Source organism: Pseudomonas sp. SWRI99, assembly GCF_014270125.1.
GTDB classification, from domain to species: Bacteria; Pseudomonadota; Gammaproteobacteria; order Pseudomonadales; family Pseudomonadaceae; genus Aquipseudomonas; species Aquipseudomonas hamedanensis.
Map to the genome: position 1 here is coordinate 1 of NZ_JABWQR010000005.1, position 56,614 is coordinate 56,614.

The 56,614-nt window shown below is 60.1% G+C and carries 55 protein-coding genes (1 of these 55 cut by a window edge); 30 read left to right on the forward strand and 25 right to left on the reverse strand.

The window, feature by feature from the left end:
• Positions 1–147 precede the first annotated feature (147 nt).
• Both HU743_RS05385 and HU743_RS05390 read right to left on the reverse strand, forming a co-directional pair.
• Positions 148–1,596, reverse strand: a complete 1,449-nt coding sequence (locus tag HU743_RS05385; protein ID WP_186647663.1) for an aldehyde dehydrogenase family protein — start codon at positions 1,594–1,596, stop codon at positions 148–150.
• Entirely contained in the window at positions 1,596–3,233 is a 1,638-nt protein-coding gene (locus tag HU743_RS05390; RefSeq protein WP_186647434.1) for a 5-guanidino-2-oxopentanoate decarboxylase, read from the reverse strand. The genes HU743_RS05385 and HU743_RS05390 overlap by 1 nt, the downstream gene beginning before the upstream one ends.
• A 219-nt stretch (positions 3,234–3,452) precedes the next feature.
• Between HU743_RS05390 and HU743_RS05395 the strand changes: the two genes are divergently transcribed.
• Positions 3,453–4,334: a LysR substrate-binding domain-containing protein gene (locus HU743_RS05395; RefSeq protein ID WP_186647436.1), complete on the forward strand. Its 882-nt coding sequence runs from the start codon at positions 3,453–3,455 to the stop codon at positions 4,332–4,334.
• A gap of 120 nt (positions 4,335–4,454) precedes the next feature.
• On the opposite strand, the gene HU743_RS05400 is transcribed toward HU743_RS05395, so the two are convergent.
• Entirely contained in the window at positions 4,455–5,069 is a 615-nt protein-coding gene (locus tag HU743_RS05400; RefSeq protein WP_186647438.1) for an NAD(P)-dependent oxidoreductase, read from the reverse strand.
• Positions 5,070–5,115: 46 nt separating this feature from the next.
• Positions 5,116–5,994, reverse strand: coding sequence for an MBL fold metallo-hydrolase (locus HU743_RS05405; RefSeq protein ID WP_186647440.1), 879 nt, complete (start codon positions 5,992–5,994; stop codon positions 5,116–5,118).
• A 114-nt stretch (positions 5,995–6,108) separates the two neighbouring features.
• Between HU743_RS05405 and HU743_RS05410 the strand changes: the two genes are divergently transcribed.
• The gene (locus tag HU743_RS05410; protein ID WP_202883917.1) at positions 6,109–7,038 is read left to right on the forward strand and encodes a LysR family transcriptional regulator; all 930 of its coding nucleotides are present in this window, start codon (positions 6,109–6,111) and stop codon (positions 7,036–7,038) included.
• A 105-nt stretch (positions 7,039–7,143) separates the two neighbouring features.
• Positions 7,144–7,320: a hypothetical protein gene (locus tag HU743_RS05415; RefSeq protein WP_178113631.1), complete on the forward strand. Its 177-nt coding sequence runs from the start codon at positions 7,144–7,146 to the stop codon at positions 7,318–7,320.
• A gap of 120 nt (positions 7,321–7,440) precedes the next feature.
• Here HU743_RS05415 and HU743_RS05420 read toward each other — a convergent pair whose 3' ends face one another.
• Complete coding sequence (locus HU743_RS05420; protein ID WP_186647442.1) at positions 7,441–8,325, reverse strand: helix-turn-helix domain-containing protein; 885 nt, start codon at positions 8,323–8,325, stop codon at positions 7,441–7,443.
• Positions 8,326–8,511: 186 nt separating this feature from the next.
• Between HU743_RS05420 and pobA the strand changes: the two genes are divergently transcribed.
• Together pobA and HU743_RS05430 are read left to right on the forward strand one after the other, a co-directional pair.
• On the forward strand, positions 8,512–9,696 hold the full coding sequence (pobA, locus tag HU743_RS05425) for a 4-hydroxybenzoate 3-monooxygenase (RefSeq protein WP_186647667.1): 1,185 nt from the start codon (positions 8,512–8,514) through the stop codon (positions 9,694–9,696).
• A 78-nt stretch (positions 9,697–9,774) separates the two neighbouring features.
• Entirely contained in the window at positions 9,775–11,292 is a 1,518-nt protein-coding gene (locus tag HU743_RS05430) for a DHA2 family efflux MFS transporter permease subunit (protein WP_186647444.1), read from the forward strand.
• Between the two features lie 143 nt (positions 11,293–11,435).
• Here HU743_RS05430 and HU743_RS05435 read toward each other — a convergent pair whose 3' ends face one another.
• The 4 genes from HU743_RS05435 to HU743_RS05450 all read right to left on the reverse strand — a co-directional run bounded on the left by HU743_RS05435 (position 11,436) and on the right by HU743_RS05450 (position 15,499).
• On the reverse strand, positions 11,436–12,284 hold the full coding sequence (locus HU743_RS05435; RefSeq protein WP_186647446.1) for a cache domain-containing protein: 849 nt from the start codon (positions 12,282–12,284) through the stop codon (positions 11,436–11,438).
• A 251-nt stretch (positions 12,285–12,535) separates the two neighbouring features.
• Positions 12,536–13,393 carry an ATPase gene (locus HU743_RS05440; protein ID WP_186647448.1) on the reverse strand — a complete coding sequence of 286 codons (858 nt, stop codon included), beginning with the start codon at positions 13,391–13,393 and terminating at the stop codon, positions 12,536–12,538.
• Positions 13,394–13,519: 126 nt separating this feature from the next.
• On the reverse strand, positions 13,520–14,512 hold the full coding sequence (locus HU743_RS05445; RefSeq protein ID WP_186622289.1) for an NAD(P)-dependent oxidoreductase: 993 nt from the start codon (positions 14,510–14,512) through the stop codon (positions 13,520–13,522).
• Between the two features lie 99 nt (positions 14,513–14,611).
• Positions 14,612–15,499 (reverse strand): LysR family transcriptional regulator ArgP, encoded by an 888-nt coding sequence (locus HU743_RS05450; protein WP_186647450.1) that lies wholly within the window; start codon positions 15,497–15,499, stop codon positions 14,612–14,614.
• A 94-nt stretch (positions 15,500–15,593) separates the two neighbouring features.
• Here HU743_RS05450 and HU743_RS05455 point away from each other — a divergent pair, with 94 nt between their 5' ends.
• The 10 genes from HU743_RS05455 (at position 15,594) to HU743_RS05500 (ending at position 29,738) form a co-directional block, all read left to right on the forward strand.
• A complete protein-coding gene (locus tag HU743_RS05455; RefSeq protein WP_186550094.1) occupies positions 15,594–15,995 on the forward strand; it encodes an ACT domain-containing protein in 402 nt (133 codons plus the stop codon).
• Positions 15,996–16,000: 5 nt separating this feature from the next.
• Complete coding sequence (locus HU743_RS05460; protein WP_186647452.1) at positions 16,001–16,603, forward strand: LysE/ArgO family amino acid transporter; 603 nt, start codon at positions 16,001–16,003, stop codon at positions 16,601–16,603.
• A 176-nt stretch (positions 16,604–16,779) separates the two neighbouring features.
• Positions 16,780–17,376 carry a Fe-Mn family superoxide dismutase gene (locus HU743_RS05465; RefSeq protein WP_016773431.1) on the forward strand — a complete coding sequence of 199 codons (597 nt, stop codon included), beginning with the start codon at positions 16,780–16,782 and terminating at the stop codon, positions 17,374–17,376.
• A gap of 322 nt (positions 17,377–17,698) precedes the next feature.
• The gene (locus tag HU743_RS05470) at positions 17,699–19,750 is read left to right on the forward strand and encodes a bifunctional diguanylate cyclase/phosphodiesterase (RefSeq protein ID WP_186550090.1); all 2,052 of its coding nucleotides are present in this window, start codon (positions 17,699–17,701) and stop codon (positions 19,748–19,750) included.
• 261 nt (positions 19,751–20,011) lie between these two features.
• Positions 20,012–21,364, forward strand: coding sequence for an imelysin family protein (locus HU743_RS05475; protein WP_186647454.1), 1,353 nt, complete (start codon positions 20,012–20,014; stop codon positions 21,362–21,364).
• Positions 21,365–21,681: 317 nt separating this feature from the next.
• Complete coding sequence (locus tag HU743_RS05480; RefSeq protein ID WP_186647456.1) at positions 21,682–23,109, forward strand: di-heme oxidoredictase family protein; 1,428 nt, start codon at positions 21,682–21,684, stop codon at positions 23,107–23,109.
• Positions 23,110–23,136: 27 nt separating this feature from the next.
• The gene (locus HU743_RS05485) at positions 23,137–24,201 is read left to right on the forward strand and encodes an imelysin family protein (protein WP_186647458.1); all 1,065 of its coding nucleotides are present in this window, start codon (positions 23,137–23,139) and stop codon (positions 24,199–24,201) included.
• Positions 24,202–24,215: 14 nt separating this feature from the next.
• Positions 24,216–25,316 carry a DUF1513 domain-containing protein gene (locus HU743_RS05490; RefSeq protein WP_186647460.1) on the forward strand — a complete coding sequence of 367 codons (1,101 nt, stop codon included), beginning with the start codon at positions 24,216–24,218 and terminating at the stop codon, positions 25,314–25,316.
• Between the two features lie 233 nt (positions 25,317–25,549).
• Positions 25,550–26,698: an efflux RND transporter periplasmic adaptor subunit gene (locus HU743_RS05495; RefSeq protein WP_186647462.1), complete on the forward strand. Its 1,149-nt coding sequence runs from the start codon at positions 25,550–25,552 to the stop codon at positions 26,696–26,698.
• Positions 26,699–26,711: 13 nt separating this feature from the next.
• Positions 26,712–29,738: a multidrug efflux RND transporter permease subunit gene (locus tag HU743_RS05500; protein WP_186647464.1), complete on the forward strand. Its 3,027-nt coding sequence runs from the start codon at positions 26,712–26,714 to the stop codon at positions 29,736–29,738.
• A 237-nt stretch (positions 29,739–29,975) separates the two neighbouring features.
• Here the strand turns inward: HU743_RS05500 and HU743_RS05505 are convergent, their stop codons facing one another.
• The 5 genes from HU743_RS05505 to colR form a co-directional block, all read right to left on the reverse strand.
• The gene (locus HU743_RS05505; RefSeq protein WP_186633814.1) at positions 29,976–30,203 is read right to left on the reverse strand and encodes a hypothetical protein; all 228 of its coding nucleotides are present in this window, start codon (positions 30,201–30,203) and stop codon (positions 29,976–29,978) included.
• Between the two features lie 2 nt (positions 30,204–30,205).
• Complete coding sequence (locus HU743_RS05510) at positions 30,206–30,922, reverse strand: lipopolysaccharide kinase InaA family protein (protein ID WP_186647466.1); 717 nt, start codon at positions 30,920–30,922, stop codon at positions 30,206–30,208.
• A 3-nt stretch (positions 30,923–30,925) separates the two neighbouring features.
• A complete protein-coding gene (locus HU743_RS05515; RefSeq protein ID WP_186550071.1) occupies positions 30,926–31,594 on the reverse strand; it encodes a class I SAM-dependent methyltransferase in 669 nt (222 codons plus the stop codon).
• A gap of 152 nt (positions 31,595–31,746) precedes the next feature.
• Entirely contained in the window at positions 31,747–33,030 is a 1,284-nt protein-coding gene (locus HU743_RS05520; RefSeq protein ID WP_186550069.1) for a HAMP domain-containing sensor histidine kinase, read from the reverse strand.
• Positions 33,030–33,701: a two-component system response regulator ColR gene (colR, locus tag HU743_RS05525; RefSeq protein WP_186622274.1), complete on the reverse strand. Its 672-nt coding sequence runs from the start codon at positions 33,699–33,701 to the stop codon at positions 33,030–33,032. The genes HU743_RS05520 and colR overlap by 1 nt, the downstream gene beginning before the upstream one ends.
• A 221-nt stretch (positions 33,702–33,922) precedes the next feature.
• Between colR and HU743_RS05530 the strand changes: the two genes are divergently transcribed.
• The gene (locus tag HU743_RS05530; protein WP_186647468.1) at positions 33,923–34,666 is read left to right on the forward strand and encodes a phosphatase PAP2 family protein; all 744 of its coding nucleotides are present in this window, start codon (positions 33,923–33,925) and stop codon (positions 34,664–34,666) included.
• Between the two features lie 189 nt (positions 34,667–34,855).
• On the opposite strand, the gene groL is transcribed toward HU743_RS05530, so the two are convergent.
• The 4 genes from groL to HU743_RS05550 all read right to left on the reverse strand — a co-directional run bounded on the left by groL (position 34,856) and on the right by HU743_RS05550 (position 38,374).
• Positions 34,856–36,499, reverse strand: coding sequence for a chaperonin GroEL (groL, locus tag HU743_RS05535; protein ID WP_186647470.1), 1,644 nt, complete (start codon positions 36,497–36,499; stop codon positions 34,856–34,858).
• A 49-nt stretch (positions 36,500–36,548) separates the two neighbouring features.
• Entirely contained in the window at positions 36,549–36,842 is a 294-nt protein-coding gene (locus tag HU743_RS05540) for a co-chaperone GroES (RefSeq protein ID WP_057723898.1), read from the reverse strand.
• A gap of 258 nt (positions 36,843–37,100) precedes the next feature.
• A complete protein-coding gene (locus tag HU743_RS05545; RefSeq protein WP_090285827.1) occupies positions 37,101–37,577 on the reverse strand; it encodes an FxsA family protein in 477 nt (158 codons plus the stop codon).
• 71 nt (positions 37,578–37,648) lie between these two features.
• Positions 37,649–38,374: a HugZ family protein gene (locus tag HU743_RS05550; protein WP_186647472.1), complete on the reverse strand. Its 726-nt coding sequence runs from the start codon at positions 38,372–38,374 to the stop codon at positions 37,649–37,651.
• Between the two features lie 163 nt (positions 38,375–38,537).
• On the opposite strand from HU743_RS05550, the gene HU743_RS05555 reads away from it, so the two are divergent.
• The gene (locus HU743_RS05555) at positions 38,538–39,296 is read left to right on the forward strand and encodes an SDR family oxidoreductase (RefSeq protein WP_186647474.1); all 759 of its coding nucleotides are present in this window, start codon (positions 38,538–38,540) and stop codon (positions 39,294–39,296) included.
• Positions 39,297–39,426: 130 nt separating this feature from the next.
• On the opposite strand, the gene apbC is transcribed toward HU743_RS05555, so the two are convergent.
• Positions 39,427–40,521, reverse strand: a complete 1,095-nt coding sequence (gene apbC / locus HU743_RS05560) for an iron-sulfur cluster carrier protein ApbC (protein WP_186550059.1) — start codon at positions 40,519–40,521, stop codon at positions 39,427–39,429.
• Positions 40,522–40,847: 326 nt separating this feature from the next.
• On the opposite strand from apbC, the gene metG reads away from it, so the two are divergent.
• The 8 genes from metG (at position 40,848) to HU743_RS05600 (ending at position 47,676) form a co-directional block, all read left to right on the forward strand.
• Positions 40,848–42,899, forward strand: a complete 2,052-nt coding sequence (metG, locus tag HU743_RS05565) for a methionine--tRNA ligase (protein ID WP_186647476.1) — start codon at positions 40,848–40,850, stop codon at positions 42,897–42,899.
• A gap of 130 nt (positions 42,900–43,029) precedes the next feature.
• Entirely contained in the window at positions 43,030–43,599 is a 570-nt protein-coding gene (locus HU743_RS05570; protein ID WP_186647478.1) for an Rnf-Nqr domain containing protein, read from the forward strand.
• Positions 43,596–44,603 carry an electron transport complex subunit RsxB gene (gene rsxB, locus HU743_RS05575; RefSeq protein WP_186647480.1) on the forward strand — a complete coding sequence of 336 codons (1,008 nt, stop codon included), beginning with the start codon at positions 43,596–43,598 and terminating at the stop codon, positions 44,601–44,603. The genes HU743_RS05570 and rsxB overlap by 4 nt, the downstream gene beginning before the upstream one ends.
• Entirely contained in the window at positions 44,590–45,573 is a 984-nt protein-coding gene (locus HU743_RS05580; RefSeq protein WP_186647482.1) for an RnfABCDGE type electron transport complex subunit D, read from the forward strand. The genes rsxB and HU743_RS05580 overlap by 14 nt, the downstream gene beginning before the upstream one ends.
• Complete coding sequence (locus HU743_RS05585) at positions 45,570–46,175, forward strand: RnfABCDGE type electron transport complex subunit G (RefSeq protein WP_186647484.1); 606 nt, start codon at positions 45,570–45,572, stop codon at positions 46,173–46,175. Before HU743_RS05580 ends, HU743_RS05585 begins: the two co-directional genes overlap by 4 nt.
• Entirely contained in the window at positions 46,172–46,753 is a 582-nt protein-coding gene (locus tag HU743_RS05590; protein ID WP_186647486.1) for an Rnf-Nqr domain containing protein, read from the forward strand. The genes HU743_RS05585 and HU743_RS05590 overlap by 4 nt, the downstream gene beginning before the upstream one ends.
• A complete protein-coding gene (gene nth, locus HU743_RS05595; protein WP_186622248.1) occupies positions 46,750–47,388 on the forward strand; it encodes an endonuclease III in 639 nt (212 codons plus the stop codon). Before HU743_RS05590 ends, nth begins: the two co-directional genes overlap by 4 nt.
• A 105-nt stretch (positions 47,389–47,493) precedes the next feature.
• Positions 47,494–47,676, forward strand: coding sequence for a hypothetical protein (locus HU743_RS05600; protein ID WP_186550042.1), 183 nt, complete (start codon positions 47,494–47,496; stop codon positions 47,674–47,676).
• A gap of 89 nt (positions 47,677–47,765) precedes the next feature.
• Here HU743_RS05600 and HU743_RS05605 read toward each other — a convergent pair whose 3' ends face one another.
• On the reverse strand, positions 47,766–48,392 hold the full coding sequence (locus tag HU743_RS05605) for a response regulator transcription factor (protein WP_186550040.1): 627 nt from the start codon (positions 48,390–48,392) through the stop codon (positions 47,766–47,768).
• Positions 48,393–48,865: 473 nt separating this feature from the next.
• Here HU743_RS05605 and HU743_RS05610 point away from each other — a divergent pair, with 473 nt between their 5' ends.
• Positions 48,866–49,582: a hypothetical protein gene (locus HU743_RS05610; protein WP_186647488.1), complete on the forward strand. Its 717-nt coding sequence runs from the start codon at positions 48,866–48,868 to the stop codon at positions 49,580–49,582.
• A 126-nt stretch (positions 49,583–49,708) separates the two neighbouring features.
• Here the strand turns inward: HU743_RS05610 and HU743_RS05615 are convergent, their stop codons facing one another.
• Together HU743_RS05615 and HU743_RS05620 are read right to left on the reverse strand one after the other, a co-directional pair.
• Entirely contained in the window at positions 49,709–50,926 is a 1,218-nt protein-coding gene (locus HU743_RS05615; RefSeq protein WP_186622245.1) for an argininosuccinate synthase, read from the reverse strand.
• A 129-nt stretch (positions 50,927–51,055) separates the two neighbouring features.
• Positions 51,056–51,964 (reverse strand): OmpA family protein, encoded by a 909-nt coding sequence (locus HU743_RS05620; protein ID WP_186647490.1) that lies wholly within the window; start codon positions 51,962–51,964, stop codon positions 51,056–51,058.
• Between the two features lie 160 nt (positions 51,965–52,124).
• On the opposite strand from HU743_RS05620, the gene pyrC reads away from it, so the two are divergent.
• Positions 52,125–53,171 (forward strand): dihydroorotase, encoded by a 1,047-nt coding sequence (pyrC, locus tag HU743_RS05625; protein WP_186647492.1) that lies wholly within the window; start codon positions 52,125–52,127, stop codon positions 53,169–53,171.
• The gene (rnt, locus tag HU743_RS05630; protein ID WP_186550032.1) at positions 53,168–53,842 is read left to right on the forward strand and encodes a ribonuclease T; all 675 of its coding nucleotides are present in this window, start codon (positions 53,168–53,170) and stop codon (positions 53,840–53,842) included. Before pyrC ends, rnt begins: the two co-directional genes overlap by 4 nt.
• Before the next feature lie 74 nt (positions 53,843–53,916).
• On the opposite strand, the gene HU743_RS05635 is transcribed toward rnt, so the two are convergent.
• Positions 53,917–54,519 (reverse strand): peroxiredoxin, encoded by a 603-nt coding sequence (locus HU743_RS05635; RefSeq protein ID WP_186550030.1) that lies wholly within the window; start codon positions 54,517–54,519, stop codon positions 53,917–53,919.
• 312 nt (positions 54,520–54,831) lie between these two features.
• On the opposite strand from HU743_RS05635, the gene HU743_RS05640 reads away from it, so the two are divergent.
• Both HU743_RS05640 and bfr read left to right on the forward strand, forming a co-directional pair.
• On the forward strand, positions 54,832–55,050 hold the full coding sequence (locus HU743_RS05640) for a bacterioferritin-associated ferredoxin (protein ID WP_003227725.1): 219 nt from the start codon (positions 54,832–54,834) through the stop codon (positions 55,048–55,050).
• Between the two features lie 200 nt (positions 55,051–55,250).
• The gene (gene bfr / locus HU743_RS05645) at positions 55,251–55,724 is read left to right on the forward strand and encodes a bacterioferritin (protein WP_186550028.1); all 474 of its coding nucleotides are present in this window, start codon (positions 55,251–55,253) and stop codon (positions 55,722–55,724) included.
• Between the two features lie 198 nt (positions 55,725–55,922).
• Here bfr and grxD read toward each other — a convergent pair whose 3' ends face one another.
• A complete protein-coding gene (gene grxD / locus HU743_RS05650) occupies positions 55,923–56,264 on the reverse strand; it encodes a Grx4 family monothiol glutaredoxin (RefSeq protein WP_186550026.1) in 342 nt (113 codons plus the stop codon).
• A 97-nt stretch (positions 56,265–56,361) separates the two neighbouring features.
• On the reverse strand, positions 56,362–56,614 hold the 3' end of the coding sequence (locus tag HU743_RS05655; protein WP_186647494.1) for a molybdopterin oxidoreductase family protein. It continues 1,853 nt past the right edge of the window; only the last 253 of its 2,106 coding nucleotides appear in the window; its start codon lies beyond the right edge, outside the window; its stop codon occupies positions 56,362–56,364.

Sequence of the window (56,614 nt, forward strand, 5' to 3'; positions counted from 1 at the left end):
GCGGTTGCGGCTTTCTGTCTGATGCCAATTGTGCAGCGTGGCTGATGACGTCATCGCGAGCAGGCTCACTCCTACAGTGGAACGCATTCCAAATGTAGAAGTGAGCCTGCTCGCGATTGGGCCGGTACAGGCGAAGAAGATCTGTGATCAGACCGCCCGGATCACATGTTTGATTTCCTGAAAAGCCTCCAAGCCCCACGGTCCCAATTCGCGGCCGATGCTGCTTTGCTTGTAACCGCCCCACGCCGTCTGCGGGAAGATCACCTGCGGCGCGTTGAGCCACACCAGTCCCGCTTGCAGGGCATTGGCGACACGGTCGGCGGTTTCGGCGTTACGCGTCACCACCGTGGCGACCAGGCCGAACTGACTGTCATTGGCCAGCGCAATCGCCTCGGCTTCGCTGCTGAAACTGCGCACACACAGCACCGGCCCGAAGATCTCTTCGCACCACAGCGCACTGTCCAGAGGCACTTGGGTGAAGATCGTCGGCTGCAAAAAATAACCGCGCGGCAGATGCGCCGGACGATTGCCGCCGCACACCAGCTTCGCCCCGGCACTCAGGCCGCGATCGATGTGCCCGAGCACGCGCTGGTATTGCGCCTGATTGACCAGTGCCCCCATCTCCACATCCGGGTCGAACGGGTCAGCGACGCGAATCGCCTGCGCACGTTTTTGCAGACGCTCGAGGAATTCATCCGCCAGTTCATCGGCAACCAATACGCGACTGGTGGCCGAGCACATCTGTCCGGCGTTGAAGAAACCGCCGCCACAGGCCAGTTCGACAGCCAGTTCGAGATCGGCGTCGTCGAGCACCAGGAGCGAAGATTTGCCGCCCAGTTCCAGGCTCACGCCCTTCACCGTTTCCGCCGCGCGCCGCATCACTTGCACACCAACCGCATTGCTGCCGGTAAAAGAGATTTTCGCGATTCGCGGATCCGCCGACAGCGGCGCGCCCACCGCCAGGCCGGTGCCGCAGACCAGGTTGAAGACGCCGTCGGGCAAACCGGACTCGGCGATGATCGACGCCAGTTCCAGTTCCGCCAGCGGCGTGACCTCCGACGGTTTCAGTACGACGCAGCAACCGGCCGCCAGCGCTGGCGCAAGTTTCCAGGCGGTGGTGACCATGGGGAAATTCCACGGCACGATCAGCCCGACCACGCCGCACGGTTCGCGGCGCCGGCGTGCACTGAAGTCATCGCTGGGCAGCGCCACAGGGCTGTCCTGTTGTGCATCGAGGCCTGCGGCGAGTTCTGCGTAATACTCGAAGGTGGCGATCACATCGTCGACGTCGATGGCGGCTTCAAACAGCGGTTTGCCGTTGTTGCTCGACTGCAACTTCATCAGGTGGTCGCGACCGTTGCGCACGCCGTTGGCGATGTTGCGCAGGATCGCCCCGCGCTCGGCGCCAGTGGTTTGCGACCAGTGCCTGAACGCTTCGGTCGCCGCGCTGATCGCTTGATCGACGGCCTGCTCGTCACCGCCATTGACCGTGGTCAGCAGCGCTTCGCTGGCCGGGTTGATCACCCGCAGATGTTCGCGACCAGCCGACCATTGGCCGTTGATGAAGAGGCCGTCGAGTGTGATTGGAAAACTGATCATGGGGCCACCGCCTGCATCCATTGGGTCTGGTCGATTTCGATTAACGTCGGGCCCTGGCGATCACTCGCGGCACGCAGCGCGCTTTGTAATTGTTGAACTGAGCCGATCGCTTCGGCAGCACAGCCCAACGCCTTGGCGACGCCGATGAAGTCCGGGGTGTAAATGTCGACACCCACCGGTTCGATCGCACGGTTGACCATGTATTTCTTGATTTCCTCGTAGCCCTGGTTATTCCACAGCAGCACGATCACCGGCGTGCGCGCTTCGACAGCGCTGGCCAGTTCCGGCAGGGTGAATTGCAGACCGCCATCGCCGATCAGGCACACCACTGGTGGTCGAGCGCCGGTTTCCACGCTGCCGCCGAGCCACGCACCGATGGCGGCGGGCAACGCGTAGCCGAGGGTGCCGTAGCCGGTGGATGAGTTGAACCAGCGCCGCGGACGCTGCGGATTGAACGTCAGGTTGCCGGTGTACACCGGTTGTGTGGAGTCGCCGACGAACACTGCGTCGGGCAATTCGTGCAGTACGGTTTGGAGAAAGCGCGTCTGCGTCAGCGTCGGCGCATCCCAGCTCGCGGCCAGCTCCTCGCGCAGACGCGCAGCGCGCACCTGGCCCCAGTCGTTGCGGCGTTCGGCCAGCGCCTTGTGTGACAAGGCGCTGAGCAATGCCTGGGCGGCGTTGCGCGAATCGGCAACCAGCGCGACGTAGGGCGGATAGTTGCGCACGGTCTGATCGGCGTCGATGTCGATACGCAGCAGCTTGCCGGCAATCTCGAAGCCGCCGGCAAAGGTCACGTCATAATCGGTCTCGGCCAGTTCGGTGCCGATCGCCAACACGACATCGGCCTCGGCGACCAGCGCGCGAGTGGCCACCAGGCTTTGCGTCGAGCCGATCAGCAGGGGATGAGCGGACGGCAACAGGCCTTTAGCGTTGATAGTCAGCGCGACCGGCGCGTCGAGCAACTGCGCCAGCTCGGTGAGTTCGGCAGCGGCATCGATCGCACCGCCACCGGCGAGAATCAACGGTCGTTGTGCGCCGGCCAGCAGCTCGGTCATGCGGCTCACGGCGGCGGGTGCGGCACCCGCGCGGTCGATGCTGACCGGGACGCTGGCGAGCAGCTCATCGGCTTCTTCCACCAGCACGTCCAGCGGGATTTCGATGTGCACCGGACGCGGACGCCCGGCCTGGAACAGGGCAAACGCGCGGGCGAGGACGCCGGGCAATTCGCACGCCGACATCAGTGTGTGGGAGAACGCTGCGACACCGCCGACCAGTGCGCTCTGGTTCGGCAGTTCGTGCAGCTTGCCGCGCCCGCCGCCCAACTGACTGCGCGACTGCACACTGGAGATCACCAGCATCGGGATCGAATCGGCGTAGGCCTGGCCCATGGCGGTGGTGATGTTGGTCATGCCCGGCCCGGTGATGATGAAGCACACACCGGGTTTGCCGCTGGTGCGCGCGTAACCGTCGGCCATGAAGCCGGCGCCTTGCTCATGCCGAGGCGTGACGTGGTTGATCGTCGAACGGGCCAGCCCGCGATACAGCTCAACGGTGTGCACCCCAGGAATGCCGAACACCTGCTCGACGCCATAATTTTCCAACAGCTTGACCAGTACTTCGCCGCACGTTGCCATTAACTTGCCCTTTCATTCACTGAAACACCCCCTGCGGGAGCGAGCCTGCTCGCGAATAGGCGGTCCAGCCAATATCCATGTCGAGCTTGAAGCAGCCTTCGCGAGCAGGCTCGCTCCCATAGGGTCCGTGGGAGTGCCCATTGGAACGGCGCGCAGCTAGCGGCAACAATCGATTAAAAGTCATACTAGCCATGTCCTCACGTCATACCTTGGATCCCCATGAAACGATTGCCGCCCCTCCCCGCCCTGCATACGTTTCTGATCACCGCGCAGTGCTGCAACTTCACCCGGGCCGCCGAGCAACTGCACATCACTCAGGGCGCGGTGAGCCGGCAGATCGCCGGGCTGGAGGATCATCTCGGTTATCCATTGTTCATTCGTCAGGCTCGCGGCCTGGCGTTGACCGCCGAAGGTCGCGAGTGGTTGCCACGGGTGGAGAAGGTCTTCGGCCTGATCGGCGAAGCCACCGAGCAGATCGGTGTGCAGCGCGAAACTCTGCAACTGAAGGCGCCCAGCTGTGTGATGCGCTGGCTGTTGCCGCGCCTGTTGCAATGGCAAAAGGAGCGTCCGGACGTGCCGGTCAAGCTGACGGCATCACTGCAACACAGCGTGGATTTTCAGCGTGAGCCATTCGACGCCGCGGTGATCTATGGCCCGCCGCCGGACAATTCGCCGGGCGCGTTACACCTGTTCGACGAGCAACTGACACCGGTCTGCTCGCCGCAATTGCTCGAAGGTTCGCCCGCGCTGAATGCTCCGCAGGATCTGCAGGAACATTTGTTGCTGCACCCGACCCATGACCTTCAGGACTGGTCGGTGTGGCTTGAGGCGGCGGGGTTGCGACTGGGTAATCTGGGCAGCGGCCAGCACTTCGAAACGCTGGATCAGGCGATGTCGATGGCGTCTCACGGCACGGGCGTGGCGATCGGCGACTGGTCGTTGATAGGCGATGATTTGCACGCCGGACGGCTGGTGATGCCGTTTGATTTGAAGGTGAAGACGGGGCTGGCGTATTACGTGGTGGTGCCTGCCGGCGCCGAGCCTTCGCCGCCGTTGGAAGAGTTGATGCTCTGGCTGGTCGAGCAGGCTCATTTGCGCTGAGCACACAAATCCTTGTAGGAGTGAGCCTGCTCGCGATAGCGCCGGGTCAGCCACCGCTGGTGTGAAAGATCCATCGCTATCGCGAGCAGGCTCACTCCTACAAATGAAGCGTGCCTGGTCTTAGTAACCGACGGTATAACGCTGCCGCGAATGCTTCGGTGTTTCCACCTCGTCAATCAACGCAATCGCGTAATCGGCAAAGGTAATCCAGCTGCGCCCCTCGCCACTCACCAGCAGGTGGTCCTGGCCGACACGGAAGGTGCCGCTGCGCGCACCTTCGACAAACTCTGCCGACGGCGACAGGAACGTCCAGTCCAGTTCATTTTCCTGACGCAACGCCTCAAGAAACGCGCCCCCCGCGCTGGCTTCCGCTTTGTACTCGGCGGGGAAACCCGCACTGTCGATCACCCGCGTGTCGTCCGGCAACAATAGCGAACCGGCACCACCGACCACCAGCAAACGCTTCACCCCCGCCTGTTTCACTGGCCCGACAATCGCCGACGCCGGCACAGTGGCGAAATGCGCAGCGGTGATCACCACATCGTGACCGGCCACCGCGTCTTGCAGCGCCGCGGCATTCAGTACATCGACATTTTTGCTGACCACACCGGCGCGGGCGCCGATCTTCGAGGTGTCGCGGGCGATGGCCGTAACGCTATGGCCGCGGCGCAGGGCTTCTTCCAGCAATTGGCTGCCGGCACGTCCGGTGGCACCAATGATTGCGATCTTGCTCATGACATTCTCCAGTTGGCTTGAGAGTGCTGCGTTTTCAACAATGGGCTTACCAGCGCATTTCGCCCTTGGCGACTTTCGCGCTCAATTCCAGCGAGCTTTCTTCGCCGAGTTGCGGATAGCGTTTTTTCATCGCCGCGATCAGCGCGGCTGCGTCTTTGGCCGTGGCAGTTTCGGCATCGAAGGCCGTGATGTAATCGGCGGTGAATTTCACGCTGGCCAGCGAGCGGCTGCTGTCGCCCAAGTAGTGGCCCGGCACGACGGTTTTCGGTTTCAGGGTTTCGATCGTTTGCAGGGTGTGCAGCCAGTCGGCGTGGGATTGCGCGGTCTGCGTGTCGGCCATCCACACATGAATGTTCTCGGCGACGACCACGCCACCGACCACGGCCTGGAGCGACGGAATCCACACGAAGCTGCGGTCCGGCTGCTTGCCGTCAAGGCCGATCACCTGCAATTTCTGTCCTTCGAGCATCAGGCTGTCGCCCTTGAGCACGTCCGGCACGATGGTTCTTGCCGGCACGTCAGCGCCCATTTTCGGGCCCCAGAAGGCGAGTTTGCCGGCGACGGTCTGCTGGATGTGATCCACGGTCGGCTGCGATGCGAGGACCTTGGCGTCCGGGAAGGCGCGGGTCAGGGTGTCGAGGCCAAAGTAGTAGTCCGGGTCGCCATGGCTGATGTAAATGGTGGTCAGGTGCTTGCCGCTGGCGCGAATCTTTTCCACGACCTGTTCCGCCTGGGCCTTGCCGAATTGCGCATCGACCAGAATGGCCTCTTTCTCGCCACTGACCAGCACCGAGGTCACCGGAAAAATCGCCGCAGCGCCCGGGTTGTAGACGTCCAGGCTCAGGTTGGCTGCTGCGGCATGCGCCGCGAACCCCAGCGAGGCGGTGGCGAGCAGAACGCGTTTGAAAAAGGTCAAGCCGATCATGGGGTGCTCCGAGGTCCAAATGCCGTGTCTGGCGATGGGACAGAGCTTAGTTGCCTGACTCAGTACAAAAAATGCGATGCTTGAACATAGTTTGTTTCTGAAAGCGGGCAAATCATGGATCGTCTCCAAGCAATGCGGGTGTTTGTCACTGTCGTCGATCTGGGCAGCCAATCGGCGGCGGCCGATCATCTGGAACTGTCGCGGCCGGTGGTTTCGCGTTATCTGGCGGAGCTGGAAGACTGGGTCGGCGCACGCCTGATGCACCGCACCACGCGCAAATTGAGCCTGACCGCTGCCGGCAGCGAGATCCTTCCGCGCTGCCGGCAGATGCTCGATCTGTCCAGCGACATGCAGGCCGCCGTCAGCGAACCCGAGGACACCCCGCGCGGGCTGCTGCGGATCAGTGTCAGCACCTCGTTCGGCCAGGCGCAACTGGCCGATGCGATGGCGGCCTACGTTAAACGCTATCCGGGCGTCAGCATCGATCTGCAAATGCTCGACCGCACGGTGAACCTGGTGGATGAGCGCATCGACCTGGCGATCCGCACCAGCAATGATCTCGACCCCAATCTGATCGCCCGACGCCTGACCGCCTGTCGCTCGGTGATCTGCGCGGCGCCGGCATATCTTCAAGAACATCCGACGCCATCACGGGTCGAGGAACTCAGCCGCCATAACTGCCTGACGCATTCCTACTTCGGTAAAAGCCTGTGGCATTTCGAAGAGGATGGCGAACCCGTTTCGGTGCCGGTACAGGGCAACATCAGCGCCAACGAAGCCAGCACCTTGCTGCGCGCTACCCTCGCTGGCGCCGGCGTGGCGATGCTGCCGACCTATCTGGCCGGCGTGCCTATTCACAACGGTGAACTGCTGCGCTTGCTGCCCCATGCCGAGCCGCGGCAGCTGAGCATCTATGCGGTCTATGCCTCGCGCAAACACATGCCGGCGGCGCTGCGCAGCATGCTCGATTTCCTGGTTCAGCGTTTTCCCGAAAATCCCGCCTGGGATGAAGCTGCAAGCGTCAAGCTACAAGCTGCAAGTTGACTGCATCACGACAACTTGTAGCTTGCAGCTCAAAGCTTGCAGCTGCGCCTGCCTGACCTATGCTGAAAGTAATACCGCAAGGTAGACGTTCAGAGGTCGAACACCATGAACATCAAAACAAGAAGATACGTCGCGATTTTCATCACCTGCGCTGCCACGCTGGCGCTGTACGGCACCGCTGCCTGGCGGGTCGAGCAGTTGCGACAACTGCCCCGCGAATACGCCAGTTGCAACTATGAGCGGTGTATTCCGCACAATGCGACGCTCAACGCACTGCGCTGATTTTCAACTGTAGGAGTGAGCCTGCTCGCGATAGCGGTGTGGCTGCCAGAGTTGATTTGACTGACACTCCGCTATCGCGAGCAGGCTCACTCCTACAGAGGGTCCGCCGCGACGCACAAATTATTGCTCGGCCTTCAACCGGTCGCGAAACGCCTTTGGCGAAATCCCCACCCGCCGCCGGAACAGGCGCGTGAAGTTGGTCGGATCGGAAAATCCCAACAGCTCCGACATCTCGTAAATCGTCATGCTGGTGTAGGTCAGCAGGCGCTTGGCTTCCAGGAGCTGGCGCTCGTGCATGATCTGCAACGCCGGCTGCCCGGCCAGTTCCCGGCAGGTGCCGTTAAGGTGCGATACGGAAATGCCCAGACGATGGGCGAGGTCTTCGACCTTCACATGCTGGCGATACGTCTCTTCTACCAACTGGATAAAGCCATTGAGGTATTCGCGCTGGCGTTGCGGCCGCTGGCTGGCCTTGTGCCGAACGATTGCCTGACGGCTGACCCAGACCATGATCACACTGACCAGCGCATGCATGAGCATTTCCCGCGCCGGTTGATGGCCGTTGTACTCGGCCTGCAGCGCTGTAAACAGGCTGTTGAGGTAATCGCCGTCAGCGCCGGCCGGGTAGTGTTCGGCGCGGGCCAGCGCCTGCACCGAATCGCCCAGTTGCGCCTGCAAGTGGTTGATCAGCGGTGTGGCGAGGGTGACGATGAACCCTTCGACATCTTCGGAAAAGCGAAAGCCGTGCACCGACAACGGTGGCAGCACTTGAATCGCCGGGGTTTGAAGCTGCGTGCACTGCCCTTCGATTTCGAGCTGCGCCTGCCCCTTGAACACGAACAGCAACTGGCACAGGTCCGCGTGGCGGTGGGGTTTGATTTCCCATTGATGTTCGCGGCTGCGCGAGGAAATGGTTTCACAGTGCAGCAAGTCAGGGGTCGGCCAGTCGAGGCTTTCACCGTAGAGCTTGAACACGGGAATCGAAGGCAGGTCAGGCTTGTTCATCACTTCAATCCAGGCCTCGGGGTTATGGGCGATAATCGCACCGATTGGCAGAAAGTACAGGTATCGGCTCAGTTTTCACCTTCAATTGACAGACCCGCAAGGGAAAAATGCAAGCACTCGATCCATAAATATCATTCACCGGTGTTTGCCGCGTGAAGCTTGCGAGTCATAAAAACAATGAAAACGCTGAAAACCCAAGTCGCCATTATCGGTGCCGGTCCGTCCGGTTTACTCCTCGGTCAGTTGCTGCACAACGCCGGGATCGACACGCTCATCCTCGAGCGGCAGACACCTGACTATGTCCTCGGCCGCATCCGCGCCGGCGTACTTGAACAAGGCATGGTAGAGCTGTTGCGGCAGGCCGGCGTGGGTCAGCGCATGGACGCTGAAGGTTTGGTTCACGGCGGATTTGACCTGGCCCTGGACGGGCGACAAGTGCACATCGACCTGCACTCGTTGACCGGCGGCAAGCGCGTGATGATCTACGGTCAGACCGAAGTCACCCGCGACCTGATGGCCGCTCGTCGGGAGGCCGGGGCGACGACGATTTACCAGGCCGGCAACGTGGTTCCCCACGGCATGAGAAGCGACGAGCCGTTCGTCACCTTCGAAAAGGATGGCGAAACCTGGCGCGTCGATTGCGATTACATCGCCGGTTGCGACGGTTTTCACGGCGTCGCCCGGCAGTCGATTCCTGCCGATTGCCTGAAGGTGTTCGAGCGGGTTTATCCGTTCGGCTGGCTGGGCATTCTGGCCGACACGCCGCCGGTCCACGACGAACTGGTCTATGCCCGCCACGAGCGCGGATTCGCCTTGTGCAGCATGCGTTCGGCCACGCGCACCCGCTATTACCTGCAAGTACCAGCCGACGAACAGGTCGAAAACTGGAGCGATCAGCGCTTCTGGGATGAGCTGAAAAAGCGCTTGCCCGTGGCGCTTGCAGAAAAACTGGTGACCGGCCCGTCGATTGAAAAAAGCATCGCACCGCTGCGCAGCTTCGTCGTCGAGCCGATGCAGTACGGGCGCCTGTTTCTCGTCGGCGATGCGGCGCACATCGTTCCGCCCACCGGCGCCAAGGGCTTGAATCTGGCGGCCAGCGACGTCAGCACGCTGTTCAATATCCTGCTGAAGGTGTACCGCGACGGCCGCAGCGATCTGTTGCACAAATATTCGGAAATCTGCCTGCGCCGGGTCTGGAAAGCCGAGCGGTTTTCCTGGTGGATGACCTCGATGTTGCATCGGTTCGAGGAGCACGATGCGTTCAGCCAGCGCATCAGTGCTTCGGAGCTGGACTACTTTGTCAGCTCCGAAGCCGGGCGAAAAACCATTGCAGAAAATTACGTCGGGCTTCCATACGAGGCTATCGAATAGCCTGCTATCGACTTATAGTGGCAAGCACTCACCCGCTCGCCCTGCCCGCGCGGGTCAATCACTGCCCGCAGGTTTTCCGTGACCACTCTCAATCAGCCTGAAACGCCTAAACCGGCCATTCGCAGCGTGCTGGTCGCGCTGATGATGGCAATCTTTCTCGGCGCGCTGGACCAGACCATCGTCGCCGTGTCGATGCCGGCCATTTCCGCGCAATTCAAGGACGTCAGCCTGCTGGCCTGGGTGATTTCCGGGTACATGGTGGCGATGACGGTGGCGGTGCCGATCTACGGCAAGCTCGGCGACTTGTACGGGCGGCGCAAACTGATGCTGTTCGGCATGGGGCTGTTCACCCTCGCCTCGCTGCTCTGTGGCGTGGCGCAAAGCATGGAGCAATTGGTGCTGGCGCGGATTGTTCAGGGCATCGGCGCCGGCGGGATGATTTCGGTGAGTCAGGCGATCATCGGCGACATCGTGCCGCCGCGTGAACGCGGACGCTATCAGGGCTACTTCAGCAGCATGTACGCGGTGGCCAGCGTGGCCGGCCCGGTGATGGGCGGTTACATGACCGAATACCTGTCGTGGCGCTGGGTGTTTCTGATCAACCTGCCGCTGGGCCTCGGCGCCTGGTGGGTGGCGCGGCGTAACCTGCGCGGCTTGCCGATTCCGCAGCGCAAACCGGTGATCGATTACCTCGGCACGGTGCTGATGATCATCGGCCTGACGGCGCTGCTGCTCGGTATCACCGAGGTCGGTCAGGGACATTCGTGGCGCAGCCGTGAAGTGCTCGGATTGCTGGCCTGTGCGGTGCTGGTCCTGGCGATATTTGTCTGGCACGAACGGCGGGCGCGGGAACCTTTGTTGCCGATGCACCTGTTCGCCAACCGCAACGCCCTGCTGTGCTGGTGCACGATTTTCTTCACCAGTTTCCAGGCGATTTCATTGATCGTGTTGATGCCTCTGCGCTTTCAAAGCGTCACCGGTGCTGGCGCGGACAGCGCGGCACTACACTTGCTGCCATTAGCGATGGGACTGCCGATCGGCGCCTATTTTGCCGGTCGCCGCACCTCGATCACCGGGCGCTACAAACCACAGATCCTCAGCGGCGCGATCCTGATGCCGATCTCGATTCTTGGCATGGCCTTCAGTGCGCCAGAGGCGACGCTGCTCAGCGGCTTGTTCATGTTGCTCAGCGGCATTGCCGGCGGCATGCAGTTTCCGACCTCGCTGGTCGGCACGCAGAATTCGGTGGAGCAACGCGACATTGGCGTGGCGACCAGCACCACCAACCTGTTCCGCTCACTGGGCGGCGCGATGGGCGTGGCGCTGATGTCGGCGCTGTTACTGGCGCTGCTGCAGGACTCAGGTTTTGCACAGCTGGCAGGCAGTTCGCTGATGAGCGAAGGGCATTCGGGCAACGTCCTGCTGGACGGCCTCAACGCTGCGCCCGGCGACGCGCAGAACGCCTTGCGCGCGGCACTGCTGGTGACGTTCCGGCATTTGCTGTGCGTCAGCGCGGCGGTGTCGCTGCTCGGTCTGGCGGCGGCCATTGCCATGCCGAACAATCTGCTGCGCGGGCGCGAGCACGGCGCGAAATGAGCCTCCTGTACCGATCGTTCCCACGCTCTGCGTGGGAATGCCTCAACGGACGCTCTGCGTTCGGCTTGGAAGGGACGCAGAGCGTCCCGGGCTGCATTCCCACGCAGAGCGTGGGAACGATCAGACAGGGTAAGGTGTTTCGCTCAAGGGCTGTAGTAACCCACCGCGACGAGGAAATGCCCGACCTTCTTCAGGTACGCATGCTTGTCCTCGACCTTGCCGGTCACCGGGTTTTTCCAACGGTATTCGTATTCGCCTTCATCCTGCTTGCCGATCAACGCCAGAATCGGCTCGCCCACCGGTTTGCCTTGCGGATCCTTGACCTTGCCGAAGTCGGTGTTGATCAAGCGCAGGTTGGTGCCGTGAGCAACGTAACGCCGAGTGTTGAGGTCGACGACGAACACATACAGATCATCTTGCAAGTAACCGCCCTTGAGCGAGTTGATCGCGATCAGCGTGCCCTTCTCGTCCTTGGTGAGATCCGTCGCGGCTTTATCCAGCAACGCCCTGGCCTGTTCGGCGGAAGCCCGTGGCAGGTAATAGCCCACCGCCAGAATCCGCTGGCCGACACGCTGATAAAACACATGCTTGCGCTCGACCTTGCCGTCGGCCCAGTTTTGCCAACGGTACTCGGCCTGCTGAATGCCGTTGCCTTCCGGCACTTTCAGCGCCTCCTTGAAAGCTTTTTGCAGATCCGGCCCGAGCACTTCGCTGACATCGCGGCCAATCAACGCCGACGACGGTCCGCCGCTGGCGAGCATGACGCCTTTGGTGTCGAGCACGAACACGTAGCGATCCTTGTCGACGAACTCACCCTGACGGCTGAACGCGGCAAAGGCCTTGTCGCCGTTTTCGTGATAGTAAGCCAGGGCTTTCTCCAGCAAGGCGATGGCGGCCTGGCTGTCGTTCTTGTCGGTGGTCGCGGCGCTGGCCTGGCCAAAACCGGCGAGCAGCATCAGGCCGAGCCAGGCCACTTTATGCAAAAACCCCATAGCGCATCCCTCGTTCTTGTTGGTGTTTCAAGAGCGTAGTCGGCTTGGGGTTGGACGGCAGTTGAAGATGAATCCAGAAGTTGCCGCCTCCCCCTTTGTGGCGAGGGAGCTTGCTCCCGCTCGGCTGCGGAGCAGTCGTCAACCCTGAACACGTGTATTGGCTGAAGAGACATAAGGAGCGCTTCGCGCTCCAGCGGGAGCAAGCTCCCTCGCCACAGGAAATCCAGCTCGCCGAAACGGCTTTACAAACCTTACGGGCGGGCGTTGATCTGCTGCTGCAAATTCTGAATCTGCGCCTGCAATGTATTGAGGTTGCGGGTCATCTGCGCACGGAACGCATCGAACTCAGCCGTATTGCCGCCTCCCGGCGGAGTCGCCGGGCGGTTGTCTTGCTGGCTTTTGAGCACGACGATGTCCTGCTCCAGACGATCAATCGCTGCACTTGGATTGCCCTGCTTCTTCAGCGCGGCGATATCGGCGCCAAGGCTCTTGAATTGCACGTCGAAGGCTTTCAACTGCGCATCGACCTTGCTGGTATCGGCCGGGGTGCTTTTGATCGCCGCCAGTTCGGCGCTGAGCGCTTTGACCTGTGCCTGCAATTGAGCATTGGCGTTCTGCTGTTCGGTGGTCTGCGCGGTCATCTGCGCCAGGCGCTTGTCCAGATCGCTGGCCTGCCCGGCCACGCCCTGCTGCTGTTTGCTCTGATCAAGCAGCTTGCCCTCGAGTTGCCTGATCTGCAATTTCAACGCTTCGCTGTCGCTGGTGACGTTGGTCTGGCTGGCCACCACCTTGCCGGAAATATCCTGCAGACGTCCGGCCGCTTCTTCGCTGATGCGCGCAAAGCTCTCCTGGGTCGCGACCAGTTGCTGCTCCATCAGGGAAATCTGCTGGAAGCTCCACCACGCCAGGCCGACGAAAGCGAAGAACAGCGCCCCAACCAGTGCCCACAGCGGCCCGGTACTGGCGGCCTTGACCTTGACCACAGGCGCGCTGCGCGAGCGCACGGCGGTACGTGCGTCGGGCGCAATGTCATCGTCGTCGAAGGGGTCGGCGCGCAGGCTCGGCACGTTATCGAAATCGTCGTCGTGGGCATCGTTACGCATGGACATTGAGGCAACCTTTGTGAAACGCGGTGATGGCTAAATGCCGCGAAGTATAACCGCCGCAGCCGCAGGCATTGACCCCCAACCGGCGGCGCGGTTCATTGCCGGCCAGCCGATTCGTTTCAACCGGTTTCAGCGAACGTCCTGGGCTTTCCACCAGCCGCAGAACTCGTCGAGGGCCGTCCACAGGCTGACTTTCGGATCGTAGTCCAGATAATGCCGGGCGCGGCTGATGTCGAGGGTGAAATTTTTGTGCATGACCTGCATGCCCAGCCGCGACAGCGTCGGCTCCGGACGCCCCGGCCACAGTTTGCACGCGCCTTCGTTGAGCGCCGCGACGCTGTAGGCCAGCGCGTAGGACCGATACCGGCTGACCTGTGGCACCTCCATCCTGCGCATCACGTAATTGACCACATCCCACAGCGGCACCGGCGCGCCGTTGCTGATGTTGTAGGCCTTGCCCAACGCCGAGCCTGCGGCCAAGAGACTGCTGAGCATGGCTTCGTTGAGGTTCTGTACGCTGGTGAAATCGACTTTGTTCAAGCCATTGCCGATGATCGCCAGTCGGCCCTTGCGCTGCATGTTCAGCAGGCGCGGAAAGATGCTCATGTCGCCGGCACCGGTGACGAAGCGCGGGCGCAAGGCAATGGTTTCGAGGCCGAATTCCTGCGCACCGAACACCTTTTGTTCCGCCAGGTATTTGGTCGCCGCATAAGGATGCCTGAAGCGCTTGGGCACTTGTTCTTCGGTCAGATTGAAGTGGTCGCGGCCATCGAAATAGATCGACGGTGACGACAGGTGCACCAGGCGCCGCACCCGTCGCTTCAGGCACGCCTCGACAATGTTTTCGGTGACTTGCACGTTGCCCTGATGAAAATCTTCGTAACGGCCCCACAGCCCAACGGCGCCGGCACAATGCACCACGGCGTCGACGTCGCTGCACAGGTCGCGCGCCAGCCCCGCATCGGTCAAGTCACCGGGGACGAACTCGGCGCCACGGCGCACCAGATGCTCGACACTCTCGGCCCGGCGACCGTTGACCCGCACCTCCAGGCCCTGCTCCAAAGCGAAACGCGCAAAGCGTCCGCCAATGAAGCCGCTTGCGCCGGTAACCAAAATTTTCATCAAAAACTCCAGGAAAGCAGCTGCAAGCTACGAGCTTTCAGCTGCAAGTTGAAACGGTGCTTGTTCTTACCGCTTGCAGCTTGACGCTTGCCGCTGCATTCAAGCCACTAGCCATTGCCTGGATGAGCGCACCAATTGCTCGGTCAGTTGGTTGAGCAACTGCCCGCCGTTGCGCCAATGATGCCAGTACAACGGCACATCGATCGGTTTATCTGGCAACAATTCGCGCAGCACGCCGCGTTGCAGTTGCTCGCGTACTTGCAGCTCCGGCACCAGGCCCCAGCCGAGCCCGGCTTCCGTCAGGCGGATGAAACCCTCCGAGGACGGGCACAAATGATGCTCGAAAGCGCCATCCACGCCGAGGGCAGCGAGGTAACGATGCTGTAGAAAATCGTCCGGGCCGAACACCAGTGCCGGGGTGCGTGGCAGCTGTTCAGCGCGCACGCCCTCAGGAAAATGCCGTTCGATGAACGCAGGGCTGGCCAGCGCGCGATAACGCATCGCCCCGAGCAACACGCTGCGGGCGCCGGCCACCGGCCGTTCACTGGCACACAGGCAGGCGGCCACTTCGCCAGCACGCATGCGTTTGAGGCCGACGGTCTGGTCCTCGACGATCAGGTCGAGCAGCAAATGCTGTTGCGCGCAAAAGTCGCCCACCGCTTGCGCCCACCACGTTGCCAGGCTGTCGGCGTTCAAGGCGATGCGCAAACGCTCCGGCAGCCCCTCCTCGTCCAGTGCCGGCACCAAAGTCTGCAAGTCACGCTCAAGCAAACGCACCTGTTGCACGTGGTTGAGCAGGCGCCGGCCGATCTCGGTTGGCGCCGGAGGCGTGCCGCGAATCAACACCGGCTGACCGACACGTGCCTCCAGCAGTTTGATCCGCTGTGAGATCGCCGATTGCGACAGGCCAAGAACCTGCGCGGCCCGTTCGAAACCGGCTTGCTCGACCACCGCGGCCAGGGCGGAAAGCAATTTGTAGTCGAACATCAGTTTTCCTAATGGGCGATCATCAATATTGGTTTTTCTTATACAGCGATCACCCAGAGAATAGCCAGCAAGCACTCTCTCAAGGATTCCTTTCATGGCCGGCGAAACCTCACTCTCAACGCTGCTGCGCAGCATGAGCCCGCAACTCAACAGCGGTGAATACGTGTTCTGCACCTTGCCCGACGCTCAGTTGCCAACCGGCCTGGAGCTCATCGGCAGCTTCCGTGAACAGGAAGGCCTGACGGTCATTCTCAAGCGCTCCGACGCCGAACAGGCCGGTTTGAGCTTCGACTACGTCGCCGCGTGGATCACCCTGAACGTGCATTCGGCGCTGCAAGCGGTGGGCCTGACCGCCGCCTTCGCCACGGCATTGGGCGAGGCTGGCATCAGCTGCAACGTGATCGCCGGTTACTACCACGACCATTTGTTTGTCGGCCAGGCCGACGCCGAACGCGCCATGCACGTGCTGCGCGACCTCGCAGCGAACGCGGAGTGAACCTTATGTGGCAAAGCTATGTGAACGGTCTGTTGGTGGCGTTCGGGCTGATCATGGCGATCGGCACGCAGAACGCTTTTGTGCTTGCCCAGAGCCTGCGCCGCGAGCACCACCTGCCGGTGGCGGCGCTGTGCGTTGTGTGTGATGCGCTGCTGGTCGCCGCCGGGGTGTTCGGTTTGGCGACGATCCTGGCGCAGAATCCGACATTGCTGGCGATTGCCCGCTGGGGCGGCGCGGCGTTTCTGATCTGGTATGGCAGCCAGGCACTGCGTCGGGCCTGCGCGAAACAGAGCCTTGAGCAAGGTGAAAACCAGACCGTGCGCTCGCTGCGCGCAGTAATGCTCAGCGCTTTGGCGGTGACATTGCTCAACCCCCACGTTTATCTCGATACGGTATTGCTGATCGGCTCGCTTGGCGCGCAGCAATCGGTACCCGGCGCTTATGTGGTCGGCGCGGCGAGTGCATCGCTGCTGTGGTTTTTCACCCTGGCACTGGGCGCGGCATGGCTGGCGCCGTGGCTGGCCCGCCCGAGTACTTGGCGCATCCTCGATCTGCTCGTGGCACTGATGATGTTCACGGTTGCGGGACAGTTGATAGTGGCCTCGTGATTTATTCCAAAGCGCTCTGGAACCTCTATCCCACACAGTTGTTGCGTGGTTAAGCCGCAACCCCGGTGCTATGATCCGAACCCTGCGCCGCAAAGAGTAAAAACTCGCCGGTGCATTTCTGGCCGCCCGTGATCGGCCTTGCGCTCACCGCAACAGACCTGATTAGGAGAATCATCATGGCTTTCGAATTGCCGCCGCTGCCTTACGCACACGATGCCCTGCAGCCGCACATTTCCAAGGAAACCCTGGAATTTCACCACGACAAGCACCACAACACCTACGTCGTGAACCTGAACAACCTGGTGCCAGGCACTGAGTTCGAAGGCAAGACCCTGGAAGAAATCGTCAAGACTTCCTCGGGCGGCATCTTCAACAACGCCGCTCAGGTCTGGAACCACACCTTCTACTGGAACTGCCTGGCGCCAAACGCCGGCGGTCAGCCAACCGGCGCACTGGCAGATGCCATCAACGCAGCCTTCGGTTCGTTCGACAAGTTCAAGGAAGAGTTCAGCAAAACCTCGATCGGCACCTTCGGTTCCGGCTGGGGCTGGCTGGTGAAAAAGGCTGACGGTTCCCTGGCCCTGGCCAGCACCATCGGCGCCGGCAACCCGCTGACCAGCGGCGACACCCCGCTGCTGACCTGCGACGTCTGGGAACACGCTTACTACATCGACTACCGCAACCTGCGTCCAAAGTACGTTGAAGCGTTCTGGAACCTGGTCAACTGGAAGTTCGTCGCTGAGCAGTTCGAAGGCAAAACCTTCACCGCTTAAGCTGCGCGCCAGACAAAAACCCGGCTTTGCCGGGTTTTTTTTATGCCCGCGCCGGGTGATTATCCTACGCCAAAAGCAGCTTCGCGCCGTTTGCCAAGGCGTCACAGCGCACTACCATCAGTCAAAAATATCCTTCGCTGCGCTCAAGTTGAGGGCGACCATTACCGACACAGTGAATTCAGAGCTAATACTCCAAAGGCAGTATGGCGGCCAAGACCTCAGTCAAATCCTGCTCGGCCCGATTGTCCCTTTGACTGCTACCACGGGATTGCCAATACTCATGGCAACCTGACGCTACCCGCACGGAACAAGGAATACCCCTTTGAAGCTGGAACTCAAGAACAGCTTGTCGGTGAAGTTGCTCCGGGTCGTGCTCCTGTCGGCATTGATCGTCGGCGTAGTCTTGAGCTGCGCGCAGATTGTGTTCGATGCCTATAAAACCCGCCAGGCGGTGGCCGGCGACGCCGAACGCATCCTCGACATGTTCCGCGATCCCTCGACCCAGGCCGTTTACAGCCTGGACCGGGAAATGGGCATGCAAGTGATCGAAGGCCTGTTTCAGGATGATGCAGTGCGTCAGGCGTCCATCGGCCATCCCAACGAAGCCATGCTCGCGCAGAAATCCCGCGACCTGCAGCATTCCAACAGCCGCTGGCTGACCGACCTTATTCTTGGCCAGGAACGCACCTTCACCACCCAATTGGTGGGGCGCGGGCCGTACAGCGAGTATTACGGCGACCTGAGCATCACCCTCGACACGGCCACCTATGGCGAAGGATTCATCGTCAGCTCGGTGATCATTTTCATTTCCGGGGTACTGCGCGCGCTGGCCTTGGGGCTGGTGTTGTATCTGGTCTATCACTGGCTGCTGACCAAACCGCTGTCGCGCATCATCGAGCACCTCACCGAGATCAATCCGGATCGTCCCAGCGAACACAAGATTCCACAGATCAAGGGCCACGAAAAAAACGAGCTGGGACTGTGGATCAACACCGCCAACCAGTTGCTCGAGTCCATCGAACGCAACACCCATCTGCGTCACGAGGCGGAAAACAGCCTGCTGCGCATGGCCCAGTACGACTTCCTCACCGGCCTGCCGAACCGCCAGCAGCTGCAACAACAACTGGACAAGATTCTGGTCGACGCCGGCAAGCTGCAACGACGCGTCGCCGTGCTGTGCGTAGGGCTGGATGATTTCAAAGGCATCAACGAGCAGTTCAGCTACCAGACCGGCGACCAATTGCTGCTGGCCCTGGCCGATCGCCTGCGCGCCCACAGCGGACGCCTGGGCGCCCTCGCCCGCCTCGGTGGCGACCAGTTCGCGCTGGTGCAGGCCGACATTGAGCAGCCGTACGAAGCCGCCGAACTGGCACAAAGTATTCTCGATGACCTGGAGGCACCGTTTGCCCTCGACCATCAGGAGATCCGCCTGCGCGCGACCATTGGCATCACCCTGTTTCCGGAGGACGGCGACAGTACCGAGAAGCTGTTGCAAAAAGCCGAGCAGACCATGACGCTGGCCAAGACCCGGTCGCGCAATCGCTATCAGTTCTACATCGCCAGCGTCGACAGCGAGATGCGTCGCCGCCGTGAACTGGAAAAAGACTTGCGCGATGCGTTGATCCGCGACCAGTTCTATCTCGTCTATCAGCCGCAGATCAGCTACCGCGATCACCGCGTGGTCGGCGTCGAGGCGCTGATCCGCTGGCAGCACCCGGAACATGGCCTGGTACCGCCGGACCTGTTCATTCCGTTGGCCGAACAGAACGGCACCATCATTGCCATCGGCGAATGGGTGCTCGACCAGGCTTGCAAGCAATTGCGCGACTGGCACGACCAGGGCTTTGTCGACCTGCGCATGGCGGTCAACCTGTCGACCGTGCAACTGCATCACGCCGAGTTACCGCGAGTGGTCAACAACCTGTTGCAGATGTACCGCCTGCCGCCGCGCAGCCTCGAACTGGAAGTCACCGAAACCGGCCTGATGGAAGACATCACCACCGCCGCCCAGCACCTGCTGAGCCTGCGCCGCTCCGGTGCGTTGATCGCCATCGATGACTTCGGCACTGGCTATTCATCGTTGAGCTATCTGAAAAGCCTGCCGCTGGACAAGATCAAGATCGACAAGAGCTTCGTCCAGGATCTGCTTGACGACGACGATGACGCGACCATCGTTCGCGCGATCATTCAACTGGGCAAAAGTCTGGGCATGCAGGTGATTGCCGAAGGCGTGGAAACCGCGGAGCAGGAGTCTTACATCATTTCCGAAGGTTGCCATGAAGGTCAGGGTTATCACTACAGCAAACCGTTGCCGGCGCGGGAGCTGACGGCTTATCTCAAACAGGCCCAACGCAGCAACGCGGCGATTCTTTAGAGATCAAAAGACCGCAGCTTTTTTATAAAAGCAAAGATCGTCCAATCGCGGCCCGAGCCTTCGGCAGCTCCTACATTGAAATGCGTTCCCCCTGTAGGAGCTGACGAGTGAAACGAGGCTGCGATCTTTTTGATCTTTAAGCGCAAATAAGAAATATTTCCAGACACTCCCTTTACACATAATGCGAAAGATTTGCATTATGTCGCAGTTTCGCGCGCCCCCGGCGCCAGTCCACTCAACTACCGAAGCAGGATGTTCGCCATGATTCGTATGCCTCTGGCTACCGCCAGTCTGCTGGCCATCGCTATTTCCCTCGCCGGTTGCGGCGAAGGCAAGGACAAAGAAAAAGCCTCAGAGATGACGCCGGCTTCCAGCAGCGCTGCTCCAGCCCCAGCCGCTACGCCTGCTCCTGCTGCCGGTAAAGTCGACGACGCCGCGGCCAAGGCTGTGGTCGCGCACTACGCCGACATGGTTTTCGCCGTCTACAGCGATGCCGAATCCACCGCGAAAACCCTGCAGAGCGCCATCGACGCGTTCCTCGCCAAACCGAACGCCGACACCCTGAAAGCCGCCAAGGCTGCCTGGGTCGCCGCGCGCGTACCGTATCTGCAAAGCGAAGTGTTCCGCTTCGGCAACACCATCATTGACGATTGGGAAGGTCAGGTTAACGCCTGGCCGCTGGACGAAGGCCTGATCGACTACGTCGACAAATCCTACGAGCACGCGCTGGGTAACCCGGGTGCCACCGCCAACATCATCGCCAACACAGAAGTCCAAGTCGGCGAAGACAAGGTCGACGTCAAAGACATCACCGCGGAGAAACTCGCCAGCCTCAACGAGCTGGGCGGCTCCGAAGCCAACGTCGCCACCGGCTACCACGCCATCGAGTTCCTGCTCTGGGGCCAGGACCTCAACGGCACCGGCCCTGGCGCTGGCAACCGTCCAGCCTCGGACTACCTGGAAGGCGCCGGCGCCACTGGCGGTCACAACGAGCGTCGTCGTGCCTATCTCAAAGCCGTGACCCAACTGCTGGTCAGCGATCTGGAAGAAATGGTCGGCAACTGGAAACCGAACGTGGCCGACAACTATCGCGCCACCCTGGAAGCCGAGCCTGGCGAAAGCGGCCTGCGCAAAATGCTTTTCGGCATGGGTAGCCTGTCGCTGGGTGAACTGGCCGGCGAGCGCATGAAGGTTTCCCTGGAAGCCAACTCGCCTGAAGACGAACAGGATTGCTTCAGCGACAACACCCACTACTCGCACTTCTACGACGCCAAGGGTATCCGTAACGTTTATCTGGGCGAGTACACCCGTGTGGACGGCACCAAGCTGACCGGCGCCAGCCTGTCGTCGCTGGTGGCCAAGGCCGACCCGGCCGCCGACAGCGCACTGAAAGCCGATCTGGCCGCGACCGAAGCGAAAATCCAGGTCATGGTCGATCACGCCAACAAGGGTGAGCATTACGACCAGTTGATCGCTCCCGGCAACACCGCGGGCAACCAGATCGTTCGCGACGCCATCGCCGCACTGGTCAAGCAGACCGGCTCGATCGAAGCCGCGGCTGGCAAACTGGGCATCAGCGACCTGAACCCGGACAACGCCGATCACGAGTTCTGATCGAAGCGTGCGCGTCAAAAGAGGCGACCTTCGGGTCGCCTTTTTCATACCTGCCGCACCACTGATCCTTGTGGGATCACCACTAAATGTCTGATGTTCATCGCCCCCTGTAGGAGTGAGCCTGCTCGCGATAGGAGACTGTCAGTTGATGAATTCGTAACTGAGACACCGCTATCGCGAGCAGGCTCACTCCTACAGGGGTTTTACATCGGTCTGCAGATTTGCGTTGTATCAAGCAAACGATAATTCCTCTTATTCAATCCCCCTCGCCCTGTTAGACTTTGCGCCTTTGTTTTCGCCCGTTTGCAGGATGTCTGATGCCGTCGTTGCCGCTTCGCTTGTCCGCACTGTTGCTGGCCCTGGGCCTGAGTGCCTGCGATGACGCCCCGCGCTTTACCGAGGCCGAGCCCGGCGAAGCGCGTTCGGGCGGTGCAGCGACCGTGCGCAAGAGCGATCAGAACGCCTTCTCCCTGCCCTCGGCCAACCTGCCGCCGTCGCGGCGGGTGGATTTCAGTGTCGGCAACAGTTTCTTTCGCAGCCCTTGGGTGATCGCGCCATCGACCACCACTGCGCGCGACGGTCTCGGCCCACTCTTCAACACCAACGCCTGCCAGAACTGCCATATCAAAGACGGTCGCGGTCATCCGCCCGCACCTGATGCAACCAATGCGGTGTCGATGCTGGTGCGCCTGTCGATTCCCGACGCGCCGCCCTATGCCAAGGTCATCGAGCAGCTCGGCGTGGTGCCGGAGCCGGTCTATGGCGGACAGTTCCAGGACATGGCCGTGCCCGGTGTCGCCCCGGAAGGCAAAGTGCGGGTCGACTACACGCCGGTGCCGGTGCGCTTCAAGGATGGCACCGAGGTCGAGCTGCGCAAGCCGACGCTGCAGATCACTCAGCTCGGTTACGGTCCGATGCACCCGGACACACGTTTCTCCGCGCGGGTCGCGCCGCCGATGATCGGCCTGGGCCTGCTCGAAGCCATTACGGAAGAAGCGATCCTTGCCAACGCCGCTGCCCAGGCCAAAGCGAAAAACGGCATCAACGGTCGGCCCAACCGGGTCTGGGATGATCAGTTACAGAAAACCGTCATCGGTCGATTCGGCTGGAAGGCCGGGCAACCGAACCTCAATCAACAGAACGTTCACGCGTTCTCTGGTGACATGGGCCTGACCACCAGCCTGCGGCCGTTCGACGACTGCACCGACGCGCAAACCGCCTGCAAACAGGCGCCGAACGGCAACGGTCCGGACGGCGAACCGGAAGTCAGCGATAACATCCTGCGGCTGGTGCTGTTCTACAGCCGCAACCTGGCGGTCCCGGCGCGCCGTGGCGTCGGCGATCCGCAGGTGCTGGCCGGCAAGAATCTGTTCTTCCAGGCGGGTTGCCAGTCGTGCCATACGCCGAAATACACCACCGCCGCCAATGCCGCCGAACCCGAACTGGCCAACCAGGTGATTCGTCCGTACAGCGATTTGCTGCTGCATGACATGGGTGAAGGTCTGGCCGATCACCGCAGTGAATTCCAGGCCTCCGGCCGCGACTGGCGCACGCCGCCGTTGTGGGGGATCGGCCTGACGCAAGCGGTCAGTGGCCACACGCAATTCTTGCATGACGGTCGCGCCCGCAATCTGCTCGAAGCCGTGCTGTGGCATGGCGGCGAAGCGACGGCGGCGCAGCAACAGGTTTTGTCTTTCAATGCCGAGCAACGCGCTGCGCTGCTGGCGTTTCTGAACTCACTTTAAATTCTGAAAAAGCATCGGGAGCCCGACATGTTCCGTCCCAAGTTACTGTTCACCAGCCTTGCCGCGCTCGCCCTCGGCGCCTGCACGCCGCAGGATCCGCAAGCGGTCACCTCGGCGGCCATCGCCAAATCGGTGATCCTGCCGACCTACACCCGCTGGGTCGAAGCCGACAAGCAACTGGCGGTCAGCGCCCTCGCCTACTGCCAGGGCAAGGAAACCCTGGAAACCGCCCGCGCCGATTTCCTGCATGCGCAGAAAGCCTGGGCCGAGCTGCAACCGCTGCTGATCGGCCCGCTGGCCGAAGGCAACCGTTCGTGGCAGGTGCAGTTCTGGCCGGACAAGAAAAACCTCGTCGGCCGTCAGGTCGAGCAATTGGTCACCGCCCAGCCGCAGATCGATGCCGCCGCCCTGGCCAAATCCAGCGTCGTGGTGCAAGGCCTGTCGGCCTACGAATACATCCTGTTCGATGCCAAGCCTGACGTCGCCAACGAGGCGCAGAAAGCCAAGTACTGCCCGCTGCTGATCGCCATCGGCGAACGTCAGAAGCAACTGGCCGAAGAGATCCTGCAAGGCTGGAACAACACCGACGGCATGCTCGCGCAGATGAGCAAATTCCCTAACCAGCGCTATGCCGACTCCCACGAAGCGATCGCCGATCTGCTGCGCGTACAAGTGACAGCGCTGGACACCTTGAAGAAAAAACTCGGCACGCCGATGGGCCGTCAGAGCAAAGGCGTGCCGCAACCGTTCCAGGCCGATGCGTGGCGCAGCCAGTCGTCGCTGACGGCGCTGGAAGCCAGCCTTGCCGCCGCCAAAACCGTCTGGGAAGGCGTCGACAACAAAGGTCTGCGCGGTCTGTTGCCCGCCGAGCAAAAACCCTTGGCCGACAAGATCGACGCCGCTTATGCCGCGTCGCTGAAGCTGTTCGACAGCACCCAGCGTTCGCTGACTGAAATGCTTCAGGACGACGCCGGTCGCCAGCAGCTCAACGACATTTACGACAGCCTCAACGTCGTCCATCGCCTGCATGAAGGCGAGCTGGCCAAGGCGCTGGGCATCCAACTGGGCTTCAACGCCAACGACGGTGACTGATGAGGGCGAGTGCCATGCTGCGACGTCAGGTGCTGACTTTAGGAAGTGCACTGCTGGGAGCAGTGACGCTGGGCGGCTGGACGCTGTTCAAACGCAAGGATCAGAGCCCGCTGTTGCTGTCGGCGCGCGACGACACCGATGGCAAGCATTACGCGGTCGGCTATCGCCTCGACGGCACGCGGGTGTTCGCCACCCACGTCGGCCAGCGTTGCCACGACATCATCAATCACCCGACGCAGCCGCTGGCGCTGTTCGTCGCACGGCGTCCGGGCACCGAGAGTTACCTGATCGACCTGCGCGACGGCAAGCTGCTGCAAACCGTGACGTCGCAGCCGAACCGGCACTTTTACGGCCACGCCGTGGTGCACAAGGACGGCGAATACCTGTACGCCACTGAAAACGACACGACCGATCCTGGCCGTGGTTTGCTCGGGGTGTACAAGTTCGACGGCGAACGGCTGCTGCACACAGGCGAGATCTCCACCCACGGCCTCGGTCCGCATCAGGTGTCATGGATGCCTGACGGCGAGACGCTGGTGGTGGCCAACGGCGGGATTCGCACCGAGGCGGAGAGCCGCGTCGACATGAACCTCGACGCCATGGAGCCGAGCCTGGTCCTGATGCAACGCGACGGTACGCTGCTGAGCAAGGAAACCCTTGCCCAGCAGATGAACAGCGTGCGCCATCTGGGCATCGCCAAAGACGGCACCATCGTCGCCGGCCAGCAATTCATGGGCCCGTCCCACGAGCGCTCGGAGCTGTTGGCGATCAAGCGGCCAGGGCAACCGTTTGTGGCGTTCCCGGTAGCCGAACACCAGTTGCAGGCGATGGGGCATTACACCGCCAGCGTCGCCGTGCACAGCGAGCTGCGTCTGGTCGCCCTGACCGCTCCGCGCGGCAACCGCTTCTTTATCTGGGATCTGGACAGCGCAGAGGTTCGCCTTGATGCGCCGTTGCCGGATTGCGCTGGCGTCGGTGCGGTGACGGACGGTTTCGTGGTGACCTCGGGACAGGGCCGTTGCCGCTACTACGATTGCCGTCAGGATCAGTTGCTGGCCAAGCCGCTGGAATTGCCGGCGGGGCTCTGGGACAACCATCTTCACTTGATGGCCTAGGCACCACCAATTGTGGCGAGGGAGCTTGTCGAATCGTCGCACCGTCCCGCTGGACTGCGCAGCAGGCCCTGCTTTTGCACAAAAAGAGGAGCCGCTTCGCGTCCCAGCGGGAGCAAGCTCCCTCGCCACAGGGTTCCGGTGTGCAGCACCTGTAACAACTGCCAGTTGGAATCCCCCCTGCACTCGGAGTAATGTGCCCGCCTGTCTCATGATTTATCCAAGGAACTGGACATATGCTGCGTCGCCGCATGCTGATCATGTTGGGTGTTGTTTTGCTGATCGTCCTGGTACTGGGCGGTTACAAGGCCTTTTCGATCTACACGATGATCCAGGGCTTCTCCAAGCCCAAGCCACCGATCAGTGTCGCCGTCGCCAATGCCAGCGAACAGCCGTGGCAGATGCGCTTGCCCACCGTCGGCACGCTCAAGGCGTTGCAAGGCGTGGAGCTGAGTCTGGAAGTCGCCGGCACCGTCACCGAGCTCAAATTCGAATCCGGACAGAAGGTCAAGGCCGGGCAACCGTTGCTGCAACTCGACAGCGCCGTCGAAACCGCTCTGCTGGAAACCGCCCGGGCTGACCTCGGGCTGGCGCAACTGGATTTCGCGCGGGGCAGCCAACTGGTCGACAGCCGCGCCATCTCCAAGGGCGAATACGACCGTCTCTCCGCCGTGCTGCAAAAGAACAAGGCCACGGTCAATCAGCTCAACGCCTCACTGGCGAAAAAACGCATCCTCGCGCCCTTCAGCGGCACCATCGGCATCCGTCAGGTCGACGTCGGCGACTACCTCGCCAGCGGTACCCGAATTGCCACGTTGCAGGATTTGAGCAGCCTCTACGCCGACTTTTACGTGCCCGAACAATCGGTGCCGAAACTCGCCGTCGGCCAACCCGTACAGATCAGCGTCGCCGCGTACCCCGGGCAGAACTTCGCTGGCAAGATCAGCGCGATCAACCCGATCGTCGAAAGCACCACGCGCAACATTCTGGTCCGCGCCACCCTGGCCAACCCCGACGGCAAACTGCTGCCGGGCATGTTCGCCAGCCTCCAGGTGCTGCTGCCGGATCAGCAGCAACACATCGTGGTGCCGGAAAGCGCAATCACTTACACGCTCTACGGCAACTCGGTCTACGTGGTCGCACAGAAGAAGGCCGAGGACGGCAGCGTCGAAAAAGACGACAAGGGCCAACCGGTGCTGATCGCCGAACGGCGCTTCATCGAAACCGGTGAACGCCGTGATGGCCTGGTGTTGATCAACAAGGGCGTGCAGAACGGCGAGCAGGTAGTGACGGCCGGCCAGATCAAACTGGACAACGGCGCGCGTATTGCCATCAGCGCCGACAAGACCCTCGGCGAGCAGAACAGTCCGCCCCGCGCCGACTGATCAAGGAATCCCCATGGCTTTTACCGATCCGTTCATCCGCCGCCCGGTGCTGGCCACCGTGGTCAGCCTGCTGATTGTGCTGCTGGGCTTCCAGGCCTGGAGCAAGCTGCCGCTGCGCCAATATCCACAAATGGAAAACGCCCTGATCACCGTGACCACGGCGTACCCCGGGGCCAACGCGGAAACCATTCAGGGCTATATCACCCAGCCGATGCAGCAGAGCCTGGCGAGCGCCGAAGGCATTGACTACATGACCTCGGTCAGCCGGCAGAACTTCTCGACGATCTCGATCTACGCACGCATCGGTGCCAACACTGACCGCTTGTTTACCGAGTTGCTGGCCAAGGCCAACGAGGTCAAGAACAAGCTGCCCCAGGACGCCGAAGATCCGGTGCTGAGCAAAGAGTCCGCCGACGCCTCGGCGCTGATGTACATCAGCTTCTTCAGCAAGGATTTGAGCAACCCGCAGATCACCGACTACCTGTCCCGGGTGATCCAGCCGAAACTGGCAACCCTGCCGGGCATGGCCGAAGCGGAAATTCTCGGCAACCAGGTGTTCGCCATGCGCCTGTGGCTTGACCCGGTGAAACTCGCCGGCTTCGGCCTCAGCGCCGCCGACGTGACCGCTGCGGTGCGCCAGTACAACTTCCTCTCCGCTGCCGGCGAAGTGAAAGGTGAATACACCGTCACCAGCATCAACGCCAACACCGAACTGAAATCCGCCGAAGCCTTTGCGGCGATTCCGCTCAAGGTCGATGGCGACAGCCGCGTGCTGCTCAGCGATGTTGCGCGGGTGGAAATGGGCGCGGAAAACTACGACACGATCAGTTCGTTCGGCGGCACGCCCTCGGTGTACATCGGCATCAAGGCCACGCCGGGTGCCAACCCGCTGGACGTGATCAAGGAAGTGCGCAAGCTGATGCCCGAGCTGGAGGCACAGCTGCCGCCAAACCTCAAAAGCGAAATCGCCTACGACGCCACGCTGTTTATTCAGGCGTCCATCGACGAGGTGGTGAAAACCCTGTTCGAAGCAGTGCTGATCGTTATCGTCGTGGTGTTCCTGTTCCTCGGGGCGTTGCGCTCGGTGGTGATCCCGGTGGTGACCATTCCATTGTCGATGATCGGCGTGATGTTCTTCATGCAGATGATGGGGTACTCGATGAACCTGCTGACGCTGCTGGCGATGGTGTTGGCCATCGGTCTGGTGGTGGATGATGCGATTGTCGTGGTGGAAAACATCCATCGGCACATCGAAGAAGGCAAGACGCCGTTCGATGCTGCGCTGGAAGGCGCCCGGGAAATAGCCATGCCCGTGGTATCGATGACCATCACCCTGGCGGCGGTGTACGCGCCGATCGGTTTCCTCACCGGACTGACCGGGGCGCTGTTCAAGGAGTTCGCGCTGACCCTGGCCGGCGCGGTGGTGATTTCCGGCATCGTCGCCCTGACGCTGTCGCCGATGATGTGCGCCTACTTGCTGCGCCACGAAGAAAACCCCAGCGGCCTGGCCCATCGCCTGGACCGCATCTTCGACGGCCTCAAGCGCCGCTATCAAAGCATGCTCCACGGCACGCTCAACACCCGCCCGGTGGTGCTGGTGTTCGCGCTGATCGTGTTGTGCCTGATCCCGGTGTTCCTCAAGTTCACCAAGTCGGAACTGGCGCCGGACGAAGACCAGGGCATCATTTTCATGATGGCCAGCGCGCCGCAGCCGACCAACCTTGAGTACCTGAGCGCCTACACCGACGAATTCATTACCATCTTCAAAGCGTTTCCCGAGTACTACTCCTCGTTCCAGATCAACGGCTACAACGGCGTGCAGGCCGGGATCGGCGGTTTCCTGCTCAAGCCATGGAACGAGCGCAGCCGCACACAGATGGGAATTCTTCCCGAGGTGCAGAGCAAACTGGAAGGCATTTCCGGCTTGCAGATCTTCGGTTTCAACCTGCCCTCCCTGCCCGGGACCGGTGAAGGCTTGCCGTTCGAATTCGTCGTCAATACCGCCAACGACTATGAGCTGCTGCTGCAAGTCGCCGACCGGATCAAGAAACGCGCCATGGAATCGGGCAAATTCGCTTTCGTCGACCTCGACCTGGCCTTTGACAAACCGGAAGTGGTAGTCGATATCGACCGCGCCAAGGCCGCGCAGATGGGTGTGTCGATGCTCGACCTCGGCGGCACGCTGGCGACATTGCTCGGTGAGGCGGAAATCAACCGTTTCACCATCGACGGGCGCAGCTACAAGGTGATCGCGCAGGTCGAGCGAGCCTACCGCGACAATCCGGAATGGCTGAACAATTACTACGTGAAAAATACCAAGGGCGAGTTACTGCCACTGTCGACCCTGATCAAGGTCAGCGACCGTGCGCGGCCGCGCCAGCTCAATCAGTTCCAGCAGCTCAACGCGGCGAAGATTTCCGGCTTCCCGCTGGTGAGCATGGGCGAAGCCATCGACACTGTGCTGCAGATCGCCAGGGAAGAAGCGCCGGCCGGGTTTGCCTTCGACTATGGCGGCGCCTCGCGACAGTACGTGCAGGAAGGCAGCGCCTTGTGGGTGACTTTCACCCTGGCGCTGGCGATCATTTTTCTGGTGCTGGCGGCGCAGTTCGAAAGCTTCCGCGATCCTTTGGTGATATTGGTCACCGTGCCGCTGTCGATTTGCGGCGCGCTGATTCCGCTGTTCCTCGGCTGGTCGAGCATGAACATCTACACCCAGGTCGGGTTGGTGACGCTGATTGGCCTGATCAGCAAACACGGCATTCTGATCGTCGAGTTCGCCAACCAGTTGCGCAAGGACAAGGGCCTGACGGCGCGAGAGGCGGTGGAAGAAGCCGCAGCGATTCGCTTGCGCCCGGTGCTCATGACCACAGCGGCGATGGTGTTCGGCATGGTGCCGCTGATTCTGGCGACCGGGGCGGGTGCGGTCAGCCGCTTTGATATCGGCATGGTGATTGCCACGGGGATGTCGATCGGTACGCTGTTTACGCTGTTTGTCTTACCGTGCGTCTATACGTTCCTGGCGAAACCGGATCCCAAATAACACCTGTGTCCCCCTGTGGGAGCGAGCAAGCCCGCTCCCACAGGGGATTGATCCTTCCCACGCTCTGCGTGGGAACGCCTCAAGGGACGCTCCGCGTTCCAATGGGACGCAGAGCGTCCCGGGCTGCGTTCCCACGCGCAGCGTGGGAACGATCAAGATCGCAGCCTTCGGCAGCTCCTACAGATCCATAAAAAAGGCCTCGCATTTGCGAGGCCTTTTAGGTGGGCTTCGATCGTTTCAACTGGCTGGCCTCATCCCTTGCGACAGACCAAACATGAACAACAGCAGATCATGATCTGGCTGGGTTGCCACGGAGGCCTTCGCCACCCGTGGTACCGCGCAGTGAGCGTCTGTTTCAGACGCGCCGATGACCTGCATGCGCGGCTGCTCCCAGGCCGCCACCGCCAGAGAAGCAACTGCCAAGGCCCCTACCAGGAACATACCTCGTGCAATTTCGAGTTTCATCGCTATAAACCTTTGAAAGCGCTGCCAAACGCCGTCTCATAAAAATAGACGAGTTTTTTCCAGTCGGCTTCGCGGAACGACGAATGGCGCCGCAATTGCTTCATGTCATGCTGCGCTGCGCGATAGGCGGTCAGACGCTGACGGCATTTTTCCAGATCGATCAATGCCACTTCGACCTTGGCCGCTTCGCCTTCACCGGTCACCCGGACAAATACGTGCTTGATGTAAATGCAGCTGTGTTGCCAGCGGCCCTTGTGCATGCGTGCCAGATTCTCGGCCAGATCCTTGAGCACCCGCTCAAAGATTCCGTCGCCACACTGATCGCGACCGCCAGCAGCGGCCAGCCAGTGCTCCAGCTCCTGGAAACCGTCGAGGGACCTGGTCACCAGCAACGCGCGCCATTTGTGCTGCGGATCAGGCTGTGCACCACAAAACACGATCTCGGGGACGCGCACGCCCAGCTTGCTGACGCCGGTCAGCGCATCCAGTTCACGCAATACGGTCGGACGGCCGAACGGGTGCAGCCAACTGCGGTAGATGTGCCCCGTCTGGCGCTTGGCGTACAGCAGTTGGCCGTCACGCCCGACCACGCGTTGCACACCACTTTCGCCACCGCGCCGCACGTTGGGTTCTTCAACCCATTCGCCACGCTGGTTCCAGTAGTAATCGAAACGATCCTGTGCTGCGACATCCGCTTCAACCGCTGCTTGCACTGCCATCCTCTACCTCTTGCGTAATACGTAAACCCGCCACATCGCATAGAGCGGAATAAAGTCCAGTTGTTCCTGAATGCGGAAACCGGCCTGTTCAAATTCTTTTTCGATCGTCGCCGCCGGAATCAGAAAACGATTCTGGTAGTCGCGATTCGGGCGATCCAGCTCGGCGCGCTTGCGCTTCCAGGCTTTGAAATTGCCGTCGACCCACAAGGAAACAATCACACTGTCGCGAGTTACCCGTTCGAACTCGCGCAGGATCACCTGACGGTGCTCGGACTCACCGATATGGTGCAGCAAACGCATGCAGAAAATGCTGTCGACCGCGTTATCCGGCAGGGCGATATCAAACGCCGAGGTGTGCAACGGCTGAACCCGCTTTACCACATCGGCCGGTTGCCCTTGCAACGCCGTTTTGATCATCGATTCGGAGTTGTCCGCGCCGATGATCACCCGGTTGGGTTTTTCTGCCAGCAGCGGCCAGAACCGCCCGGCACCGCAGGGCAGATCCAGCACCAGGCCAGGGTCACCCGCAAGCGCCAGGGCCTTGCGTGCCAATTGCTCATCGCGCCAGTGGGACAGACGACGGCCCAGACTTTCCTTGTGCTTGCGCAGGTATCGCTGTGCGTGCTGGTCGTCGTACTTTTCGGAAAAATCGAGCTTGATCGGGTCGGCCATCATCTGGACTCCTGAATGTCTGATGACGCCACCTTAATCAGTGGCGTGTCAGCGTCAGGTCATCCAATTGTGAAAAAAATGTAAGGTAAACCGACAAATTATTACAACGTTATACAGGATTTAGACAGGTGGGCGGGAGTAGCCTGAAGCGACTATTTGCGTCCATTCCCGCCAAGATCTACCTCGAATCGGCAGCCATTGGGCTCCATCGTGCTGAGACTCACGGTCCAGCCCTGGTTTTCGCAGATGCGCTGCACCAGCGACAGGCCAAGCCCCAGGCCCTCGCCGCGTTTTTCGCTGCCGCGCACGAACGGTTCGAACATCGCCTCGCGCTTTTCTTCAGGGATGCCAACGCCGGAATCCTCGACGATAAAGCCGTTGGCAGTGAGCGTCAGGCGAATGAAACCCTGTTCGGTGTAATGCAGCGCGTTGCGCAGCAGGTTGCCCATGACCGCGTTGAGCAACGTCGCGTTGTAACGGCTATCCGCTGGGTTGCCCGGCTCGAACATCAATGTCAGGCCCTTGCGTTCGATCGGCTCACGCCACAGGCAGAGCAAGCTTTGCGCCACCTGCGTGAGGTTTTGCTGCGGTGCCGCGCCAGGTTCTTCGTTCTGCGCGCGGGCCAGCATCAGAAAGGTTTGCACCAGCTCGCGCATCTCTTCACTGGCTCGAGCAATGCGCTCCACCTGAGCCCGACCGCGCTGGTCGATACCCGGATTTTCCAGCAGCAGTTCGCACGAGCTGGCCAACACCATCAACGGCGTGCGTAACTCATGGCTGACGTCGCTGGTGAACAGGCGCTCACGCGTCAATGCCTGACGCAAGCGCCCCAACGTGGCATCGAACGCTACTGCCAACTCACCGACCTCGTCAGCCGCGTAATCCGGCGCCAAGGGTGGCGCCAGCCCGAGCAACTGGTCGCGATGGCGGACCTGGCGCGCCAGGCGCACCACCGGCGCCATCACCTTGCGCGCGAGTACCCAGCCGAGAAACACCGCCAGTGCCAGGCTGAGCACGAAACCCACCAGGACGACGGCGAACAGCACGCGCTCGCGCTCTTCGAAATCGCTTTGATCCTGCAGCAGCACGTAACGACGGCCATCAACAATCTCGACCATTGCGTGATAGGACAGTTGCTCGCGAAAGACTTCGTGGAAACCCGAATCCAGATGACGCAGGTCCTTGGGCAGCTCGAAATCACCGGGGCCGCCACTGAAATAGAACAACTGATCCGGCTCGGGCCGATGGCTCCAGTCCGAGACGTTGTCCATCAACAGCAGGCGTTGGAGGTCACCGCCCAAGCCTGCCGAGATCAGTTTTTCTTCGACCAGGTGCACCGTCGCGACGATGCCCATGGCGAAGGCCCCCGCCACCAGCGCGCTCATCAGCGCAAAGGCAATGATGATCCGCTGGGAAAGACTTTGCCTGAACTCCATCAGGCATCGGCCAAGCGGTAACCGACTCCGTGCACGGTGTGCAGCAGCGGCTTGGCAAACGGTTTGTCGATCACTTGGCGCAACTGATGGACATGGCTGCGCAGGCTGTCGCTGTCCGGGCAATCATCGCCCCACAAGGCCTCTTCGAGAATTTCCCGGCGCAAGACGTGCGGACTTTTCTGCATCAACACCGCCAACAATTTGAGGCCAACCGGGTTGAGTTTCAGCAGCTTGCCGTCGCGGGTCACTTCCAGGGTGTCGAGGTCGTAGCTCAGGTCACCGACCTGCAAGGCACGCCGTCCGCCGCCCTGGGCGCGGCGCATCACGGCTTCGACACGCGCGGCGAGCTCCGACAGGGCGAAGGGCTTGATCAGGTAATCGTCGGCTCCGGACTTGAATCCCTGCAAACGGTCATCCAGCTGATCGCGGGCGGTGAGCATGATCACCGGGGTGTCGCGCCGGGCGTCTTCACGCAGACGCTTGCACAGGGTGTAGCCATCGATACCGGGCAGCATGATGTCGAGCACGATCAGGTCGTAATGCTCAGTGGCCGCCAGATGCAGGCCCGACAGGCCGTCTTGTGCGCAGTCGACGGTATAGCCTTTGAGGCCCAGATAATCGGCCAGATTGGCCAGGATGTCGCGGTTGTCTTCAACCAGCAGAATACGCATGGGTACCTCCTCCGAACGGGGTAGCGGCCGTCTTGGCCCGCGCAGCTTACGGCCAAGTGTGGCCCAGAGCTAGGCATGTGTCGGGTTGTTTCGCGAGAAAGATGCTGATTGCGGCACGCAACGCTTTTTTCACTTTCGGTTAACGATTCGCCGACGCCGAGGGCGGCAGACTCCGCGCGGTTGCGCACTTAGAACACACTGACCGACCCAGGAAAAACCCCATGGTAACGACCTCTGCCCGCCCCATTTCCAGGCCTTTGAATTTGTGGCTGTGCCTGGGCATTCCCATCGCCGCGGCGATCATGCTGGTGTTGCTGGAACTGACCGATCTGGATATGACCTTGGCGCGCCTGTTCTACGACCCGGTTGCCGGTGATTTTATCGGACGCCATAGCTACTTCCTCGAAGACATCCTGCATGACCGGGCCAAACAGGTGGTGATCGCGTTCTCGGTGTTTGCCATCCTTGGCTTCGTCGGCACTTTTTTCCTCGACCGGCTCAAGCCGTTCAAGCGCGAACTGGGTTGCCTGGTGCTGTCGCTCGGTTTGGCCACCTCGTTCGTGACGCCCGTCAAAGCGGTGACCGCGGTGCAATGCCCGTGGAGCCTGGAGCAATTCGGCGGCCATGAAACCTACAGCAAACTGATGGAACATCGTCCGGCCACCGACAAGCCGGGACGGTGCTGGCCCGGCGGTCATGCGGCGACCGGGTTCACACTGTTTGCGCTGTTTTTCGTGCTGCGCGACCGTCGTCCAAGACTGGCTCGGCAGGCGTTCGTGTTTGCCTTTGCGCTGGGTTCGGTGTTCTCGATCAGCCGCATGGTGCAGGGCGCGCACTTCTTTTCGCACAACGTGTGGACGGCAATTTTCTGCTGGCTGATTTGTCTGGGGGCGTATTACTGGGTGCTTTATCGTCCGGCGAGCAAGGCTGCGACGGTAATGAATCCACACCCGATCAACGCCTGAAACACGCATTCAATGTAGGAGTGAGCTTGCTCGCGATAGCGGTGTGTCAGTACTGACTATTTGAATGACACACCGCTATCGCGAGCAAGCTCACTCCTACAGGGGATCGGTGTGAAGCTGAAATCTGGGCAATAAAAAACCCCGCCTGCTCGCGCAGGCGGGGTTTTGCGTTACAGGGCCAGGGCTGGCTTACATCATGCCGCCCATGCCACCCATGCCCATGTCTGGCATACCGCCGCCAGCCGAGCCTTCTTTCTTCGGTGCTTCAGCGATCGCCGCTTCAGTGGTCAGGATCAGACCGCCGATGGAGGATGCTGCCTGCAGCGCCGAACGAGTCACCTTGGTTGGGTCCAGGATGCCCAGTTCGATCATGTCGCCGTATTCGCCGGAAGCGGCGTTGTAACCGTAGTTACCTTTGCCGTTCTTCACTTCGTTGACGACAACACTTGGCTCGTCACCGGAGTTGGCAGCGATCTGACGCAGCGGCGCTTCAACAGCGCGACGCAGCACCGCGATGCCGACGTTCTGGTCAGCATTGTCGCCGGTCAGACCGGTCAAGGCTTCCAGAGCACGGATCAGCGCAACGCCACCGCCAGGCACCACGCCTTCTTCAACGGCTGCACGGGTTGCGTGCAGGGCGTCTTCAACGCGGGCTTTCTTCTCTTTCATTTCAACTTCGGAACCGGCGCCAACCTTGATCACTGCAACGCCGCCGGACAGCTTGGCCAGACGCTCTTGCAGTTTTTCACGGTCGTAGTCCGAGGAAGTTTCGGCAACCTGGGCGCGGATCTGAGCGATACGGCCTTCGATGTCTGCCTGCACGCCAGCACCGTCAACGATGATGGTGTTTTCCTTGGAGATGGTCACGCGCTTGGCGCTACCCAGGTTTTCCAGGGTGGCGCTTTCGAGGCTCAGGCCGATCTCTTCGGAGATCACGGTACCGCCGGTCAGAACAGCGATGTCCTGCAGCATGGCCTTGCGACGGTCGCCGAAGCCTGGAGCCTTGACGGCCGCGACTTTGACGATGCCACGCATGTTGTTCACAACCAGCGTCGCCAAGGCTTCGCCTTCAACGTCTTCGGAAACGATCAGCAGCGGACGGCCGGCTTTGGCAACGGCTTCCAGTACTGGCAGCATTTCACGGATGTTGGAGATTTTTTTGTCGACCAGCAGGATCAGCGGGCTGTCCAGCTCGGCAACCATGGTGTCTGGCTTGTTGACGAAGTACGGCGACAGGTAGCCACGGTCGAACTGCATGCCTTCTACAACCGACAGTTCGTTTTCCAGGCCCGAGCCTTCTTCAACGGTGATCACGCCTTCTTTGCCGACTTTTTCCATGGCTTCGGCAATGATGTCGCCGATGGAGCTGTCGGAGTTGGCAGAGATGGTGCCTACCTGAGCAATAGCCTTGGTGTCAGCGCATGGCTTGGACAGTTTTTTCAGCTCGGCAACGATGGCGATGGTTGCCTTGTCGATGCCGCGCTTCAGATCCATTGGGTTCATGCCGGCAGCGACGGCCTTGTAGCCCTCGTTGACGATTGCCTGAGCCAGAACGGTAGCGGTGGTGGTGCCGTCGCCTGCGTCATCGTTGGCACGGGAGGCAACGTCTTTGACCAGCTGCGCGCCCATGTTCTCGAAACGGTCTTCCAGTTCGATTTCTTTTGCTACGGAAACGCCATCCTTGGTGATGGTCGGAGCGCCGAAGCTTTTCTCGATGATCACGTTACGGCCTTTCGGGCCCAGGGTCGCTTTTACCGCGTCAGCCAGAACGTTGACGCCTTTGAGCATCTTGGAGCGGGCGGAATCGCCGAATTTAACTTCTTTAGCAGCCATGATCGATATTCCTTAAATACTTTGTAGTAACGGGAAAATGAACGGGAAATCAGTCTTCCAGAACGGCGAGAATTTCGTTCTCGCTCATTACCAGCAGGTCTTCGCCGTCGACTTTCACAGTGTTGCTGCCGGAGTAAGGGCCGAAAACAACCTTGTCACCCACTTTCACGGCCAGCGCACGTACTTCACCGTTTTCCAGTGCCTTGCCTGGACCCGCAGCCAGAATCACACCGTGGTTGGCTTTTTCAGCAGCCGAACCTGGCAGGACGATACCGCCAGCGGTTTTCTTTTCTTCTTCGCTGCGACGGATAACGACGCGGTCATGCAGAGGACGAAGCTTCATTGTCGATCTCTCCTAATTGTGGTTTTCATCGGCCGGTGTAGTCCCGGCGGGTTTAACGAATCCGGCCTGCGCCGGTTGCGGTCCGTCGAGCGAACCGCGCAAGTCTGTCCGGTTTGAATACCGGAAACCTTTCGGTGACCGATACATAGGGGCGTACAAGCCGATTACAAGGGCTGACGGAAAAAATTTTTCATCGCGGCAGCGTAAAAAAGTGCCCAAACGAACACGGCACCCGAAGGTGCCGTGTCGATGCAGAGGTTACTTGTGGTCGCGGTGTTCGAACTCGCCTTCGATCACATTCGGCTCGCGTCCCAGCGGCTCGCGCGGCGCAGGACCGCCACGCGGTTGCAGGTCGTCGGCGAAGGCGCGTTGGCGCATGGCCTGGTCTTCGGCGCGCTGGCGCATTTTGTTTGCCAGCAGACGACGGGTGAACGGCAACAGCATCACCAGACCCACCACGTCGCTGATGAAGCCCGGAATGATCAACAGGCCACCGGCCAGTGCCAGCATCAGGCCTTCGAGCATGGTTTGTGCGGGCAGTTCGCCGCGGTTCAGGCTTTCGCGGGCACGCAGTGCCGTGGCCAGACCGGCGATGCGCAACACAAACACACCGAACATCGAGCCGACAATGATCAGCAGCAGGGCCGGGAAAAACCCGATCGCCCCTGCCACTTTGACGAATACGAACAGCTCCAGCACTGGAAACAGCAGAAAGAGCAACAGAAAAGGGCGCATCAAAGTTTCCTCAACGCAAGAAATGCCTTGCAGTAAGCCTTAGATGACGTCGCCCTTGCGTGAATTCAAGCTTAATCTGCCGTATTTTTTGGCCAGGATGCGGCGTGAGCCAGAGAAACCAAGGCCTCGCGTACTTGTGTCGGCGTATTACATGGAGCTGCGAAGGGCAACCAATACACTGCCTGACCAATGCGCAGGTGCATACCCTCACTGTCGATCCCGGCCAGTTGCGCCGGCACGGTACTCGGCAACCCGGCGAGTTCGACGTAATGGGCGATGGCCTTGGCGTGGTCACTGTTCATGTGCTCGACCATGCTGATCTCAGCCTTGCCGGCGAACGGATTGGCCAGGGTCAGATTCTCAACCCAGTGGATCGCACCGAAACCGCCGATGTAGCGGTGACGCACCGGATTGAGCACCCAGAAATCAAAGTCATGGGCCTTGTGATAGTTCTGCGAATCCGGGAAGTAACGGTAATAACGCTCGGCGGCGGCGTCGATGGTGGCAGGATCTTCCAGCTTTTGCGCTTCGGCCAGATAAGTCAGACGGCCGACAGCCTGCACGTCGTCGGCTTCACGCTCGCCGACCAGCATCGAACATTTCGGATCTTTTTGCAGATTGTGCGTGTGCTGGGCAATGCGGCTGATCAGGATCAGCGGACGGCCCTGCTCGTCCAAGCAATACGGCACAACGGAGCCAAACGGAAAACCCGGCATCGACTTGGAGTGGGTCGACAGCACTCCGCGGTATTCCTTGAGAAGCAATTCTCGGGCATTCTTCGCCACTTCAACGCTCAATTTATGACTCCTTAAATGGATTCCGTCTAGAAAACGGACAGGCGCGCGGATAAAAGTAACCAGCACGCATCGGGTAATACTCATGGGCAACCTGGCCTGGACCGGTGCCGAGCGAGCGTTGCCGACAACAAAAACAACTCAGACCTGCCAGCGAGACATGCGAATGCAACTCAACGACAAAGTAATCATTATCACCGGCGGTTGCCAGGGTTTGGGCCGTTCCATGGCTGAGTATTTCGCCGGCAAAGGCGCGAAACTGGCCTTGGTCGATCTGAGCCAGGAAAAACTCGACGATGCCGTGGCCGCTTGCAAAGCCAAGGGTGTCGAAGCGCGCAGCTACCTGTGCAATGTCGCCAATGAAGAACAGGTCGAGCACATGGTTGCTCAGGTCGCCGCCGATTTCGGCGCGATTCACGGTCTGATCAACAATGCCGGCATCCTGCGCGATGGCCTGCTGTTGAAGGTCAAGGATGGCGAAATGACCAAGATGAGCCTGGCCCAGTGGCAGGCGGTGATCGACGTCAATCTGACCGGCGTTTTCCTCTGCACCCGTGAGGTGGCGGCGAAAATGGTCGAGTTGAAGAATAGCGGCGCGATTATCAACATTTCGTCCATTTCTCGTGCGGGCAATGTTGGCCAGACCAACTATTCCGCAGCCAAGGCCGGCGTGGCGGCGGCAACCGTGACCTGGGCGAAAGAATTGGCGCGCTACGGCATTCGGGTGGCGGGCATTGCTCCAGGCTTTATTGAAACCGAGATGACGCTGGGGATGAAGCCGGAAGCGCTGGAAAAGATGACTTCGGGGATTCCGCTCAAGCGCATGGGCAAGCCGGAAGAGATCGCCCATTCGGCGGCGTACATCTTCGAAAACGACTATTACACCGGGCGGATTCTGGAGATGGATGGCGGGTTGCGGATCTAACCGACGATACAAAACAACTGTGGGAGCGAGCCTGCTCGTGAAGACGTCGTATCAAACAACTGATAGTTGAATGACACACCGCTTTCGCGAGCAGGCTCGCTCCCACAGGTTTTTCAGCGCTGCTGATGGGTCAATCGTCGCTGATGGTGATATTCGGCATCGCCGGCGTTGCCGCTTCCTGCAACACAATGCGCGCGCCAACGTGGCGGGCCAGTTCCTGATAGACCATGGCAATCTGGCTGTCCGGCTCGGCGATCACCGTAGGTTTGCCACCGTCGGCCTGCTCACGGATCAGCATCGACAGCGGCAGCGAGGCCAGCAATTCGACGCCGTACTGGGTCGCCAGTTTCTCACCGCCGCCTTCACCGAACAAATGCTCGGCATGGCCGCAGTTCGAGCAGATGTGCACCGCCATGTTTTCCACCACGCCCAGCACCGGAATGTTGACCTTGCGGAACATTTCCACGCCTTTGCGCGCGTCGAGCAGCGCCAGATCCTGCGGCGTGGTGACAATCACCGCGCCCGCCACCGGGACTTTCTGCGCCAGGGTCAGTTGGATATCACCGGTGCCCGGCGGCATGTCGATCACCAGATAGTCCAGGTCGCCCCACGCGGTTTGTGTGACCAGTTGCAGCAACGCCCCGGAAACCATCGGCCCGCGCCAGACCATCGGCGTGTTGTCGTCGGTCAGGAACGCCATGGACATGACTTCCACGCCATGGGCCTTGAGTGGCACGAACCACTTCTGATCCTTGACTTCCGGGCGGGTGCGCTCGGGAATGCCGAACATGATGCCCTGGCTCGGGCCGTAGATATCGGCGTCGAGAATGCCCACTTTCGCGCCTTCGCGGGCCAGCGCCAGCGCGAGGTTGGCGGCGGTGGTCGATTTGCCCACGCCGCCCTTGCCGGACGCCACCGCGACCACGTTCTTGACGTTGGCCAGCCCCGGAATCTGCGCCTGGGCCTTGTGCGCGGCGATCACGCTGGTCACTTCGACGCGAGCAATCACCACGCCTTCGATGTTTTCAATGGCCAGTTGCAGAAGTTGCGCCCAACCGCTCTTGAACAGGCCGGCGGCATAACCGATTTCCATCTGCACATTGACGCGATCACCGACGATCTCGATGTTTTTCACACAACCGGCGCTGACCGGGTCCTGGTTCAGGTAGGGGTCGGTGTATTGGCTGAGGACGGCTTCCACCGCTGCGCGAGTGACGGCGCTCATGGGCAACTCCGATAACAAGACTGGAAAGAATGGCGGCTATCGTACCGCGCAGATTCATTCGTGTTCAGGAGATTTATAGCCAAATACATTCTGTGGCGAGGGAGCTTGCTCCCGCTGGATGGCGAAGCCGCCGCTGTACTGGTCAGTTAATCCTTATCGCGGCTGCTGCGCACCCGAGCGGGAGCAAGCTCCCTCGCCACAATATCTTTCAGTCAGTCCATCCAGTTACTGCAGTTGGCGCATCCGGAAACAGGTGCGCAGGGGTGAAAAATATGCGCCGGCGCTTTATAGTGGCCGACCTCCGTTTCATCAAGTAGCGAAGCCCCATGTCCGAGCCACGCAAGATCCTCGTCACCAGCGCCCTGCCCTACGCCAACGGTTCGATCCACCTTGGCCACATGCTGGAATACATCCAGACCGATATGTGGGTGCGCTTCCAGAAGCATCGCGGCAACCAATGCATTTACGTCTGCGCCGACGACGCCCACGGTTCGGCGATCATGCTGCGTGCGGAAAAGGAAGGCATCACCCCGGAACAACTGATCGCCAACGTGCAGGCTGAACACAGCGCCGACTTTGCCGACTTCCTGGTCGACTTCGACAACTTCCACTCCACTCACGCCGAAGAAAACCGTGAGCTGTCGAGCCAGATCTACCTCAAGCTGCGTGACGCCGGGCACATCGCCCAGCGCTCGATCACCCAGTATTTCGACCCGGAAAAGAAAATGTTTCTGGCCGATCGCTTCATCAAGGGCACCTGCCCGAAATGTGGCACCGAAGACCAGTACGGCGACAATTGCGAAAAATGCGGTGCAACCTACGCACCGACCGACCTGAAGGATCCGAAGTCGGCGATCTCCGGCGCCACCCCGGTGCTCAAGGACTCCCAGCACTTCTTCTTCAAACTGCCGGACTTCCAGGAAATGCTGCAGGCCTGGACTCGCAGCGGCACCCTGCAAGACGCTGTCGCCAACAAGCTGTCGGAATGGCTGGATGCCGGCCTGCAACAGTGGGACATTTCTCGCGACGCGCCGTACTTCGGTTTCGAGATTCCGGGCGAGCCCGGCAAGTATTTCTACGTGTGGCTGGACGCGCCAATCGGCTACATGGCCAGCTTCAAGAACCTCTGCGACCGCACGCCGGAGCTGGACTTCGACGCGTTCTGGGGCAAGGATTCGACCGCCGAGCTGTACCATTTCATTGGCAAGGACATCGTCAACTTCCACGCGCTGTTCTGGCCAGCGATGCTCGAAGGCGCGGGCTTCCGCAAGCCGACCGCAATCAACGTGCACGGCTACCTGACCGTCAACGGCCAGAAGATGTCCAAGTCGCGCGGTACCTTCATCAAGGCCCGGACTTATCTGGATCACCTTTCGCCGGAATACCTGCGCTACTACTACGCGGCCAAACTGGGCCGTGGCGTCGACGATCTGGACCTGAACCTCGAAGACTTCGTGCAGAAGGTCAACTCCGACCTGGTCGGCAAAGTGGTCAACATCGCCAGCCGTTGCGCCGGCTTTATCCACAAGGGCAACGCCGGGCTGCTGGTCGACAACAATGCCGCGCCGGAGCTGACCGAGGCCTTCCTCGCCGCCGCGCCCGGCATTGCCGACGCTTATGAAGCCCGCGATTTCGCCCGTGCCATGCGCGAAACCATGGCCCTGGCCGACCGCGCCAATGCGTGGATCGCCGACAAGGCACCGTGGTCGCTGAACAAGCAGGAAGGCAAACAGGATGAAGTCCAGGCGATCTGCGCCACCGGCATCAACCTGTTCCGCCAGTTGGTGATTTTCCTCAAACCGGTACTGCCGCTGCTGGCCGCCGATGCCGAGGCGTTCCTCAACGTCGCACCGCTGGCCTGGAACGACCACACCACCCTGCTGGCCAACCATCAGCTCAACGAATTCAAACCGTTGATGACCCGCATCGACCCGGTAAAAGTACAAGCCATGACCGACGCCTCGAAAGAAGACCTGACCGCCAGCCAGACTGACACCGGCGCCGCCGCACCTGCGGGCAACGGCGAGCTGGCCAAGGATCCGCTGTCGCCGGAGATCGACTTCGACGCATTCGCCGCCATCGACCTGCGCGTGGCGCTGATCGTCAAGGCCGAACACGTTGAGGGCGCCGACAAGCTGCTGCGTCTGACCCTGGATATCGGTGACGAGCAACGTAACGTGTTCTCCGGGATCAAGAGCGCTTATCCGGATCCGTCGAAACTCGACGGTCGCCTGACCATGATGATCGCCAACCTCAAGCCACGGAAAATGAAGTTCGGCATTTCCGAAGGCATGGTGATGGCGGCTGGCCCCGGCGGTGAAGAAATCTACCTGCTGAGCCCAGACAGCGGCGCCAAGCCAGGTCAACGCATCAAGTAAGACCTTGCGGTAAATCGATCCCACCGGCGTGCCCCGCATGCCGGTGGGATTTTTCATATCTGGCCCGGCCACCCTGGCGCCCGGATAATGCCTAACCTTACGAGACACCCGCCCGTTTGCCGGCAGAACCATGACCGAACTTGTGCTTACGCTTATCAGTGCTGCGCTGCTCAACAACCTGGTGTTGCACTGGCCGCTGGGCGTCGATCCGCTGTTGGCGAGCAGTCGTCGCCAGGTGCATGCGTTGGGGTTGGCGACGCTGTGTCTGATGGTGATTGTCGGTGTCATCGGTTACGCAGTCTGGCATTGGCTGCTCGTGCCACTGCAACTGCAAGCCTTGCGCCTGTTCGTGTTCCTGCCGTTAAGCGTGTTACTGATTGCGCCGCTGGTGAAGCGGCTCGCGTGTTGGCGGCCAAACCTGCCATTCGATGGGCTATGGCCGCTGTTGCTGGGCAATGCCGGTGTGCTTGGGCTGGCGCTGATCAATGCCCAAAACGATAAAGGCCTGCTGCACGCGACAGCGCTGAGCCTCGGTGCCGGACTCGGCTTCTGGCTGGTGCTTGGCCTGTTCAACGATTTACGCGAACGCAGCGCCGACAACGATATCCCCCTGCCCTTTCGCGGCCTGCCGATCGATCTGATCGGGGCCGGACTGATCGCAGTGATTTTTCTCGGATTCAGTGGACTGATCAAAACATGAGTCTGATTCAGCGCATCGACGCCCTTTTGCCGCAGACCCAGTGCGGCAAATGCGGCCACCCGGGATGCAAACCGTACGCGCAAGGCATCGCCGATGGCGAGCCGATCAACAAATGCCCTCCCGGGGGTGACGAAACCATCGCGGCCCTGGCCGAGTTGTTGAAAGTGCCGGTGCTGGAACTGGACGTCAGCCGCGGCGCGGCGCCACCGCAAGTAGCATATATCCGCGAAGCCGAATGCATCGGCTGCACCAAGTGCATTCAGGCGTGCCCGATCGACGCCATCGTCGGCGCGGCAAAACTGATGCACACCGTATTGATTGATGAGTGCACCGGCTGCGACTTGTGTGTGGCGCCCTGCCCGGTCGATTGCATCGAAATGCGCCCTTTGCCACCCACAGCATTGCCGGTCACAGGGGGCCTGGCGTTCAGCCCCGACGAGCAACGCGCGCGCAATGCCAAACGCGATCATGCCCGCCAGCGCTTCGAGCGGCGCAACGCGCGCCTGCAACGCGAGGAACAGCAAAAGCAGGCTGAGCGCGAAGCCCGGGCCAGACGCGCAGTCCAGCCGCCAGTCTGGACGGCGGATCCCGTGCAGGCGGCACTGGAGCGGGTGCGAGCGCAAAAAACCGCAAACGCAGACGCGGCGTTGAAAAAAGCCAAAATCGACGTGGCGATGAGCCGTGCGCAACTGCACAAGTCGCTGAAAGCGTTCGGCCACCCGCCGACATTCGAACAACAGTCGCAACTGATCGTGCTGCAACAACAATTCGAAGCGGCCGAACAGGCATTGGTTGAACTCGAACGCGCGGCTGTGCCGGCTCCTGCAGCGACCCCATCCCCGGCGGCAGATGCGGAGCTGAAGCGAGCGAAGATTCAACTGGCCATGCGCCGGGCCGAACTTAAAAAAGCCCAGGCAGCAGAGGCGCCACCGGAACAGATCGCCACGCTGGAACAAGCGCTACGCGACGCCGAACGTCTGGTGCAAGACCATGCTGCCCCTTGAGTCCACGGACGATCGCCTGCCGCAGGCGATGAAACGAGTGCTGCTCGCCGTCGTTCCTGGATTGTTGGTCTTGTTCTGGGTGTATGGCTGGGGGGCATTGATTAACCTGGCCCTGTGCGTCACCACCGGGTTGTTCGTCGAGGCGGCGGTGACAAAGCTGCGCGGTCAGGCCATGCGGGCCACGCTGAGCGATGGCAGCGCGTTGGTCAGCGCAACATTGCTGGGCGCCGCGTTGCCACCCTATTGCCCTTGGTGGCTGACCGTGACGGCGATGGCTGCCGGCTTGTTGTTCGGCAAACACCTGTACGGCGGCCTCGGGAAGAACCCGTTCAACCCGGCGATGCTCGGTTTCGCTCTGGCGATCGTGCTGTTCCCGCAGCCGATGACCCAGTGGCCTGCCCAGGGCATGGATCTGTTCAGCGCCCTGCAACAGGTGTTCGCTTCGTCGCAAGCGCCGGACGCGTGGGTGCAGGCCACCGTGCTGGACGCTTTGCGCATCAACAAAAGCCTGACCATGGACGAGCTGTTCGCCGGACATCCCGCGTTCGGTCATTTCGCCGGGCGCCGGGTGGAGTGGGTGAATCTGGCGTTTCTTGCCGGTGGTCTGTTTCTACTCCAGCGCCGAGTGTTCGGCTGGCACGCGCCGCTGGGCATGCTTGCCAGCCTGACGCTGATCAGCCTGTTTTGCTGGAACGGCTCCGGGTCGGATTCAAATGGCTCGCCGCTGTTCCATCTGCTGAGCGGCGCGACCATGCTCGGCGCCTTTTTCATCATTACCGAACCGGTGTCCGGTGCCAAAAGTGCCCTTGCCCGCCTGCTGTTCGGTGTCGGCGTCGGCCTGCTGACCTACTTGATCCGTACATGGGGCGGCTATCCTGACGGTGTCGCGTTTGCGGTGCTGCTGATGAATTTGTGTGTTCCGACGCTGGAGCGGTTTGCCGCCAAGCGGCAAACGCAGGTTGCCCCATGAGCCGTACGAAAAATGTCCTGACGGTGGTTTTACTGGCTATCGTCGGAATGAGCGTGACGTACCTGTTACAGCGCAGCAGCGCGCCGCAGATTGCCGCCGAACAGCGTCTGATCGACAGCCGCAAGCTGCTCGATGTGCTGCCCGCCGAGCGCTACGACAATCAACCGCTGGAACAACCACTGACACTGGTCGACACGGCCTTGCTCCACAGCAAATTGACAGCCGGCTATCGTGCGACCAAGGCTGGGCTGCCGGTCGCGGTGCTGTTACGCAGTCAGACCCAAGGCTACGCGGGCCCGCTTGAATTGCTGATCGCTATCGATTCCACCGGCAGGCTGATGGGCGTGAAGACGCTCAAGCACACCGAAACACCGGCCCTCGGTGGTCCTGTCGGTGACTGGCCGAATGCCTGGCTACAGATGTTTACCGGCAAATCGCTCACTGCCCCACCGGACGCAGAATGGGCGCTGAAAAAAGATCAGGGACAGTTTGATCAGATGGCCGGGGCGACCATCACTTCCCGCGCTACCCTTGAGGCCATCCGTGATGCGCTGCGTTACTTCGACGCGCATCGGTCGGCGTTGCTGGAGAACGGCACATGAATTCAGCGGCAACCTCGGCAAGCGCCTTGATGCTGGTGCCGTTGCTCGGCGCTACCGGCTCACTGGGCGCGGCGTTCGGGACCACCCTGTTATTTTTTGCGGTGCTCATCGGCTATGGCGTGTGCATGTCTGCCTTGCGGTCGCGCCTGACGCAGGCAAGCGCAGTGCTGGCAAGCGTGGTACTCGCAGCCACAATCACCAGCTGTGCCGAGATCATTGCGCAGCGCTGGTTTCTGCCCTGGTATCAGACTTCTGCCCTCTATGCGGGGTTGATCGCCTGGCAATGCGTGGTGTTGGAACACAGCGGTTTCTTTCGCTATCCGCTGGCCGTGCGGTGCAGACGCTGCGGTCTGTTCGCCAGCCTGATGCTGCTGCTTGCCGGGCTGCGTGAAGTCATCGGACGCGGCAGTCTGGGTCAGGGCTTGTTTGAACACTGGCATGGCCTGGTTGTATTCAGCGAGGGGCTGCATCTGTTCACGCTGGTTCCCGGCGCCTTTATAGTGTTGGGGCTGTTGTTGGCGGCCCGTCAGGCGATGACTCGCCCGCACTCTGTTACCAAGGAAACGCATCATCTATGAATGCCGCAAAACGTCTCGAGATCTTTCGCCGCCTGCACGAAGACAATCCCGAACCGAAGACCGAACTGGCGTACTCATCGCCTTTCGAACTGTTGATCGCGGTGATTCTTTCGGCGCAATCCACCGACGTGGGCGTCAACAAGGCCACTGCAAAACTGTTCCCGGTGGCCAATACCCCCGCGGCGATCTACGCCTTGGGTGTCGAAGGCTTGTCCGAGTACATCAAGACCATTGGCCTGTATAACAGCAAAGCAAAAAACGTCATTGAAACCTGCCGTTTGCTGGTTGAGCGCCACAACAGTGAAGTCCCGCAGTCCCGCGAAGAACTTGAAGCCCTGCCCGGCGTAGGACGCAAGACCGCCAATGTGGTGCTCAACACCGCGTTTCGCCAGTTGACCATGGCGGTCGACACGCACATTTTCCGCGTCAGCAATCGCACCGGCATTGCACCGGGCAAGAATGTGGTCGAGGTGGAAAAGAAACTGATGAAGTTTGTACCCAAGGAATTCCTGCTCGATTCACACCACTGGCTGATCCTGCACGGTCGTTACGTCTGTCTGGCGCGCAAACCGCGGTGTGGCAGCTGCCGCATCGAGGATCTGTGCGAATACAAAGCCAAAACCTCGGACGATTGAGCGTTATCAGATTTTTGCACCCATCGATTGAAAAAATCTTTTTTACCCGCCGCAGTATTGTCGATATAAGGGGCGCCAAAGGCAGTCTTAGCCGGGAGTTAGCCGATGAGTACCGACAAAGAACAATTGGATGTAGACGAAGATTTTGTCGTCGCGGACGCGGACGACGTGGAACCTGTAGCGGTCGAGGTGGCGAAAACCAACCTGAGCAAACGTCGCACCATCGATAACCTGCTGGAGGAGCGCCGACTGCAACGGCAATTGGCCGATTACGATTTTGACCTCTGAGTTTTAAAAGCCTCCCGACCCGGAGGCTTTTTACTTTCTGCGACTAGCTGAATGCGATCGGCCCATGACCCTGTCAGCTATGCGCGTACTCAAACAAGTCCGTTGCGTTGTGCAAGTTCGATCAGATCAACCAGCGAGCGGGCGTTGAGCTTCAATAACAAGCGGGTTTTGTAGGTACTCACCGTCTTGTTACTCAAAAACATGCCGTCGGCGATTTCCTTGTTGGTTTTACCCCGCGCCAACTGTTGCAACACCATCATCTCCCGTCCGGAAAGACGATCGACCATGTCGGCTTCACTGGCATTGCCCAGGCTGGTACGCACGGTATGCAGCGCCTGATTGGGAAAATAACTGTAGCCAGAGAGAACGGCCTTGATGGCACTGAGCAGTTCAGTCAGATCCTGCTGTTTACAGACGTATCCCGCCGCGCCTGATTGCATGCAGCGCATCGAAAAATGTCCCGGCGCCTGCGAGGTCAGAACCAGGACTTTGATAGGCATGGCGGTGGACGTCAGACGCGCAATAACTTCCAGGCCATCAAGTTTCGGTATTCCAATATCCAGAATGACAATATCCGGCATTTGTTCGCGAGCAATCTGCAAGGCATCGACACCATTGTCAGTTTCTGCAATGACTTCGTAGCCATGCCGTTCCATCAGCATACGCACTGCAAGCCGAATGACGGGGTGGTCATCCACGATCAGCACTTTATTCATGGGCAGGTCCAGTTTTCGCGGTTCGATTTTTTAGAACACGCACAATATCCCAGTCACTTGCCCCATGGCATGCCAAGTCTGACACGCGCTTACATCGCGAGACATTCCCTACACCGATTGAGGATAATTCCCACAAAAATTCGCTTTGTTTATCGGACAGTACCCGCTTCGCACCGAAGGAATACTTCCGCTTGCAATTCGTAACAACTTCCGCTCGCGATTTTGCAGCCTCTCGCGGTGGTGCCACTACTCATCGCATCCGCTGGCCTGCGGCAGAACCGCCACCCGCCAGCCTGAAACTCCGCCTCCCGCTCTCCCATAAATACTTGTGCAGCCGGAACTTAATAAAAACCTGAAACAACAGTTCGATACTTAAATATATTCTTTTGCTATAAATAGAAACACCCAAAAAAACATCAAACTGCAATCAAGCCACCCCAAACATACACTTTCCGAGAGTAAGAAAAAACAATATGACCACACTAAGAATTAAAAACAAAATAACCAACCCCATGACCGTCATTGCCATCTTCGCGCTCATATCAGAAACATCAGCAGCGGTATCCCTGCCGTTCCTCGACCACCATGACCGTGCAATCTATGTCTGGTTTCTGATCAGTTTTCCTTTTTACTTGCTGCTCCTGTTCTTCATCACTCTGAACTTCAACCACCGCTCGCTCTATTCACCTTCTGATTTTGGCAATGACAAGAATTTCTTGAAGGCCATCGATAACAATGAACGCGACAAGAAAGGATCTGCGACCGGCCTCCCGACTGTCCGGCACTATGCGCTCAAAGTAACCAGCCGCATCGTGCCCGCGGAAACCGATAACACTCAATACAAGGAAGCATACGAAACCCATAACTCGCTTGATCCACCGCCGAACCTCGCTCCCGGCAGCAGTCCGGTCTTACATCACGATATCCGGCTGCCCGCCGCCGTCAGACATCTGCATATCATTGATGCACGAGAGGTTGATGTTTTTAGAGAGGTGGACATCCTGCTGGATAAAATTCGACACACCGACAAGAAAACCGCCCATGCCATCGTGTTTCTGTCCAGTCAGGCGTCGGATGTTTCGCGGATGCGGCAGGCAATGCGGCACATCAAGCACACGAAGAAAGGCTCACCCCGCTGCATCATTTATAACCTGGGGTCGCAAACACTGACCTTGCTAGGGCGGGAATGAAGCATTACTCGCTCGCTCGATCGCTGAAAAAAACTGCCCCATGGCAGCCCGATCAAGAATTCTGTAAAAAAAACGGCCTTGTCTTGCGACACGGCCGTTTTTTCATTGCGCGTCAGTCTGAGTCACTCAGAACAGCTTGCGGCCCTTGTTGGCAGCAATGCGCATGCGCAGCGCATTGAGCTTGATGAAGCCCGCTGCGTCAGCCTGATTGTAAGCACCGCCGTCTTCTTCGAAGGTTGCGATGTTGGCATCGAACAGCGAATCGTCGGACTTGCGGCCGGTCACGATGACGTTGCCTTTATACAGCTTCAGGCGCACCACGCCGTTCACGTTGACCTGCGAAGCGTCAATCATCTGTTGCAGCATCAGACGCTCCGGGCTCCACCAGTAACCGGTGTAGATCAGGCTGGCGTACTTCGGCATCAGCTCATCCTTGAGGTGAGCGACTTCGCGGTCCAGAGTGATCGACTCGATGGCGCGGTGAGCGCGCAGCATGATCGTGCCGCCCGGGGTTTCGTAGCAGCCACGGGACTTCATGCCGACGTAACGGTTTTCGACGATGTCCAGACGGCCGATTCCATGCTCGCCACCGATCTTGTTCAGCGTCGCCAGTACGGTGGCTGGGGTCATTTCGACGCCGTCCAGCGCCACGATGTCGCCGTTGCGGTAGGTCAGTTCCAGGTATTGCGGGGTGTCGGGAGCGTTCTCCGGGGAGACGGTCCAGCGCCACATGTCTTCTTCGTGCTCGGTCCAGGTGTCTTCCAGCACGCCGCCTTCATAGGAGATGTGCAGCAGGTTGGCGTCCATCGAGTACGGGGATTTTTTCTTGCCGTGGCGTTCGATCGGGATCGCGTGCTTCTCGGCGTAGTCCATCAGCTTCTCGCGCGACAGCAGGTCCCACTCGCGCCACGGCGCAATGACTTTCACGCCTGGCTTGAGTGCGTAGGCACCCAGTTCGAAACGCACCTGGTCGTTGCCCTTGCCGGTGGCGCCATGGGAAATGGCATCGGCGCCGGTTTCGTTGGCGATTTCGATCAGGCGCTTGGCGATCAGCGGACGTGCGATGGACGTACCCAGCAGGTACTCACCTTCGTAAACGGTGTTGGCGCGGAACATCGGGAACACGAAATCACGCACGAATTCTTCGCGCAGGTCGTCGATGTAGATTTCTTTGACGCCCATGGCCTGGGCCTTGGCGCGGGCCGGCTCGACCTCTTCGCCTTGACCGAGATCAGCGGTGAAGGTCACCACTTCACAGTTATAAGTATCCTGCAGCCACTTGAGGATCACCGAAGTGTCCAGGCCGCCGGAATACGCCAGAACGACCTTGTTTACGTCCGCCATGCCATCACTCCACGGGGTTCTACGGAAAGCCGGGGAGTCTACCGCTCAAACGCGATAATTTACAGAGGCGCGACAGCTTAAGACGACAAAGCGACAGAATGTTTCGAGAGCGCGACGATGACCGGCGAGTCAGGAAGTCGCTGCGGTGCTGCCCGGCGTGCTCGCTTGCGGTGCCGGAGCCGTTGTCGGTGCCACGCGTGCCAGTTTGACATTGACCCGACGGTTCTTCGCGCGATTGGCCTTATTGGTGTTCGGCACAATGGGGTATTGCTCGCCATGGAAGCGCACGGTGATCTGTGATTCCTGGATGCCGTTGGCCTTGAAGAAATCGACCACCGCCAGCGCCCGGCGACGCGACAACTCACGATTGGTCAACCGATTGCCGCTGTTGTCGGAATGGCCGTCGAGTTCGATGTGATTGACCGTCGGATCGGCCTTCATGTAGTCGAGCATGACTTGCAGCTTGGCCTTGGCGGCCGGGTCCAGGTCAACGCCTTCGCCGGGAAAACCTATCTGCGATTGCTTGATCTGGTCGAAGCTCTGCGGCAACAACTTCGCCACACAGGTCTGGTAATCATTGAATGCTTTGCTGAATTTCACCGGAAGCAGACGCACTTCCGAAACCCGGCCATCGCCAGACGCGCGGCGCACTACCGGGCTGCGGCCATCCAGCAAACCACTGATCAAGCCACCGGCCTGCGATTGCGAGCTGTTGAACAGCACGTTGCCACTGCCCAGCCTGACGCTGCCCAGATTGATGTCGCCGCGCCCCGGCTGCCACGGCGCAGCGGCAGCCAGCAGCGTTGCCGATCCGCCGCCGAGCATGGCGTTATAAGCGTTGAGACGAAAAATCGCCTGCTCGCCGGCCTTGCGCACGAATTCGCCCGAGCCGAAATCGGTGATCGGCTGGGTCAGACGGCATTCGAACTTGTCGCCGGCGACCGTCCACTCAATGCTCTCCAGACGGGTCTGGTACGTCAGCGCCATCGCGGGAAGGCTGGCAAACACACTGAGCAAGGCTAAATAACGCTGGCGCACGGGAGGCTCCATTGGCTTGTGAAACACAAACACCGATTCACACAATGTTTACGGCATACCTTCGGGATATCGGACACTGTCGGCAAAACTTGATAGCGAGTGCCTGCAAGAGTCTTTTCCGGTAGCATTCGCCTCAGTTTGACCCGCCTGGAATCCCCTCATGTCCGACCGCCTGACCCTGCTGCGTCCCGACGACTGGCACATTCATCTTCGCGATGGTGCCGTGTTGACCAATACCGTTGCCGATGTTGCGCGCACCTTCGGTCGCGCCATCATCATGCCCAATCTGGTACCGCCGGTGCGCAACGCCGCTGAAGCCGACGGCTACCGTCAGCGCATTCTCGCTGCCCGCCCGGCCGGCAGTCAGTTCGAGCCGTTGATGGTGCTGTACCTCACCGACCGCACCCAGCCCGAAGAAATCCGCGAGGCCAAGGCCAGCGGCTTCGTGCACGCCGCCAAGCTGTACCCGGCCGGAGCGACCACCAACTCCGACTCCGGTGTAACCAGCATCGACAAGATCTTTGCGGTGCTCGAGGCCATGGCCGAAGTCGGCATGCCGCTGTTGATCCACGGCGAAGTCACGCGCGGCGATGTCGACGTCTTCGACCGCGAAAAAATCTTTATCGATGAGCACATGCGCCGTGTCGTCGAGCGCTTCCCGACGCTGAAAGTGGTATTCGAACACATCACCACTGGCGACGCCGTGCAGTTCGTCAACGAGGCATCGGCCAATGTCGGCGCGACCATCACCGCACATCATCTGCTCTACAACCGCAACCACATGCTGGTAGGCGGAATTCGGCCGCACTTCTACTGCCTGCCGATTCTCAAGCGCAATACGCACCAGGAAGCCCTGCTCGACGCCGCCACCGGCGGCAGCGCAAAGTTTTTCCTCGGCACCGACTCGGCCCCGCACGCGCAGCACGCCAAGGAAGCCGCTTGCGGCTGCGCCGGCTGCTACACCGCCTATGCTGCCATCGAGTTGTATGCCGAAGCGTTCGAACAGCGCAATGCGCTGGACAAGCTCGAAGCCTTCGCCAGTCTCAACGGTCCGCGCTTTTACGGCCTGCCGGCGAACACCGATCGCATCACCCTGGTTCGTGACGAATGGACCGCCCCGACCAGCCTGCCGTTTGGCGAGTTGACCGTTATCCCGCTGCGCGCCGGTGAAAAACTGCGCTGGCGCCTGCTGGAGGAACACGCGTGAGTGAAGACCATTTCGACGACGAACTGGACGGTCAGAGTGGCGGCGGCCCGCGTCATCCCATGGCAGCACGTTTTCGTGGCTACCTGCCGGTGGTTGTCGACGTAGAAACCGGTGGTTTCAACGCGGCCACCGATGCCTTGCTGGAAATTGCCGCAACCACCGTCGCCATGGATGAAAAGGGTTTCGTTTATCCAGACCACACCTATTTTTTCCGTGTCGAGCCATTCGAAGGCGCCAACGTAGAAGCGGCGGCGCTGGAGTTCACCGGCATCAAGCTCGATCACCCGCTGCGCATGGCCGTCAGTGAAGAAACCGCGCTGACCGACATTTTCCGCGGCATTCGCAAGGCGTTGAAGGCCAACGGCTGCAAGCGTGCGATTCTGGTCGGGCACAACAGCAGCTTCGACCTGGGCTTCCTTAACGCGGCGGTTGCGCGGCTGGACATGAAACGCAACCCGTTCCACCCGTTTTCCAGTTTCGATACCGCGACGCTCGCCGGTCTGGCCTATGGGCAAACCGTGCTGGCGAAAGCCTGTCAGGCCGCCGGCATCGATTTTGACGGTCGTGAGGCGCACTCGGCGCGTTACGACACCGAGAAAACCGCTGAGCTGTTCTGCGGCATCGTCAACCGCTGGAAACAGATGGGCGGCTGGGAAGATTTCGACGACTGAACGAGGTCGGACAAATCCCGCGCGTAAAAAAACCGGCTCACTGAGCCGGTTTTTTTGTGCCTCGACGTTGCGCCTTACAGGCCGGCAGCGTTCTCGGTCAGGTACTTGGCAACGCCTTCTGGCGAAGCGTCCATGCCTTTGTCGCCTTTTTTCCAGTTGGCAGGGCAGACTTCGCCGTGCTCTTCGTGGAATTGCAGCGCGTCGACCAGACGGATCAGCTCTTCCATGTTACGGCCCAGTGGCAGGTCGTTGATGATCTGCGAGCGAACCACGCCTTTGTCGTCGATCAGGAATGCGCCACGGAACGCTACGCCGCCTTCGGATTCAACGTCGTACGCCTTGGCGATGTCGTGCTTCATGTCGGCAGCCATGGTGTATTTCACCTGGCCGATGCCGCCATTGTTCACTGGGGTGTTGCGCCAGGCGTTGTGGGTGAAGTGCGAGTCGATCGACACGGCGATCACTTCAACGTTGCGTGCCTTGAAGTCTTCCATGCGGTTGTCCAGAGCGATCAGCTCGGAAGGGCAGACGAAGGTGAAGTCCAGCGGGTAGAAGAACACCAGGCCGTATTTGCCTTTGATGGCCGACGACAGGGTGAAGCTGTCAACGATCTCGCCATTGCCGAGTACGGCCGGGACGGTGAAGTCAGGGGCTTGTTTGCCTACGAGTACGCTCATTGATATCTCCTGGTGTAAAGACTTGAAGTTCAGGGTCCGGGCCAGCCTGTCACCCTCAGGCGACAGCCCTGTGACACGAACCCTCTTCGCAAGGGACGACCATCATACACTGCGTTTTTGGCCTGTCCTTAACGGATTTTCCCTGTCGGACCGATCAACCGGCTTTCAAGCGACCGGGCGAATGGCGATCGATACCGTTCGTCAGCCACAGGCCCATCAGGCCGGGAAGCTTTCAGAAAGCACTTTGACAATCATTCTCGTTAACATTAAGATCCATCGCAATTGAGTCACAACCAGCGACGGTTCTTACTTATGTATGTTTGCCTCTGCACTGGCGTCACCGACGGACAGATTCGCGAAGCGATCTATGAAGGTTGCTGCAGCTACAAAGAAGTTCGCCAGGCCACCGGCGTCGCCAGCCAGTGTGGCAAATGCGCCTGCCTTGCCAAGGAAGTGGTGCGCGAAACCCTGACCAAGCTGCAAACCGCCCAGGCCGCGATCCCCTACCCGGTAGAATTTACTGCCGCGTAAATCCCCCATTTTCCAAGAACCGGACTTATGTCCGGTTTTTTTATGCCTGAAAATCAATTGCTTAGACGCTAGACGCGGAACACAAACATTCTTATTCCGATTAATTTTCATTTATTATTCAATAACTTAGGTTTGACACTTATAAACACGAAGCTCAAACTCTGCTCTATATACGGTTATTACAGGGCAGGACTCCGATCATGAAAGGCGACATTACAGTCATCCAGCATCTCAACAAGATCCTTGCCAATGAGCTGGTCGCGATCAATCAATACTTTCTGCATGCACGCATGTATGAAGATTGGGGCCTGAACAAGCTCGGCAAGCATGAGTACAAAGAATCCATCGACGAGATGAAGCACGCGGACAAGCTGATCAAGCGCATCCTGTTCCTCGAAGGCCTGCCGAACGTGCAGGATCTGGGCAAGCTGCATATCGGCGAGCACACCCGCGAAATGCTCGAGTGCGACCTGCGTATCGAGAAGACCGGCCACGCTGATCTGAAAGTGGCGATCGCACATTGCGAATCCGTCGGCGACTTTGGTAGCCGTGAACTGCTTGAGGACATTCTCGAGTCCGAGGAAGAACACATCGACTGGCTGGAAACCCAACTGGGCCTGATCGACAAGATTGGCCTGGAAAACTACCTGCAGTCGCAGATGGGCGAAGAATGATCTGACATTCGCCAGATCCGAGACACTAAAAAGCCCCGCCCTCTTTCGAGGAGCGGGGCTTTTTATTGGCTGGTGCAATTCAAGCAACACCACAACCCCTGTAGGGGTGAGCCTGCTCGCGATAGCGGTGTGTCAGTCAATACTTTACTAACTGACAGAACGCTATCGCGAGCAGGCTCACTCCTACAGGGAGGCGAATCAGGCTTCGGACTTGTTCGTCGCAGCCGCTTCGACAGCTGCCTTGATGGTGCTTTGCAGCGAACCGTCAGCAGCCATCTCGGTCATGATGTCGCTGCCGCCGATCAGTTCACCGCCCACCCACAGTTGCGGGAAAGTCGGCCAGTTGGCGTACTTTGGCAGGTTGGCGCGGATTTCCGGGTTCTGCAGGATGTCCACGTAAGCGAACTTTTCGCCACAGGCCATCACAGCCTGTGCAGCTTTCGCGGAGAAGCCGCATTGCGGGGCATTCGGCGAGCCTTTCATGTAAAGCAGAATGGTGTTGTTGGCAATCTGCTCTTTAATCGTTTCGATGATATCCATGGAGCACCTCGGCTGAACTTTCCGACTCATGGGTCGGCACGGTGGCGCATTGTAACGGAATCCCGAGCGCCCTGCTCGGTCTCCCCGACAGACATGCTCAAGCCGCTGCCACCGTCACCGGCACGCCGTTCAATGCAGCGTTGCCCGACAGTTCGTCGAGCTGGCATTCATCGGTCAGGTCATTGGCACTCGACCCCGGCTGACTGCTGGCGATCGCCATCTGCACGCCTGGCCGTGCATGGCCCCAACCGTGCGGCAAGCTGACCACGCCTTTCATCATGTCGAGACTGGCGAGCACCTCCACTTCAATCTGCCCGACCCGCGAGCTCACCCGAACGCGCTGCCCATCG

What these genes read in the sequence shown, in the direction of transcription:
- groL (WP_186647470.1), bottom strand. Translation starts at nt 36,499, where the DNA reads ATGGCTGCTAAAGAAGTTAAATTCGGCGATTCCGCCCGCTCCAAGATG.
- HU743_RS05530 (WP_186647468.1), top strand. Translation starts at nt 33,923, where the DNA reads ATGGTAACGACCTCTGCCCGCCCCATTTCCAGGCCTTTGAATTTGTGG.
- HU743_RS05540 (WP_057723898.1), bottom strand. Translation starts at nt 36,842, where the DNA reads ATGAAGCTTCGTCCTCTGCATGACCGCGTCGTTATCCGTCGCAGCGAA.
- HU743_RS05635 (WP_186550030.1), bottom strand. Translation starts at nt 54,519, where the DNA reads ATGAGCGTACTCGTAGGCAAACAAGCCCCTGACTTCACCGTCCCGGCC.
- HU743_RS05450 (WP_186647450.1), bottom strand. Translation starts at nt 15,499, where the DNA reads ATGTTCGACTACAAATTGCTTTCCGCCCTGGCCGCGGTGGTCGAGCAA.
- HU743_RS05505 (WP_186633814.1), bottom strand. Translation starts at nt 30,203, where the DNA reads ATGAAACTCGAAATTGCACGAGGTATGTTCCTGGTAGGGGCCTTGGCA.
- HU743_RS05415 (WP_178113631.1), top strand. Translation starts at nt 7,144, where the DNA reads ATGAACATCAAAACAAGAAGATACGTCGCGATTTTCATCACCTGCGCT.
- rsxB (WP_186647480.1), top strand. Translation starts at nt 43,596, where the DNA reads ATGAGTCTGATTCAGCGCATCGACGCCCTTTTGCCGCAGACCCAGTGC.
- HU743_RS05615 (WP_186622245.1), bottom strand. Translation starts at nt 50,926, where the DNA reads ATGGCGGACGTAAACAAGGTCGTTCTGGCGTATTCCGGCGGCCTGGAC.
- HU743_RS05390 (WP_186647434.1), bottom strand. Translation starts at nt 3,233, where the DNA reads ATGGCAACGTGCGGCGAAGTACTGGTCAAGCTGTTGGAAAATTATGGC.
- HU743_RS05515 (WP_186550071.1), bottom strand. Translation starts at nt 31,594, where the DNA reads ATGGCCGACCCGATCAAGCTCGATTTTTCCGAAAAGTACGACGACCAG.
- HU743_RS05410 (WP_202883917.1), top strand. Translation starts at nt 6,109, where the DNA reads ATGGATCGTCTCCAAGCAATGCGGGTGTTTGTCACTGTCGTCGATCTG.
- HU743_RS05605 (WP_186550040.1), bottom strand. Translation starts at nt 48,392, where the DNA reads ATGAATAAAGTGCTGATCGTGGATGACCACCCCGTCATTCGGCTTGCA.
- nth (WP_186622248.1), top strand. Translation starts at nt 46,750, where the DNA reads ATGAATGCCGCAAAACGTCTCGAGATCTTTCGCCGCCTGCACGAAGAC.
- HU743_RS05510 (WP_186647466.1), bottom strand. Translation starts at nt 30,922, where the DNA reads ATGGCAGTGCAAGCAGCGGTTGAAGCGGATGTCGCAGCACAGGATCGT.
- HU743_RS05480 (WP_186647456.1), top strand. Translation starts at nt 21,682, where the DNA reads ATGCCGTCGTTGCCGCTTCGCTTGTCCGCACTGTTGCTGGCCCTGGGC.
- metG (WP_186647476.1), top strand. Translation starts at nt 40,848, where the DNA reads ATGTCCGAGCCACGCAAGATCCTCGTCACCAGCGCCCTGCCCTACGCC.
- HU743_RS05495 (WP_186647462.1), top strand. Translation starts at nt 25,550, where the DNA reads ATGCTGCGTCGCCGCATGCTGATCATGTTGGGTGTTGTTTTGCTGATC.
- bfr (WP_186550028.1), top strand. Translation starts at nt 55,251, where the DNA reads ATGAAAGGCGACATTACAGTCATCCAGCATCTCAACAAGATCCTTGCC.
- HU743_RS05600 (WP_186550042.1), top strand. Translation starts at nt 47,494, where the DNA reads ATGAGTACCGACAAAGAACAATTGGATGTAGACGAAGATTTTGTCGTC.
- HU743_RS05485 (WP_186647458.1), top strand. Translation starts at nt 23,137, where the DNA reads ATGTTCCGTCCCAAGTTACTGTTCACCAGCCTTGCCGCGCTCGCCCTC.
- HU743_RS05445 (WP_186622289.1), bottom strand. Translation starts at nt 14,512, where the DNA reads ATGAAAATTTTGGTTACCGGCGCAAGCGGCTTCATTGGCGGACGCTTT.
- HU743_RS05555 (WP_186647474.1), top strand. Translation starts at nt 38,538, where the DNA reads ATGCAACTCAACGACAAAGTAATCATTATCACCGGCGGTTGCCAGGGT.
- colR (WP_186622274.1), bottom strand. Translation starts at nt 33,701, where the DNA reads ATGCGTATTCTGCTGGTTGAAGACAACCGCGACATCCTGGCCAATCTG.
- HU743_RS05610 (WP_186647488.1), top strand. Translation starts at nt 48,866, where the DNA reads ATGACCACACTAAGAATTAAAAACAAAATAACCAACCCCATGACCGTC.
- HU743_RS05545 (WP_090285827.1), bottom strand. Translation starts at nt 37,577, where the DNA reads ATGCGCCCTTTTCTGTTGCTCTTTCTGCTGTTTCCAGTGCTGGAGCTG.
- HU743_RS05400 (WP_186647438.1), bottom strand. Translation starts at nt 5,069, where the DNA reads ATGAGCAAGATCGCAATCATTGGTGCCACCGGACGTGCCGGCAGCCAA.
- HU743_RS05465 (WP_016773431.1), top strand. Translation starts at nt 16,780, where the DNA reads ATGGCTTTCGAATTGCCGCCGCTGCCTTACGCACACGATGCCCTGCAG.
- HU743_RS05580 (WP_186647482.1), top strand. Translation starts at nt 44,590, where the DNA reads ATGCTGCCCCTTGAGTCCACGGACGATCGCCTGCCGCAGGCGATGAAA.
- HU743_RS05460 (WP_186647452.1), top strand. Translation starts at nt 16,001, where the DNA reads ATGTGGCAAAGCTATGTGAACGGTCTGTTGGTGGCGTTCGGGCTGATC.
- grxD (WP_186550026.1), bottom strand. Translation starts at nt 56,264, where the DNA reads ATGGATATCATCGAAACGATTAAAGAGCAGATTGCCAACAACACCATT.
- HU743_RS05440 (WP_186647448.1), bottom strand. Translation starts at nt 13,393, where the DNA reads ATGTCCATGCGTAACGATGCCCACGACGACGATTTCGATAACGTGCCG.
- HU743_RS05455 (WP_186550094.1), top strand. Translation starts at nt 15,594, where the DNA reads ATGGCCGGCGAAACCTCACTCTCAACGCTGCTGCGCAGCATGAGCCCG.
- HU743_RS05475 (WP_186647454.1), top strand. Translation starts at nt 20,012, where the DNA reads ATGATTCGTATGCCTCTGGCTACCGCCAGTCTGCTGGCCATCGCTATT.
- HU743_RS05490 (WP_186647460.1), top strand. Translation starts at nt 24,216, where the DNA reads ATGCTGCGACGTCAGGTGCTGACTTTAGGAAGTGCACTGCTGGGAGCA.
- HU743_RS05585 (WP_186647484.1), top strand. Translation starts at nt 45,570, where the DNA reads ATGAGCCGTACGAAAAATGTCCTGACGGTGGTTTTACTGGCTATCGTC.
- HU743_RS05420 (WP_186647442.1), bottom strand. Translation starts at nt 8,325, where the DNA reads ATGAACAAGCCTGACCTGCCTTCGATTCCCGTGTTCAAGCTCTACGGT.
- HU743_RS05520 (WP_186550069.1), bottom strand. Translation starts at nt 33,030, where the DNA reads ATGGAGTTCAGGCAAAGTCTTTCCCAGCGGATCATCATTGCCTTTGCG.
- HU743_RS05395 (WP_186647436.1), top strand. Translation starts at nt 3,453, where the DNA reads ATGAAACGATTGCCGCCCCTCCCCGCCCTGCATACGTTTCTGATCACC.
- HU743_RS05500 (WP_186647464.1), top strand. Translation starts at nt 26,712, where the DNA reads ATGGCTTTTACCGATCCGTTCATCCGCCGCCCGGTGCTGGCCACCGTG.
- HU743_RS05570 (WP_186647478.1), top strand. Translation starts at nt 43,030, where the DNA reads ATGACCGAACTTGTGCTTACGCTTATCAGTGCTGCGCTGCTCAACAAC.
- HU743_RS05435 (WP_186647446.1), bottom strand. Translation starts at nt 12,284, where the DNA reads ATGGGGTTTTTGCATAAAGTGGCCTGGCTCGGCCTGATGCTGCTCGCC.
- HU743_RS05590 (WP_186647486.1), top strand. Translation starts at nt 46,172, where the DNA reads ATGAATTCAGCGGCAACCTCGGCAAGCGCCTTGATGCTGGTGCCGTTG.
- pyrC (WP_186647492.1), top strand. Translation starts at nt 52,125, where the DNA reads ATGTCCGACCGCCTGACCCTGCTGCGTCCCGACGACTGGCACATTCAT.
- apbC (WP_186550059.1), bottom strand. Translation starts at nt 40,521, where the DNA reads ATGAGCGCCGTCACTCGCGCAGCGGTGGAAGCCGTCCTCAGCCAATAC.
- HU743_RS05405 (WP_186647440.1), bottom strand. Translation starts at nt 5,994, where the DNA reads ATGATCGGCTTGACCTTTTTCAAACGCGTTCTGCTCGCCACCGCCTCG.
- HU743_RS05640 (WP_003227725.1), top strand. Translation starts at nt 54,832, where the DNA reads ATGTATGTTTGCCTCTGCACTGGCGTCACCGACGGACAGATTCGCGAA.